We start from the raw sequence: 54,623 nt of genomic DNA on the forward strand, positions 1-54,623 counted from the left end.
CCTGCGGGATCGAGATCGTCAGCCACGTGGTCGAGCTGGCCGCCGCCAAGGCCCCGGCCGGGGTGCTGCCGCTGCCCTCGGACGAGGCGCGGCTGGACGCCGACCCGGTCCGCTGCCTGGACGCCGACGCGTCGAAGGCGATGGTCGCCGAGATCGACCAGGCCCACAAGGACGGCGACACCCTCGGCGGCGTGGTCGAGGTGCTCGCGTACGGCGTGCCGGTGGGTCTGGGCTCGCACGTGCACTGGGACCGCCGGCTGGACGCCCGGCTGGCCGCCGCGCTGATGGGCATCCAGGCGATCAAGGGCGTCGAGGTCGGCGACGGCTTCGAGCTGGCCCGGGTGCCCGGCTCGCAGGCGCACGACGAGATCGTCCCGACCCCCGAGGGCGTCAAGCGCACCTCCGGCCGCTCCGGCGGCACCGAGGGCGGCCTGACCACCGGCGAGGTGCTGCGGGTGCGTGCCGCCATGAAGCCGATCGCCACCGTGCCGCGGGCGCTGCAGACCCTGGACGTGCGCACCGGTGAGCCGGCCAAGGCGCACCACCAGCGCTCGGACGTCTGCGCCGTGCCGGCCGCCGGGATCGTCGCCGAGGCGATGGTCGCGCTGGTGCTGGCCGACGCGGTGAACGAGAAGTTCGGCGGTGACCACGTCTCCGAGACCCGCCGCAACGTGCAGGGCTACCTCGACAACCTGATCATCCGATGACCGTTCCGGTCGTTGTGCTGGTCGGCCCGCCCGGCAGTGGCAAGTCCACCGTCGGGCGGGCCCTGGCCGAGCGTCTGGGCGTCGGCTTCCGGGACACCGACGCCGACATCGAGGCGCTGGCCGGCAAGCCCATCCCGGAGATCTTCGTCGACGAGGGCGAGCCGCACTTCCGCGAGCTGGAGGTCCGGGCCGTGCGCACGGGCGCCACGGAGCACGACGGCGTCCTGGCGCTCGGCGGCGGCGCGGTGATGGCCGAGGCCACCCGCGCCCTGCTGCGCGAGCTGCCGGTCGTCTTCCTGGAGGTCCCGCTGGCGGACGCGGTCAAGCGGGTCGGCCTGGACGCCCCGCGCCCGCTGCTGGCCATCAACCCGCGGGCCCGCTGGCGCGAGCTGATGGAGGCCCGCCGGCCCCTCTACCTGGAGGTGGCCACCGCCGTCGTCGACACCGCCGGCCGCACCCCCGAGCAGGTCGCGGACGCCGTACTGGAAGCACTGGAGCTGAAGACCCCCCATGACTGACCCCATCGTCAGGATTCACGTCGGCGGCAGCGCCGGCCACGACCCGTACGACGTGCTGATCGGGCACCAGCTGCTCGGTGAGCTGTCGGCGCTGATCAGTCCCCCCAGTCTGGGGACGAGAGGGGCCAAGCGGGTCGCGATCATCCACCCCGAGGCGCTGGCCGCCACCGCCGACGCCATCCGCGAGGACCTGCTCGGCGAGGGCTACGAGGCGATCGCGCTCCAGGTGCCCAACGCCGAGGACGCCAAGAGCGCCGAGGTCGCCGCGTACTGCTGGTCGGTGCTCGGGCAGACCGGCTTCACCCGCAGCGACGTCGTCGTCGGCCTCGGTGGCGGCGCCACCACCGACCTGGCGGGCTTCGTCGCCGCCACCTGGCTGCGCGGCGTCCGCTGGATCTCCATGCCCACCACGCTGCTCGGCATGGTCGACGCGGCCGTCGGCGGCAAGACCGGCATCAACATCGCCGAGGGCAAGAACATGGTCGGCGCCTTCCACCCGCCGGTGGGCGTGCTGGCCGACCTCGACACCCTGGCGACCGTGCCCAAGCACGACTACGTCTCCGGCCTCGCCGAGGTCATCAAGTGCGGGTTCATCGCGGACCCGGCCATCCTCGACCTGATCGAGGCCGACCCGGAGGGCGCCAAGACCCCGGACGGCCCGCACACCGTCGAGCTGATCCGCCGCGCCATCCAGGTCAAGGCCGACGTGGTCTCCGGGGACCTCAAGGAGTCCGGCCGGCGCGAGATCCTCAACTACGGCCACACCCTCGGCCACGCCATCGAGCGCAACGAGCGCTACAAGTGGCGGCACGGCGCCGCGATCTCCATCGGCATGGTCTTCGCCGCCGAACTCGGCCGCCTGGCCGGCCGGTTGGACGACGAGACGGCCGACCGGCACCGCACCGTGCTGGCCTCCGTCGGCCTGCCGCTGCGCTACCAGGCGGACGCCTGGCCGAAGCTGCTGGACGCCATGAAGATCGACAAGAAGTCGCGCGGCGACCTGATCCGCTTCATCGTCCTGGACGGCCTCGGCAAGACCTCCGTCCTGGAGGGCCCCGACCCGTCCCTGCTGGTCGCCGCCTACGCGGAGGTCTCGGCGTGACCAGGGTCATGGTGCTCAACGGCCCCAACCTCGGGCGGCTCGGCAGCCGCGAGCCGGACGTCTACGGCGCCACCTCCTACGCCGGGCTGGTCGAGCGCTGCACCGCGCTCGGCAAGGAGTTCGGCTTCGACGTCGAGGTGCACGAGACCAACTCCGAGCAGCAGATGGTGGAGTGGCTGCACGAGGCGGCCGACGGCAAGGTGCCCGTGGTGATCAACCCGGGCGCGTTCACGCACTACTCGTACGCGATGCGGGACGCCGCCTCGCAGCGCACCGCGCCGCTGATCGAGGTGCACATCTCCAACCCGTACGCCCGGGAGGCCTTCCGGCACACCTCGGTGATCGCCGCGGTGGCCTCCGGCACGATCGCGGGATTCGGGCTCGGCTCGTACGAGCTGGCCCTGCGCGCCCTGGCCGAGCAACTCACCACGCGCTGACGCCTGGTCAGCGGCCCGGCGGCGGACTGTGCCCGCCGCCGGGCCGCCGTGTAGTCTCCCCGCTGAGAGGTGTCGGGAGGTGACCGTGACGCAGTACGCCGGGGGTGGGCACGTCCCGCCGCGTCCCGCCGCTCCGCCGGGGCCGCAGCCGTCGGGGGCCGCCGCGCCGCCGCCGGTGCCGCCCGCTCCGGCTCCTGTTCCCGCGCCCGCTCCGGTCGCACCCGCGCCCAGTGCACCGGCCTCCGCCGGGGCCACCGGGCACTTCGTGCTGCCCTCCGGCGCGCCCGTGCAACTCCCCGCCCACCCGCCGCAGCGGCACGCGCCCACCAGCCCGATCGCCGTCCTGCTGATCGGCCCGGCCGGGGCGGGCAAGACCACCGTCGCCCGGTACTGGGCCGAGCGCCGGCCCAGCCCGACCGCGCACATCAGCCTGGACGACGTCCGCGAGTGGGTGCAGTCCGGCTTCGCCAACCCGCAGTCCGGCTGGAACAACGCCTCCGAGGCGCAGTACCGGCTGGCCCGCCGCACCTGCGGCTTCGCCTGCCGCAACTACCTCGCCAACGGCATCTCCTGCATCATCGACGACGCCGTCTTCCCGGACCGCCCGGCCATCGGCCTCGGCGGCTGGAAGCGGCACATCGGTCCCGGCATGATCCCGGTCGTGCTGCTGCCCAGCCTGGACTCCGTGCTGCACCGCAACGCCCGGCGCGGCGGCACCCGGCGGCTCGGCGACGAGGAGGTGGCGCGGATCCACGGCCGGATGGCCGGCTGGTACAACTCCGGGCTGCCGATCATCGACAACTCGTACCTGGACGTGGCCGGCACCGCCGCCGAGCTGGACCGCGTCATCCTGGCCCGGCTGATGGGCATGCCGGTGCGCTGACCCGCGACGATCCGGTGGTGTCGGTGCCGACTGCGATGATGGGCGGGTCCTGATCGAACCACCCCGGGGGAGCTGACGCCCGTGCCGGAAGGCCACATCATCCACCGCCTCGCCGCCGAGAACCGGAAGGCCTTCGGCGGCCGCCCGGTCGAGGTGTCCAGCCCGCAGGGCCGGTTCGCCGACGAGGCCAAGGCCATCGACGGGCAGCTGCTCACCGCGGCCGAAGCCGTCGGCAAGCACCTGTTCCTCGGCTTCGAGGAGGGCGGCTGGGTGCACGTCCACCTCGGCCTCTACGGCGGCTTCGCCTTCGGTACCGGGCCCGCGCCCGAGCCGGTCGGCCTGGTCCGGCTGCGGCTGGCCAACGACGACGGCTACGCCGACCTGCGCGGCCCCAACACCTGCGCGCTGGTCACCGGCGCGGAGAAGGCCGCCGTCGCCGCCCGGCTGGGCCCCGACCCGCTGCGGGCCGACGCCGACCCGCAGGCCGCCTGGCGCCGGATATCGGCCAGCCGGACGACCGTCGCCGCGCTGCTGATGGACCAGAAGGTGCTGGCCGGGGTGGGCAACGTCTACCGGGCCGAGGTGCTGTTCCGCCACGGGATCAACCCGCACCGCGCCGGCCGTGACCTCACCCGGGGCGAGTGGGACGCGATCTGGGCCGACCTGGTCGCCCTGATGCACGAGGGCGTCGGCGCGGGCCGGATCGACACCGTCCGGCCCGAGCACACCCCCGAGGCGATGGGCCGACCGCCGCGCGTCGACGACCACGGCGGCGAGGTGTACGTCTACCGGCGGGCCGCGATGCCCTGTCTGGTCTGCGGCACCGACGTCCGGACGGAACAGCACGCCGCGCGCAACCTCTTCTGGTGCCCCGCCTGCCAGGCGGCCTGACCAGGCCCTGCCCGGCCGGTCAGCCGAAGGCCGCGCCGGGCTCGTGGTGTTCGGCGGCGGCGCACGCGTCGAGGAGGGGGCGCAGGGACTCGTCCACGAGCCGGTAGCGCACGACCCGCCCGTCCTTGTCCCCGGTCACCACGCCCGCGGTGCGGAGCAGCCGCAGGGCCTGGGACACGGCGGGGTCGCGCATGCCGGTGGCCACGGCGAGGTCGGAGACGGCGAGCGGGCCGGCCCGGTGGAGGGCGAGCAGGAGGGCGAGCCGCCCGGGGTCGGCGAGCAGGGAGAACCGCTCGGCCCAGGTGCGGACGTGCGCGGGGTCGCCGATCGCGGCGATGGCCTCGCAGACCCGGTGTCCGTCGATGGTGCGGTGGCCCGCGCGGTCGGCCGGTACGAGATGCATGCGCACATTGTTGCAGCAGGGGGCCTGTGATCCTGGACACCTGCGCAGGTGCGCAGCCTTGCAAGGGTGGGTCCTGGCCCCTACGGTGTTCCCCGCCGTGGTGCTCGGGAAGACCGGTGACGGATCCTCAGGGATCCCAGTCCGGAGCGGCCCTCGCCACTGTGATCGGGCCATCGTGATCGTCGACGATGGAGAGACGTCCGTACCCACGACGCCACTGGGAGCCTCGCGCACCTGGGAAGGCGGGTACGGGACCCCCGTAAGCCAGGAGACCGGCCACGGCATCTCACGAAGTGTTTCCACGAGGTGCTGGAGCGTGACCCGAATGACCCTGCCCGAAACCGCCGCGGCTGCCGAGGCTCCGGCGACACCGTCCGCGCTGCCCACGTTCCGCTGGAAGCGCGAGGACACCGTTCGCACGGCCGGGCTGATGGGGGTGATCCTGGCCATGCACGTGGTGGCCTTCGGGACGCTCGTCTTCCTGGTCGCGCCCCACAACTACGCGGTCGGCACCCAGGTCTTCGGGGTGGGCCTGGGGATCACCGCGTACACCCTCGGCATGCGGCACGCCTTCGACGCCGACCACATCGCGGTGATCGACAACACCACCCGCAAGCTGATGGCGGACGGCAAGCGGCCGGTCTCGGTCGGCTTCTGGTTCGCCCTCGGGCACTCCTCGATGGTGGTGCTGATGGCCGCCCTGGTGGCGGGCGGCGCGCAGCTGGCCAGCACGCTGATGGACGACGACTCGACCACCCACAAGTGGCTCGGGATGGTCGGCACGACGGCCTCCGGCGCGTTCCTCTACCTGATCGGCGCGCTCAACCTGGCCGCGCTGCTCGGCATACTCAAGGTGTTCCGGGCGATGCGGGCCGGGTCGTACGACGAGGCGCAGCTGGAGGAGCACCTCAACTCGCGCGGCTTCATGGCCCGGGTGCTGAACCGGGCGACCCGGTCGATCACCCGGCCCGGGCAGATGTTCCCGGTGGGCATGGTGCTGGGGCTGGGCTTCGACACCGCGACCGAGGTCACCCTGATGGTGATGGCCGGGTCGGGGGCGGCGGCCGGGCTGCCCTGGTACGCGATCGTCTGCCTGCCGCTGCTGTTCGCGGCCGGGATGAGCCTGTTCGACACCCTGGACGGGACGTTCATGAACTTCGCGTACCAGTGGGCCTTCGCCAACCCGGTCCGGAAGGTCTACTACAACCTGACGATCACCGGGCTGTCGATCGCGGTGGCCTTCGTCATCGGCACCATCGAACTGGTCGGCGTGCTGCACGAGAAGCTCGATCTGACCGACCCGGTCACCGGCTGGATCGCGGGCATCTCGCTGGACAACGTCGGCTACGCGATCGCCGGGCTGTTCGTGGTGGTCTGGGCCGCGGCGATCGCCTACTGGAAGCTGGCCCGGGTGGAGAAGCGCTGGGCGGCCGCCGAGTAGCGACGGCTGCGACCGGCGACGGCAGCGGGCGGCGACGGCGCCTCCCCCGGGATCCCGGGGGAGGCGCCGTTCCGTCGCCGCGGGTCGGTGCCGGTCGTCGGGCGGGCGGGGTTCAGCGCTCTTCGCGGAAGTCGACGTGCCGGCGCGCGACCGGGTCGTACTTGCGCAGGACCATCCGGTCCGGGTCGTTGCGGCGGTTCTTGCGGGTCACGTACGTGTAGCCGGTGCCGACGGTGGAGCGGAGCTTGATGACGGGGCGCAGTTCGTTACGGGCCATGGGTGTCCTCCCGGGTTGGCGGGGTGTTCGGGGTCGGGGCGAAACCGTACACCGAAATGGAAGTCATTTTCATCTGGTGTAACGTGAGCTCCGTCCTGCCCATTCCCGGACGCCAGGGAGCACCCATGTCCGCCCACTGCCAACTCACCGGCCGTCGGCCCGGATTCGGCAACGCGATCTCGCACTCGCACCGCCGCACCCGCCGCCGCTTCGACCCCAACATCCAGCACAAGCGCTACTGGCTGCCCGGTGAGGGCCGGTACGTCCGGCTCACCCTCAGCGCCAAGGGCATCCGCACCATCGACACGATCGGCATCGAGGCCGCCGTCGCCCGCATCCGCGCCCGAGGGGGGAAGGCCTGATGGCCAAGCAGAGCAAGATCGCCAAGAACGAGCAGCGCCGTGCCGTCGTGGCCCGGTACGCCGAGCGCCGCGCCGAGCTCAAGCGGATCATCGCCAGTCCCGGCACGGCCCCCGCCGAACGCGCCGCCGCCCAGGCCGAACTCGCCCGCCAGCCCCGCGACGCCAGCGCCACCCGGATCCGCAACCGCGACGCCGTCGACGGCCGCCCCCGCGGCTACCTGCGCGCCTTCGGCCTCTCCCGGGTCAACCTCCGCGTCCACGCCCACGCCGGCCACCTGCCCGGCGTCCGCAAGGCCAGCTGGTGAGCGGCGTGGACGGGATCAAACTGCCCGTGGTGGTCGTGGCCGGACTGCACGCCGACGAACGCCGCGCCGCCGTCCGGGAGTTGGCGGTGGCCGGGGTGGACGCGGTGGTCCTCCACCACGACCTGCGGGAGGCCTCGCAGGGCATCGTCCACCGTGAACTGCGCGACACCGGAGGCGGGTTCGACGCCGCCGACGTCCCGCTGGTGAACGACTGCCCCTGCTGCGCCCTGCGCGAGGACCTGCTGCCGCGACTGCTGCGGATCGCCGACGAGGGCCGGTACGGGCTCGCGATCGTCGAACTGTGGGGCGGCAGCGACCCGCACCCGGCCGTCGAGGTGATCGCCGGGGGAGAGGCGGACGGCCGCCACCTGGAGGACGCCGTCGAACTCGCGGGCGTGGTCACGGCCGTCGACCCGGACCGGCTGGTCGGCGAGCTCTCCGTCTCCGACGACCTGGTGGAGCACGGCGAGCACACCGCCCGCCAGGACCAGCGGACCCGCGCGGAGGCGCTCGCCCACCAGGTCGAGTACGCCACCACCCTCGCCGTCCCGCGCGCGACGGCGCACACGCCCGGGCTCGCGCTGCTCCGCCAGCTCCACCCCACCGCCCGGGTCGTCCGGCTCGGCACCGGCGCGCTCACCCGGGCCGCCCTCGGCGGCTTCGACGTCGCCGCCGCCCGCGACCGGGTCAACCCGGCGATCGCGCTGCTCCCGCAGGAGAGCGACGAGGCCGGCGTCACCACGCTGGTCTGGGAGCGCCGCCGCCCGCTGCACCCCGAGCGGCTGCACCGGGCGCTGGAGCTGCTCGTCCCCGCCGCCCAGCGCAGCCGCGGCCGCTTCTGGCTGGCCAACCGGCCCGACCTGATGCTCGCCTGGGACGCCGCCGGGGCCAATCTCGCCGTCGAGGAGTGCGGGCCCTGGCTCACCTCCCTGCCCGACGCCGCCTGGGAGCTCTACCCGCCCGCCCGCCGGGCCGCCGCCGCCCTCGACTGGCACCCGCTGCACGGCGACCGGGTGCAGCAGCTCAGCTTCACCGCGGAGGGGCTGGACGTCGACGGCGTCACCGGGCTGCTCGACTCCTGTCTGCTCACCGACGCCGAACTCGCCGCCGGCGAACCCGGCTGGAAGGCCCTGCCGGACGCCTTCCGGGACCTGCTCGACCCCGTTCACTGAGGAGCCGTCACTGTGCGTAAGCGACCGAACCCGCCCAAGGCCCGGCCGAACCCGCTGTTCGCGGCCGGCATCGAGTACATCGACTACAAGGACACCGACCTGCTGCGGCGCTTCGTCTCCGACCGCGGCAAGATCCGGAGCCGCCGCGTCACCCGGCTCACCGTCCAGCAGCAGCGCGCCGTGGCCAGGGCCGTCAAGAACGCCCGTGAGACGGCCCTCCTCCCGTACGCCGCCGGCACCACCCGATAGCCACCACACCACCGTCACCACCCGACAAGGAGCCCCCGATGGCCGTCCCCAAGCGCAAGACGTCCCGCAGCAACACCCGGCACCGCCGGGCCCAGTGGAAGGGCAAGGCCCCGAAGCTCGTCCCGATCACCCTCAACGGCCGCGAACTGCTCGTCCCCCAGAACCTGGTCCCCGCCTACCGCCGCGGCCTGATCGACCCGGAAGGGGCGTAGCGACCACGGAGGGGGCGTGCGGGGGCGGGGGCGCGCCCTGTCGGGGGTGCTCGGCGGGCGGATCGGAGTGGGGGTTCGTAGGCTCGACGCATGTCTGATGCGTACGCGGGTCGGCGGGAGCGGGTGAGGGAGCACTGCAGTGCGGCCGGGGCCGATGCGGCGCTGATCACCCGGGCGGCGAACGTGCGGTATCTGACGGGCTGCGCCCCCTGCGGGGCGACGCTGCTGCTGACCCGGGAGCGGGTGCTGCTGGCGGTGCCCGACGATCTGCCGGCGGACGACACCGGGGAGCACCTGATCGCGCCGGACGTCACCCAGGTACCGGTGGCGGCCGCGGCGGACACCGCCCTGGCGGCGACCGCCGCCGCCGCGCGACTGGGCGTGGCGGACCTGGCGGTGGAGGAGCACGACCTGACCGTCAGCCGCCACCGCGCGGTGGCGAGCCTGGCGGAGGGGGCCCGGCTGGCCGACCTGGGGCAGGTGGTCGAGCGGCTGCGGGTGGTCAAGGACGAGCACGAGATCGCCGACCTGCGGATCGCCGCCGAGATCGCCGACCAGGCGCTCGGCGAGCTGCTGGAGTCGATCCTGGTCGGCCGCACCGAACGGCACCTGGCGATGGAGCTGGAACGCCGGATGATCGACCACGGCGCGGACCGGGCGGCCTACCCGGTGTCCGTCGGCACCGGCAGCCACTCCGGCCAGCCCGCCCACCAGCCGACCGACCGCCGCGTGGAGGAGGGCGACTTCCTCACCGTGGTGATGGGCGCCCAGTACCGGGGCTACGGCGTCTCCACCGCCCGGACCTTCGTGATCGGCGCGGCCCCCGCGCCCTGGCAGGTGGAACTGCACCGGCTGGTGTTCCGGGCCCAGCGGGCCGGCCGGGAGGCACTCGGACCGGGCGTGGAGCAGTACGTGCCCGACCGGGCCGCGCGGCAGATCCTGGAGGCGGCCGGCCACACCGAGACCTCCCCGCACCCGGTGGGCCACGGCATCGGGCTGGAGATCCGGGAGGCGCCGCGCCTCGGTCCGTCGGACATGGGTAAACTGGACAGCCGCGTGCCGGTCACCGTCGGCCCAGGGGTCCACCTCCCGGGCAAGGGCGGTGTCCGGATCGAGGACACGCTCGTGGTGCGCCCCCCAGAGGAGGGCGGGCCCGAGTTGCTCACCATCACCACCAAGGAGCTCCTCGCCCTGTGACCGCGGCCGCCCGTCGGCCGTCGGCGGCAGGACGCAAGCCTTGGTTCCTTGACAGCTATATCCAGGAGTAAGTGCGCCCGTGGCTTCCACGAACGATCTCAAGAACGGCATGGTCCTCAAGCTGGAGGGCGGCAAGCTCTGGTCCGTCGTCGAGTTCCAGCACGTCAAGCCCGGCAAGGGCCCGGCCTTCGTGCGCACGAAGCTCAAGGAGGTCCTGACCGGCAAGGTCGTCGACAAGACCTTCAACGCCGGCACCAAGGTCGAGACCGCCAACGTCGACAAGCGCGGCATGCAGTTCTCGTACAAGGACGGCGAGAACTTCGTGTTCATGGACACGGACACCTACGACCAGATCGTGGTCGAGCCGGCCGTCGTCGGCGACGCCTCCAAGTACCTGCTGGAGGGCTTCGAGGCCCTGGTCGCCATGTACGAGGGCGCCCCGCTGTACATCGAGCTCCCGGCCTCCGTCGAGCTGCTGATCTCCCACACCGAGCCGGGCGTCCAGGGCGACCGCTCCACCGGCGGCTCCAAGCCGGCCACGCTGGAGACCGGCGCCGAGATCGCCGTGCCGCTCTTCATCGTCACCGGCGAGAAGATCAAGGTCGACACCCGCGACGGCAGCTACCTCGGCCGGGTGAAGTAAGTCCGTGTCGGCCGCACGTAGCAAGGCCCGTACCCGGGCCTTCCAGATCCTCTTCGAGGCCGACCACCGCGGGGTCGACCCGCAGCGGGTCCTCGCGGACTGGGTGGCTCGCGCCCGCGAGCCGAAGCCCGACGAGGGCACCCCGCAGGTCGGCGAGTACACCATGGAGTTGATCGAGGGGTACGTCCAGCACGCTCGCCGGATCGACGACCTGATCTCGCAGTACGCGGTGGGCTGGACCCTCGACCGGATGCCGATCGTGGACCGCAACGTCCTGCGGCTCGGCGCCTACGAGCTGATCTGGGAGGACGGCGTCCCGGACGCGGTCGTCCTGGACGAGGCCGTGGAGATCGCCAAGGAGTTCTCCACGGACGACTCCCCGGCGTTCGTCAACGGCCTGCTCGCCCGCTTCCTGGAGCTGAAGCCGAGCATCCGCCGGTAGGTCCCGACCACTGGTGGCGGTGAGACCCGCAGTACGGCCGCCGGACCCGGATTCCGGGTCCGGCGGCCGTCGCGCGTTTCACCCGGGCGGCGTAAGGTGGTGCCCTACTCGCCAGTAACTTGGCGTTCGGAAACCCGCAGTGAAGGGCAGGCCACCCCCATGACCACCGCGACCCGCAGCGAGTTCGACCAGGGCATCGCCCTGACCCGGCACCCTGACGAGCCCGGCCGCTACGAGGCCGAACTCGGTGCCGGCTGGCAGATCGGCGGCGGGGTCAACGGCGGGCTGCTGCTCGCCGTCGCCGGACACGCGCTGTCGCTGGAGCACGGCGACCACCCCGACCCGGTGTCGATCAGTGGTTACTACCTGTCCGCCTCCACGCCCGGCCCGGCCACCGTCCGCACCGAGGTGCTGCGCACCGGCCGCGGGCTCTCCACCGGCACCGCCTCGCTCAGCCAGGACGGCGTGGAGCGGCTGCGGGTGGTCGCCAGCCACGGCGACCTCTCCACCGCCGACGGCGAGGTGCGCACCAGCGCCCAGCCGCCGCAGCTGCCGCCGCCGGACCAGTGCATCGGCGTCGAGCACGCGCCCCGGGAGCTGATCGCCCAGGCCGAGCTGCTGGAGCGCTTCGACCTGCGGCTGGACCCGGCCACCATCGGCTGGGCGCTCGGGCAGCCGTCCGGCAACGGGCGGATCCAGGGCTGGTTCCGGCTCGCCGACGGTCGCGATCCCGACCCGCTGCTGCTCCTGCTGGTCGCCGACGCGCTGCCGCCGGTGACCTTCGACCTGGGCATGCCCGGCTGGGCCCCGACCGTCGAACTGACCGTCCACCTGCGGGCCAGGCCGGTCCCGGGCTGGCTGCGGGTCACCCACGCCACGCGCAACGTGGCCGGCGGGTACTTCGAGGAGGACGCCGAGGTCTGGGACTCGTCCGGCCGCCTGGTCGCGCAGTCCCGCCAGCTGGCCCGGGTGCCGCGGACGGCGTGAATCACATCGTCTTACCGTCGGTTACATTCCTGTGACACGCCGTACGTGTGCGGCGCGCGCGGATGGGGAGATAGACGGTCAGCGGCGAGCCGGCCGCTGACCGTCACCCGCCGACGGTACCCGTCGATGCCAGGAGCCATCCCGTGAGCGAGCGCAGCGAGCGAACCACCGAGAGGCGCGCAGGGGCGCATGCCCGTGCCGAGCGCAGCGAGGTGGGCGCATGAGCCGCAACGGCCGTGCCCGCCGCAACTCCGACTGCACCGCCGGCGGCCCGCGACCCACGGTGCGGGCGCCGCACCAGCGGCGGCGGGCCGAGGGGGCCGAGCAGGCGTTCGTCATCGGGATCCTGACCAGCGCGGCCGACTTCGCCCGGGCCCGCGCCTGGGGGCTGTCGAACGCCGCCGACCACGAGCAGTACCTGGCCGAGACCGCCGAGCTGCTGGCCGACGCCCTGGAGCGCTTCGACACCGTGCGGGCCCGGATGTTCCACCCGCAGGACTTCGCGGAGTTCTGCGTGCTGCACGGGCTGGACCCGGCCGAGCCGCTCGCCCGCGACCGCTACCTGGTCAATCCGCCGTTGCAGACCCAGCTGCTGGCCTATCAGGGCGAGGAACTGGCCGGGGACTTCGTGCCGCGCCTGGTCCGGGCCCGGGAGAACGGGCTGACGCTCTGCCACGCCGACCTGCTGCTGGACGGCGGCCTGTCCGGCGCCGCGGGCGAGGTCGACGAGGACCACGCCCGCTGGGTGCGCGCCGCCCGCCAGCGCGGCGCCGAGGTGTTCCGCCGGATGCTGGTCGGCGCGGGCGCCGGGGTGTACGAGCTGCGGCTTCGGGTGGACGCCCCGGGCGGGCGGCTGACCGCGGCGGCCCGGGTGCTGCAGTGGGAGGACGGCGTCGTCCGGATCAACGACGAGGACCTGGAGCTGGTCTGCGCGGTGCTGTGCGCCGGATTGGCGCTGGAGCTGCCGGGGGTGGCGGTGCTGCACGGCTCGCAGGGCTCGGTGGCGGCGGGCGGCGCCCGTGGCGCGGCCGCTGACGAGCACTTCCTGCCGGCCTCCTGGGCCTGGTCGAGCGGCGGGCAGGACTGGGCGCCGGCGGCCGGGCCGGTGCGGCTGGACGGCGTGGCGGCGCAGCCCGGCTACAGCCTGGGGACGGTCTGCTGAGCCGGCCGTGGACGCGCGACGGCGCGGCCCCCGGGATGCGGGGTGCCGCGCCGTGACGTTTCTGCAAGGCCCGGAGCGTGGCCCGGACCGTGGACCGAGCCGACGGGAGCCGGTGCGGCGAGCGTCAGCTCGCCTCCTCCTCGCGCACCGCGCGGCGCGCGTCGGGGTTCAGCACGCCCCAGGAGATCAGCTGCTCGGTGAGGATCGACGGCGACTGGTCGTAGATGACCGCCAGGGTGCGCAGGTCGTCCTGGCGGATCGACAGCACCTTGCCGTTGTAGTCACCGCGCTGGCTCTGGATCGTCGCCGCGTAGCGCTGCAGCGGGCCGGCCTTCTCGGACGGGACCTGGGTCAGTCTCTCCAGGTCGAGCACCAGGCGCGGCGGCGGCTCGGCCGCGCCGCCGGGGGTGCCGCCGGGCAGCAGCTCCTGCACCGGGACGCCGTAGAACTCCGCCAGCTCGGCCAGCCGCTGCACGGTGACCGCACGGTCGCCGCGCTCGTACGAGCCGACGACGACTGCCTTCCAGCGCCCCTGGGACTTCTCCTCGACACCGTGCAGGGAGAGACCCTGCTGAGTGCGGATCGCTCGGAGCTTGCCTCCGAGTTGCTTCGCGTAGTCGCTGGACATTGGTCTCCCCGGACGAGATTGCTTCGCGTTCAGTGGTGGGCCACGGACGATTGCCGACGCCGTTACCGGTGGGTCCGACGTCCGTCTCGTAACTCACTGTGAGGTTACGTAGAGTAAGGTAGCTGCGTCAAGCCGAATGGGGCAGTCGTGCGAATGGCCCGCATCCGCGGCGCGTCCGGGGCGTGAACCCGGCGAAGCGGAATGGTGCGTGTCCGATTGCCCCTCGGCCCGCTGCTAGGATGGCTCGAAGCCCGCGCCCGGTCGGCGGGGGCAGTCCCAGACATCCTTTAAGGCCCGTCCAGTGAGGCGGGGAAGGAGGTCCGCTTCGGCATGACCACACACCAGGATTCGACGCCGCGACCGCCGCACCAGGTGCTGGACGGCACGGACATCGCCCGGGTCGTCACCCGGATAGCGCACGAGATCGTCGAGCGCGCCAAGGGCGCCGAGGACGTCGTGCTGCTCGGCATCCACACCAGGGGCGTCCACCTCGCCCGCCGCCTGCACGGCCGGCTGGCCCAGATCACCGGGCGCGAGATCCCGCTGGGTGCCCTGGACATCACCATGTACCGGGACGACCTGCGGCTCAAGCCCGCCCGCGCCCTGGAGCACACCGAGATCCCGTCCGGCGGCATCGACGGCAAGCTCGTCATCCTCGTCGACGACGTGCTCTTCTCCGGCCGCACCATCCGGGCCGCGCTCGACGCGCTGAACGACATCGGCCGCCCGCGCGCCGTCCAGCTCGCCGTCCTGGTCGACCGCGGCCACCGCGAGCTGCCGATCCGCGCCGACTACGTGGGCAAGAACCTCCCCACCTCGCTGCGCGAGGCCGTGCAGGTGCGCCTGTCCGACAGCGACGGCGTGGACGCCGTGCTGGTCGGCGACCGCGACTACAACGAACGCTCCTCGCAGGCCCTGGCCTCCCAGCCGTCCGAACCGCACCTCCCGGAGTAACCCGCGTGAAGCGCCACCTCGTCTCCGCCGCCGATCTCACCCGCGACGACGCGCTGCTGATCCTGGACACCGCCGAGGAGCTCGCCCAGCTCTCCGGACGGGCCGTCAAGAAGCTGCCCACGCTGCGCGGCCGGACCGTCGTCAACCTCTTCTTCGAGGACTCGACCCGTACCAAGACCTCCTTCGAGGTCGCCGAGAAGCGGCTCTCCGCCGACGTCATCAACTTCTCCGCCAAGGGCTCCTCGGTCTCCAAGGGCGAGAGCCTCAAGGACACCGCGCTCACCCTCCAGGCGATGGGCGCCGACGCGGTCGTCGTCCGGCACCACGCCTCGGGCGCGCCGGCCCGCCTCGCCCAGTCCGACTGGCTGCACGGCAGCGTGATCAACGCCGGTGACGGCACCCACGAGCACCCCACCCAGGCGCTGCTCGACGCCTTCACCATGCGCCGCCACCTCAACGCCGGGCTGGGCAACGACCTCGCCGGGCGCCGGGTGACCATGGTCGGCGACATCCTGCACAGCCGGGTCGCCCGTTCCAACGTGCACCTGCTGACCACCCTCGGTGCCCAGGTCACCTTCGTCGCCCCGCCGACGCTGCTGCCGATCGGCATCGAGAACTGGCCCTGCGAGGTCAGCTACGACCTGGACCGCGTGCTCCCCAAGACGGACGCGGTGATGATGCTGCGGGTGCAGCGCGAGCGGATGAACGCCGCGTTCTTCCCGACCGAGCGCGAGTACAGCCGCCGCTACGGCCTGAACGGCACCCGGATGTCCCAGCTGCCCGAGCACGCCATCGTGATGCACCCCGGCCCGATGGTGCGCGGCATGGAGATCACCGCCGAGGTCGCCGACTCCCCGCGCTGCACCGTGGTCGAGCAGGTCGCCAACGGCGTGTCGGTCCGGATGGCCGTCCTGTACCTGCTGCTCGGGGGAGCCACCCTCAACGACGCCCGCACCGACTCCGTGGAGACCGCTCAGTGACCACCTACCTGATCCGCAACGCCCAGATCCTCGGCGGTGCCCCGCAGGACCTCCACCTCGCCGACGGTGTGATCAAGGCGATCGGCACCGACCTGGCGGTCGAGGCGGACGTCGAGATCGACGCCGGCGGCCTGATCGTGCTGCCCGGTCTCGTCGACCTGCACACCCACCTGCGCGAGCCCGGCCGCGAGGACGCCGAGACCGTGCTCACCGGCACCCGGGCCGCCGCGATGGGCGGCTTCACCGCCGTGCACGCGATGGCCAACACCACCCCGGTGGCCGACACCGCCGGCGTGGTCGAGCAGGTCTGGCGGCTCGGCCAGGAGGCCGGCTACTGCGACGTGCAGCCGGTCGGCGCCGTCACCGTCGGCCTGGAGGGCAACAAGCTCGCCGAACTGGGCGCGATGCACGAGTCCGCCGCGAACGTGCGGGTCTTCTCCGACGACGGCAAGTGCGTGGACGACGCGGTGCTGATGCGCCGCGCCCTGGAGTACGTCAAGGCCTTCGACGGCGTCGTCGCCCAGCACGCCCAGGAGCCGCGGCTCACCGAGGGCGCCCAGATGAACGAGGGCCAGGTCTCCGGCGAGCTCGGGCTCGGCGGCTGGCCGGCCGTCGCCGAGGAGTCGATCATCGCGCGGGACGTGCTGCTCGCCGCGCACGTCGGCTCCCGGCTGCACGTCTGCCACGTCTCCACCGCCGGCTCGGTCGAGATCATCCGCTGGGCCAAGGCCAAGGGCTGGGACGTCACCGCCGAGGTCACCCCGCACCACCTGCTGCTCACCGACGAGCTGGTCCGCTCCTACGACCCGGTCTACAAGGTCAACCCGCCGCTGCGCACCGCCGAGGACGTCCAGGCGCTGCGCAAGGCGCTCGCGGACGGCACCATCGACGCCGTCGCCACCGACCACGCGCCGCACCCGGACGAGGACAAGGACTGCGAGTGGGCCGTCGCCGCGATGGGCATGGTCGGCCTGGAGACCGCGCTGTCGGTCGTGCAGCAGACCATGGTGGACACCGGCCTGCTGAACTGGGAGGGCGTCGCCGACCGCATGTCGCACCGCCCGGCCCGGATCGGCCGTCTCGCCGGACAGGGCCGTCCCGTCTCGGTCGGTGAGCCGGCCAACCTGGTGCTGTTCGATCCCGCGTACCGTGGTGCCGTGAACCCGGACAGCTTCGCCACCCGTAGCCGCAACACCCCCTACAAGGGCCTTGACCTGCCCGGACGGGTGCACGCCACCTTCCTGCGCGGGCGCGCCACCGTGCTGGCCGGCGAGCTGGCCGAGCAGGGCGGGGCGGCGTGACCGGCCCGGCCGCGCTCGCCCAGGAGCAGGCCAAGGTCACCAACTGGCCCGGGTACATCGGCTGGGCCGTCGGCCTGCTGATCGTCATCGGGCTCGTCTACTGGCTGATGCGGCAGGGCTGGAACTGGCGGCGCACCCTCCAGTCCGGCATCCCGCCGCTGCCCGCCGTGCCGGCCGGCGCCGGGCGGACCATCCTGGAGACCAGCGGGCGGTACCACGGCTCCACCACCGCCGGGAACTGGCTCGACCGGGTCGTCGCGCACGGCCTGGGCACCCGCAGCCGCGCCGACCTCACCCTCGGCGAGGACGGCCTGCTGGTGCGGCGCCCCGGTGACGTCGACCTCTGGATCCCGGCCGAGCACCTGACCGGTGCCCGCACGGACTCCGGGATCGCCGGCAAGGTCGTCCCGGCCGGGCTGCTCGTCGTCACCTGGACGCACGAGGGCACCGAGCTGGACTCGGGCTTCCGGGCCGACCACCCGGACGAGCACGCCGCCTGGGTCGAGGCGATCGCCCAACTCGCAACACGTACGAAGACGAAGACGGAAGAGGCCGCTCAATGACCGCACCTGCCCCCACCACGCAGCGCCGACGGCGGGAGCGCACCCCCGCCGTGCTCGTCCTGGAGGACGGCCGGACCTTCCGCGGCGAGGCCTACGGCGCGACCGGCGAGACCTTCGGCGAGGCCGTCTTCAACACCGGTATGTCCGGCTACCAGGAGACCCTCACCGACCCGTCGTACCACCGCCAGGTGGTCGTGATGACCGCCCCGCAGATCGGCAACACCGGCTGGAACGACGAGGACGACGAGTCCGGGCGGATCTGGGTCGCCGGGTACGTCGTGCGCGACCCCGCCCGGGTGGCGTCCAACTGGCGCTCCACCCGCTCGCTGGACGAGGAGCTCGTCCGCCAGGGCGTCGTCGGCATCAGCGGCATCGACACCCGGGCGCTCACCCGCCACCTGCGCGAGCGCGGCGCGATGCGCTGCGGCATCTTCTCCGGCGAGGCGCTGACCGACCAGGCCGAACTGCTCGCCCGGGTGCAGCAGTCGCCCGAGATGAAGGGCGCCGACCTGTGCGCCGAGGTGGCCACCACCGAGGCGTACGTCGTGCCCGCGATCGGTCCCGGCGGCGAAGCCCTGCCCATCGGCACTGCGGAGTTCACCGTCGCCGCGCTGGACCTCGGCATCAAGGGGATGACCCCGCAGCGGATGGCCGAGCGCGGCATCGAGGTGCACGTGCTGCCGGCCGACTCCACCCTGGAGGACCTCTACGCGGTCCAGCCGGACGGCGTGTTCTTCTCCAACGGCCCGGGCGACCCGGCCACCGCCGACCACCAGGTCGCTGTCGCGCAGGGCGTGCTGGAGCGCGGGACCCCGTTCTTCGGGATCTGCTTCGGCAACCAGATCCTCGGCCGCGCACTGGGCTTCGGCACCTACAAGCTCAAGTACGGCCACCGCGGCATCAACCAGCCGGTGCAGGACCGCACCACCGGCAAGGTCGAGGTGACCGCGCACAACCACGGCTTCGCCGTGGACGCACCGCTGGACCGGGTGAGCGACACCCCCTTCGGGCGGGTCGAGGTCTCCCACGTCTGCCTCAACGACGACGTGGTCGAGGGCCTCCAGGCGCTCGACGTCCCCGCCTTCAGCGTGCAGTACCACCCCGAAGCGGCGGCCGGCCCGCACGACGCGGCCTACCTCTTCGACCGGTTCGTCGAGCTCATGCGAGGCGACGACAAGCACAGCGTGAAGCTCATGGAGGGCCAGCGTGCCTAAGCGCACTGACATCAAGTCCGTCCTGGTGATCGGGTCCGGCCCGATCGTGATCGGCCAGGCCGCCGAGTTCGACTACTCGGGCACGCAGGCCTGCCGCGTCCTCAAGGCCGAGGGCCTGCGGGTCGTGCTGGTCAACTCCAACCCGGCCACGATCATGACCGACCCGGAGATCGCCGACGCCACCTACGTCGAGCCGATCACCCCGGAGTTCGTCGAGCGGATCATCGCCAAGGAGCGCCCCGACGCGCTGCTGCCGACCCTCGGCGGGCAGACCGCGCTCAACACCGCGATCTCCCTGCACTCGGCCGGCACGCTGGACAAGTACGGCGTCGAGCTGATCGGCGCCGACGTGGTGGCGATCAACAAGGGCGAGGACCGCCAGCTGTTCAAGGGCGTCGTCGAGGCGGTCAACGCCAAGATCGGCCACGGCGAGTCCGCCCGCTCGGTCATCTGCCACTCGATGGACGACGTGCTGGCCGGCGTCGACACGCTCGGCGGCTACCCGGTCGTCGTGCGCCCCTCCTTCACCATGGGCGGCGCCGGCTCCGGCTTCGCCCACGACGAGGAGGACCTGCGCCGCATCGCCGGCCAGGGCCTGGCCCTCTCGCCGACCACCGAGGTGCTCCTGGAGGAGTCCATCCTCGGCTGGAAGGAGTACGAGCTGGAGCTGATGCGCGACAAGAACGACAACGTCGTGGTCGTCTGCTCCATCGAGAACTTCGACCCGATGGGCGTGCACACCGGTGACTCGATCACCGTCGCCCCGGCGATGACCCTCACCGACCGTGAGTACCAGATCCTGCGCGACATCGGCATCGCCGTGATCCGCGAGGTCGGCGTCGACACCGGCGGCTGCAACATCCAGTTCGCCGTCAACCCCGACAGCGGCCGGGTCATCGTCATCGAGATGAACCCGCGGGTGTCGCGCTCCTCGGCGCTGGCCTCGAAGGCGACCGGCTTCCCGATCGCCAAGATCGCCGCCAAGCTGGCCGTGGGCTACACGCTCGACGAGATCCCCAACGACATCACCGAGCAGACCCCGGCCTCCTTCGAGCCGGCCCTCGACTACGTCGTGGTGAAGGTCCCCCGGTTCGCGTTCGAGAAGTTCCCGAGCGCCGACGCCACGCTGACCACCACCATGAAGTCGGTCGGCGAGGCCATGGCCATGGGCCGCAACTTCCCCGAGGCGCTGCAGAAGGCGCTGCGCTCGCTGGAGAAGAAGGGCTCCCAGTTCTCCTGGACCGGCCCGGTCGGCGACAAGGCCGAGCTGCTGGCCAAGGCGGTCGTGCCGACCGACGGCCGGATCAACACCGTGATGCAGGCCATCCGGGCCGGCGCCACGCCGGAGGAGGTGTTCGAGGCCACCAAGATCGACCCGTGGTTCGTCGACCAGCTCTTCGTGCTCGACGAGATCGCCGCCGAGCTGACCGAGGCCGCGAAGCTCACCCCCGAGCTGCTGCGCCACGCCAAGCGGCACGGCTTCTCCGACCAGCAGATCGGCGAGATCCGCGGCCTGAAGCCGGACGTCGTCCGCGAGGTCCGGCACGCGCTCGGCATCCGCCCGGTGTTCAAGACCGTCGACACCTGCGCCGCCGAGTTCGCCGCCAAGACCCCGTACTTCTACTCGTCCTACGACGAGGAGAACGAGGTCGCCCCGCGCACCAAGCCGGCCGTGATCATCCTCGGCTCCGGCCCGAACCGCATCGGCCAGGGCATCGAGTTCGACTACTCCTGCGTGCACGCCTCCTTCGCGCTGGCCGACGCCGGGTACGAGACCGTGATGGTCAACTGCAACCCGGAGACCGTCTCCACCGACTACGACACCTCCGACCGGCTCTACTTCGAGCCGCTCACCCTGGAGGACGTGCTGGAGATCGTCCACGCCGAGCAGCAGGCCGGCCCGCTGGCCGGCGTGATCGTCCAGCTCGGCGGCCAGACCCCGCTCGGCCTGGCCCAGGCGCTCAAGGACAACGGCGTGCCGATCGTCGGCACCCAGCCCGAGGCGATCGACCTCGCCGAGGAGCGCGGCGCCTTCGGCCGCGTGCTGCGCGACGCCGGCCTGCCCGCCCCCAAGCACGGCACCGCCTTCTCCTTCGCCGAGGCCAAGGCCATCGCCGACGAGATCGGCTACCCGGTGCTCGCCCGCCCGTCGTACGTGCTCGGCGGCCGCGGCATGGAGATCGTCTACGACGAGGCCTCGCTCGCCTCCTACCTGGAGCGCCACGCCGGCCTGATCTCCGAGCACCCGGTGCTCATCGACCGCTTCCTCGACGACGCGGTGGAGATCGACGTCGACGCGCTGTACGACGGCACCGAGCTCTACCTCGGCGGCGTCATGGAGCACATCGAGGAGGCCGGCATCCACTCCGGCGACTCCGCCTGCGCGCTGCCCCCGATCACCCTTGGCGGCTACGACATCAAGCGCCTGCGCACCTCCACCGAGGCCATCGCGCGCGGCGTCGGCGTCCGCGGCCTGATCAACATCCAGTTCGCGCTGGCCGGGGACATCCTGTACGTGCTGGAGGCCAACCCGCGCGCCTCCCGCACCGTGCCGTTCACCTCCAAGGCGACCGCCGTGCCGCTGGCCAAGGCCGCCGCCCGGATCTCGCTCGGCGCCACCATCGCCGAGCTGCGCGCCGAGGGCCTGCTCCCGGCCGAGGGCGACGGCGGCACGCTGCCGGCCGACGCGCCGATCGCGGTCAAGGAGGCCGTGATGCCGTGGAGCCGCTTCCGTGACATCCACGGCCGCGGCGTGGACACCGTGCTCGGCCCGGAGATGCGCTCGACCGGCGAGGTCATGGGCATCGACAAGGTCTTCGGCACGGCCTACGCCAAGGCCCAGGCCGGCGCCTACGGCGCGCTGCCGACCAAGGGCAAGGTCTTCGTCTCGGTCGCCAACCGGGACAAGCGCAACCTGGTCTTCCCGGCCCGCGCGCTGGTCGGCCTCGGCTTCGAGGTGCTCGCCACCGCCGGCACCGCCGAGGTGCTGCACCGCGGCGGCATCCCGTCCACGCTGGTGCGCAAGCACAGCGAGGGCGAGGGCCCGGGCGGCGAGCGGACCATCGTCCAGCTGATCCACGACGGTGAGGTCGACCTCATCATCAACACGCCGTACGGCACCGGCGGGCGCCTCGACGGCTACGAGATCCGCACCGCCGCCGTGTCCCGCGGCGTGCCCTGCCTGACCACGGTCCAGGCGATGGGCGCGGCCGTCCAGGGCATGGACGCGCTGCTGCGCGACGAGGTCGGGGTGATGTCGCTCCAGGAGCACGCCGCGCTGATCAACGCCGGCCGCAAGTAGCACCACCGCAGTGGGGGGCACCGAGGCTGGTCGGGTGCCCCCCACTTCCATGCCCTGATCCGGGTGCTCACGCTCAGATCCGGGCCCTGATCCGGGAGTTGGGTTTTTGTACAAGCTGCTGTTCGACCTCGTCTTCAAGAAGATGGACCCCGAGAAGGCGCACCACCTCGCCTTCTTCTGGATCCGGCTCGTCTCCTCGGTGCCCGGCCTGCGCACGCTGGCGCGGCTGGTGCTCGCGCCGCGTGACCGGGCGCTGCACACCACCGCCCTCGGCCTCGACCTGCCGGGCCCGTTCGGCCTGGCGGCCGGCTTCGACAAGAACGGCGTCGGCATCGACGGCCTGGCGATGCTCGGCTTCGACTACGTCGAGATCGGCACCATCACCGGCGAGCCCCAGCCGGGCAACCCGACGCCCCGGCTGTTCCGCCTGGTCGAGGACCGCGCGCTGATCAACCGGATGGGCTTCAACAACCAGGGCTCGGCCCGGGTCGCCGCGCGCCTCGCCGCCCGCCCGCACACCAGCTCCACCCCGGTGATCGGCGTCAACATCGGCAAGACCAAGGTGGTCGAGGAGGCCGACGCCGTCGCCGACTACGTCAAGTCCACCGAGCGGCTGGCCAAGTACGCCGACTACCTGGTCGTCAACGTCAGTTCGCCGAACACCCCCGGGCTGCGCAACCTCCAGGCCGTGGACCACCTGCGCCCGCTGCTCGCCGCCGTCCGCGAGGCCGCCGACCGCACCACCGCGCACCACGTCCCGCTGCTGGTCAAGATCGCCCCCGACCTGGCCGACGAGGACGTCGACGCGGTCGCCGACCTCGCCCTGGAACTGGGCCTGGACGGCATCATCGCCACCAACACCACGATCGGCCGCGAAGGCCTGCGCGCCGACGCCGCCCGGGTCGAGGAGATCGGCATGGGCGGCCTGTCCGGCGCCCCGCTCAAGGCCCGCGCCCTGGAGGTGCTCCAGCGCCTGCGCGCCCGGACCGGGGGCCGGCTGACGCTGGTCTCGGTCGGCGGCGTCGAGACCGCCGAGGACGTCTGGCAGCGGATCGTCCACGGCGCGGACCTCGTCCAGGGCTACAGCGCCTTCATCTACGAGGGCCCGTTCTGGTGCCGCCGGATCCACCGGGGCCTCTCCGCCCGGATCAGGGCCGCGGGCTTCCGCGACCTGGCCGCCGCCGTCGGCAGTGCCGTCGACGGCACCAGGGCCGCCTCCTGAACCCTCCGTGCGGCCCCGGCCCGTACGACGCCCCGTACGAGCCGCGCACGACCTCCGTACGGCCTCCGTGCGGCCTCCCCACGACCTTCCGGAAGGACGACATGACCCTCGCCCCGTTCGGCGCCCGGCTGCGCCAGGCCCTCGACACCCGCGGCCAGCTCTGCGTCGGCATCGACCCGCACGCCTCCCTGCTCGCCGCCTGGGGGCTCGGCGACGACCTCGCCGGCCTGGAGACCTTCAGCCGCACCGTCGTCGAGGCGCTGGCCGACCGGGTGGCCGTGCTCAAGCCGCAGGCCGCCTTCTTCGAGCGCTTCGGCAGCAAGGGCGTCGCGGTGCTGGAGAAGTCCGTCGAGGAGGCCAGGGCGGCCGGCGCGCTGGTCCTGATGGACGCCAAGCGCGGCGACATCGGCTCCACCATGGCCGCCTACGCGGAGGCCTTCCTGTCGCCCGGCAGCCCGCTGTTCTCGGACGCCGTCACGGTCAGCCCGTACCTGGGCTTCGGCTCGCTGCGCCCGGCCCTCGACCTGGCCCGCGCGCAGGGCTGCGGCGTGTTCGCGCTGGCGCTCACCTCCAACCCGGAGGGCCACGAGGTCCAGCGGGCGGTGGGCGCGGACGGCGAGTCGGTCGCGGCCTCGGTGCTGCGGCAGCTGGCGGCGGAGAACGGCGACGCCGCCCCGCTGGGCTCCTTCGGCGCGGTCGTCGGTGCGACGCTCGCCGACGCGGGCGTGGAACTGGCCATCAACGGCCCGCTGCTGGCCCCCGGGATCGGCGCCCAGGGCGCGACGATGGCCGACCTGCCGCGGGTGTTCGGCGCCGCGGTGATCAACGTGGTGCCGAGCGTCAGCCGGGACGTGCTCAAGCACGGTCCGTCGGTGGCGGCCCTGCGCTCGGCGGCCGAGCGGTTCGTCGGGGAGTACGCGGACGCGGTGAAGTAGCGGCGATCGCGGGCGCGAGCACGTAGCGGGGCGATGACCCTGTGCAGTGTGCGCAGCCCGGCGAGGGTCCCCGGACCCCACCGGAGTTGACGTGAGCGCCGTCACATTGACGGTGTCAAAGTTTCGCAATCGCGGTCATTTTGCCCTGGAAAGTCCTGGTCGGCCTTGGCTGACCAGGACTTTTCGTGTTCTTTTCCTGACGTGGCGCCGCAATCCGGGTAGTGTCCGGCGATAGGTCATCGGCGAGCCGCGAAACCCGTAGCTCCCGCAGGTCAAGGGCCCTCTGGTTCCCCTTGCGGACGGTGTCCTGGGATCCAAACCAGTCATAGCTCAATCCCTTCCTTCCACACCCTGAGGTGAACGGCGTGGCTCTTCCGCCCCTTACCCCTGAACAGCGCACCGCCGCGCTCGCCAAGGCCGCCGAGGCTCGCCGGGAGCGCGCCGAGGTCAAGAACCGGCTCAAGCACTCCGGCGCCTCCCTGCACGAGGTGATCAAGGCCGGAAAGGCCGAGAACGACGTCATCGGCAAGATGAAGGTCTCCGCACTGCTGGAGTCCCTTCCCGGCGTCGGCAAGGTCCGTGCCAAGCAGATCATGGAACGCCTCGGCATCAGCGAGAGCCGGCGCGTCCGCGGCCTCGGTACGAACCAGATCGCCTCCCTGGAGCGGGAGTTCGGCGGCGGTGCCGCCTGACCGTGCCCCGTGGTCCCGGGACCGTCCGCGATCCGGGATAATCGGTGCATGAGTGAGCGTCCGCGGCTGACCGTGCTCTCCGGCCCTTCGGGGGTCGGCAAGAGCACGGTCGTCGCTCATATGAGGAAGCAGCACCCCGAGGTCTGGCTCTCGGTGTCGGCGACGACCCGGCACCCGAGGCCGGGCGAGCAGAACGGGGTCCAGTACCACTTCGTCGACAACGACGAGTTCGACAAGCTGATCGCCAACGGCGAGCTGCTGGAGTGGGCCGTCTTCGCCGGCAACCGCTACGGCACCCCGCGCTCGGCGGTGCTGGAGAAGCTGGAGCGCGGCGAGCCCGTCCTGCTGGAGATCGACCTCCAGGGCGCCCGCCAGGTGCGCGAGTCGATGCCCGAGGCGCAGCTGGTCTTCCTGGCCCCGCCGAGCTGGGACGAGCTGGTCCGTCGGCTGACCGGTCGGGGCACGGAGTCGCAGGACGTGATCGCGAAGCGGCTGGAGGCGGCCAAGGTCGAGCTCGCGGCCGAGCCCGAGTTCGACACGACCCTTGTCAACACCTCCGTCGAGCAGGTAGCGGCCGAACTGCTAGCCTTGCTCGGTGTAGCCTGACCTGTCTGTCTTTTCCACCCTTTCGGAAGGTTTTCGCGTGTCCTCTTCCATGACCGCGCCCGAGGGCATCATCAACCCGCCGATCGACGAGCTGCTTGAGGCCACCGACTCCAAGTACAGCCTCGTGATCTACGCCGCCAAGCGCGCGCGCCAGATCAACGCGTACTACTCCCAGCTCGGTGAGGGCCTGCTCGAGTACGTCGGCCCGCTGGTCGACACCCACGTGCACGAGAAGCCGCTGTCGATCGCGCTGCGCGAGATCAACGCGGGCATGCTGACCGCCGAGGCGATCGAAGCCGCCTGAGACGGTGCTCCGAAAGCTTGTGGAAGGGCCCGGCGGAATCGTTTCCGCCGGGCCCTTCGGCGTTCCCTGGGGCTGTGGGGCCGACCACGGTGCGCGCGGCGGCTGAGGGGCCGTAGGGTGTGCACGTCCCAGGAGTGGAGGAGAGCGGGAGTATGAGCGCGACTTCGGACCGGAGCGGGTCGGCGGACGCGCCGCGCGTCGCCCTCGGCGTCAGCGGCGGCATCGCCGCCTACAAGGCGTGCGAGCTGCTCCGCCGGTTCACCGAGTCCGGCCACCAGGTCACCGTGGTGCCCACCGAGGCCGCGCTGCACTTCGTCGGCGAGGCCACCTGGGCCGCGCTCTCCGGCCGCCCGGCCGCCACCGAGACCTGGGAGCGCGTGCACGAGGTGCCGCACGTGCGGATCGGTCAGCAGGCCGACCTGGTCGTGGTCGCCCCCGCCACCGCCGACCTGATCGCCAAGGCCGCCCACGGCCTCGCCGACGACCTGCTCACCAACACCCTGCTCACCGCCCGCTGTCCGGTCGTCCTGGCGCCCGCCATGCACACCGAGATGTGGGAGCACCCCGCCACCCGGGACAACGTGGCCACGCTGCGCCGCCGGGGCGTGATCGTGCTGGAGCCGGCCGTCGGGCGGCTCACCGGCAAGGACACCGGCAAGGGGCGGCTGCCCGAGCCGTCCGCGATCTTCGACGCCTGCCGGGCCGTGCTGCGCCGGGGCGGGGCCGCCCCGACCGACCTGGCGGGCCGGCACGTGGTGGTCTCGGCCGGCGGCACCCGCGAGCCGCTGGACCCGGTGCGCTTCCTGGGCAACCGCTCCTCCGGCAAGCAGGGCTACGCGCTCGCCGTGACGGCCGCGGCCCGTGGGGCGCGCGTGACGTTGGTCTCGGCCAACGCGGAGCTCGCCGACCCGGCCGGGGTCGACGTGGTGCACGTCTCGACCGCGCTGGAGCTGCGCGAGGCGGCCCTGAAGGCGGCCGCGTCGGCCGACGCCGTGGTCATGGCCGCGGCCGTGGCGGACTTCCGGCCCGCCGAGTACGCCAGCGGCAAGATCAAGAAGGTCGAGGGGGTCGAGCCGGCGCCGGTCGCCCTCGTCCGCAACCCCGACGTCCTGGCCGAGCTGGCGGCGCACCGCGCCCGTTCGGGCCAACTCGTGGTGGGTTTCGCGGCGGAGACCGACGACGTGCTCGCCAACGGCCGCGCCAAGCTCGCCCGCAAGGGCTGCGACCTGTTGGTCGTCAACGAGGTGGGCAACGGCAAGGCTTTCGGGACGGACGTCAACGAGGCCGTGGTACTGGGCTCGGACGGCAGTGAGACGGCCGTTCCGGTGGGTCCGAAGGAGGCGTTGGCGGACGTGGTCTGGGACCTGGTCGTGAAGCGGCTGGAAACGGTCGGCGACTGATCAAGCCCCGCTGGAGATCGGTCGCGATTTCCGGAAGCGGGTGACGTTCGGCGGAGGCATCCCGTTAGACTCCAGGAATCAAGTCTTTCCGGATGTCCCCGGTTCGCCGGGGGCCTTCAGTCAGCAGCCGCTGCAACCCCAGGGAGCGCTGTGTCTCGCCGCCTGTTCACCTCGGAGTCCGTCACCGAGGGACACCCCGACAAGATCGCTGACCAGATCAGCGACACGATCCTTGACGCTCTCCTCCGGGAGGACCCGACCTCCCGGGTCGCCGTGGAGACGCTCATCACCACCGGCCAGGTGCACGTGGCCGGCGAGGTGACCACCAAGGCGTACGCGCCGATCGCCCAGCTCGTCCGGGACAAGATCCTGGAGATCGGCTACGACAGCTCCAAGAAGGGCTTCGACGGCGCCTCCTGCGGCGTGTCGGTGTCCATCGGCGCGCAGTCGCCCGACATCGCCCAGGGCGTCGACACCGCGTACGAGGCTCGGGTCGAAGGCGACGAGGACGACCTGGACAAGCAGGGCGCCGGCGACCAGGGCCTGATGTTCGGCTACGCGTCCGACGAGACGCCCGAGCTGATGCCGCTGCCGATCACCCTCGCGCACCGCCTCTCGCGCCGCCTGACCGAGGTCCGCAAGAACGGGACCATCCCGTACCTGCGCCCCGACGGCAAGACCCAGGTCACCATCGAGTACGACGGCGACAAGGCCGTCCGCCTCGACACCGTGGTGGTCTCCACCCAGCACGCCAGTGACATCGACCTGGAGTCGCTGCTCACCCCGGACATCCGCGAGTTCGTGGTCGAGCCCGAGCTGAAGGCGCTCGCCGAGCAGGGCATCAAGCTGGTCACCGAGGGCTACCGCCTGCTGGTGAACCCGACCGGCCGCTTCGAGATCGGCGGCCCGATGGGCGACGCCGGCCTCACCGGCCGCAAGATCATCATCGACACCTACGGCGGCATGGCCCGCCACGGTGGCGGCGCCTTCTCCGGCAAGGACCCGTCCAAGGTCGACCGCTCGGCCGCGTACGCGATGCGCTGGGTGGCGAAGAACATCGTCGCCGCCGGCCTCGCCCGCCGCGCCGAGGTGCAGGTCGCGTACGCGATCGGCAAGGCCGAGCCCGTGGGCCTGTTCGTCGAGACCTTCGGCACCGAGACCGTGCCGGTGCTGACCATCCAGAAGGCCGTCACCGACGTCTTCGACCTGCGCCCGGCCGCGATCATCCGCGACCTGGACCTGCTGCGCCCGATCTACTCCCAGACCGCGGCGTACGGCCACTTCGGCCGTGAGCTGCCCGAGTTCACCTGGGAGCGCACCGACCGGGTGGAGCAGCTGAAGGCGGCCGTGAAGGACTGAACGGCCTGATCGTCCGGAAGCGGCGCCTACCCCCGGGCGGGGTGGGCGCCGCTTCTGTGCGTTCTGTCGGTGTGACCTGGTAGTACTGGGAGCGATGAGCAGCACAGGGGAGACGGAGAACACGGAGAACGGGGCCGAGCCGGAGCAGCTGGCGTTCATCCGGGAGACGGTCAAGCGGGCCAAGCCCCGGACGTGGCGCGGCGCCAAGCGGGCCGAGCACCTGCCGGTGGCCCGGGTCGTGGTGGACAAGGGCGTGCTCACCATCGACAAGTTCTTCGACTACGAGGTGCCGGCCGCGATGGCCGAGGAGGCCCGCCCGGGCGCCCGGGTGCGGGTGCGCTTCGGCGCGCGCGTGGTGAAGGGCCAGCGCGAGGGCGGGGAGCTGCACGACGGGTTCATCGTCGCCCGGCTGGAGAAGAGCGACTTCCCCGGCCCGCTCGCCCCGCTCGCCCAGGTGCTCTCGCCCGAGCCCGTGCTCACCCCCCAGCTGCTCCGGCTCTGCCGGACCGTCGCCGACCGCTACGCGGGCACCCTCGCCGACGTCCTCCAGCTGGCCGTCCCGCCCCGGCACGCCAAGGCCGAGGCCGAGCCCTCGCCGCCGGCGCTCCCGCGCCCCCCGGCCCCCGCCCCCGGGGGCTGGCAGCGCTACCCGGCCGGGCCCGACTTCCTCGCCGCGCTGGCCGACGGCGGCTCGCCGCGCGCCGTCTGGGCGGCGCTGCCCGGCCCCGGCTGGCCGTACGAGATCGCGCGCGCCGTCGCCGCCACGCTGGCGGGCGGGCGCGGCGCGCTCGTCGTGCTGCCCGAGGGGCGGTCGGTGGCCCGGGTCGACCAGGCGCTCACCGAACTGCTCGGCGCGGGCCGGCACGTGGCCCTGGAGGCCGACCTCGGCCCGCGCGAGCGCTACCGGCGCTGGCTGGCGGTGAGCCGCGGCTCGGTGCACGCCGTGATCGGCACCCGCGCCACCATGTTCGCGCCGGTGCGCGACCTCGGGCTGGTCGTCGTCTGGTCCGACGGCGACAACAGCCACAGCGACCCGCGCGCCCCGCACCCGCACGTGCGCGAGGTCGCGCTGCTGCGCGCCGCCGACGAGGGCGCGGCCGTGCTGCTCGGCGGCCACGCCGTCACGGTGGAGGGCGCGCAGCTGGTCAGCACCGGGTGGGCCCGCCCGCTGACCGCCGACCGGGAGACCGTGCGCCGGATCGCGCCGCGGGTCCGGACCGTCACCGACCAGGACCAGCACCGCGACGGCGCCGCCCAAGCCGCCCGGCTGCCCTCGGTGGCCTGGGAGGCCGCCCGGGAGTCGCTGGCCGCCGGGCACCCGGTGCTCATCCAGGTGCCCCGGCGCGGCTACGTGCCCCGGCTGTCCTGCGGGCGCTGCCGCACCCCCGCCCGGTGCCGGCGGTGCGAGGGCCCGCTGGAGGCGCCCGCGGCCGACGCCGCGCTGAACTGCGGCTGGTGCGGGGAGGCGGAGACAAACTGGCACTGCCCCGAGTGCGGCTCGTTCCGGCTGCGCGCCCAGGTGGTCGGCGCCCGGCGCACGGCGGAGGAGCTGGGCAAGGCGTTCCCGCGCATCCCGGTGCGCACCTCCGGGCGGGACGCGGTGCTGGCCACCGTCCCGGACGAGCCGTCGCTGGTGATCTCCACGCCCGGTGCGGAGCCGGTGGTGGACGGCGGCTCCGGGTACGGGGCGGCGCTGCTGCTGGACGGCTGGGCGCTGCTCGGCCGGCCCGACCTGCGGGCCGGGGAGGAGACGCTGCGGCTCTGGCTGACGGCCGCCGCGCTGGTCCGGTCCGCCGAGGAGGGCGGCTCGGTGGTCGTGGTCGCCGAGCCGTCGGCGCGGCCGGTGCAGGCCCTGGTCCGCTGGGACCCGCTGGGCCACGCCGGGCTGGAACGCGACGAGCGGGCGCAGCTGCACTTCCCGCCGGTGTCGCGGATGGCGTCGGTCAGCGGCAGCCCGGCGGCCGTGGCCGACCTGCTGGGGCTGATCCGGCTGCCCTCGGAGGCGGACGTGCTCGGGCCGGTACCGGCCCCGGCCCTGCGCGGGGAGGACCAGGAGCGCGCGCTGCTGAGGGTGCCGCCCGGGCAGGGGGCGGCGCTGGCGGCGGCCCTGAAGGCGGCGCAGATCGCGCGGATCGCGCTGCGGACGCCGGAGGCCGTACGGGTGCGGGTGGATCCGACCGACATCGGGTGAGGCCGGCGGGGGCGGGGTGAGTGGCCACCCCGCCCCGGATGGCGCTGGTCGGACGGCGGCGTCAGCCGCGCAGCGGGATGCCGGTGCGGTCGACCGGGGTGCGCTCGGGGGTGGTGCGGTCGACCGGGGGGCGGTCGAGGGGGCCGCGCTCCGGGGCGGTGCGGTCGAGCGCGGTGCGCTCCAGGGTGCCGCGCTCCAGAGCGTTGCGGTCGTGGTTGCCGCGCTCCAGGGCGTTGCGGTCGAGGCTGCTGCGGTCCAGGCCGCCCTGGCGGGCCGCCGGGACGGTCGCCGCCAGGCCGCCGGACGGCGCGGCGGGCAGCTCCTCCGAGCGGTCCGGGCGGCTCTGGCCCGGGACGGCGCCGCTGGCGGCGAGGAGTTCGCTGGTCGGGCGGCGCATCCCGTACCGGCGGTGCACGGCCTGCTTGGTGACCCCGAGGGCCGAGCCCACCGAGTCCCAGGAGAAGCCCAGCGCCCGGTCGAACTCGACCGCCGCCGCGACCAGGGTCTCCACGCTCTCCCGCAGCTCCTGCGCCAGGCGCACGGTCGGCGCGGGCGCCCGCCCGTACACGACGAAGCCGGCCGACGTACTGGGCCGGCGCGGACGGTAGACGTTGCCCAACTGGGCGGTGAGCGTCCGCAGCGCGTCGACCTGCCGCCTCACCCGCTCGATGTCCCGCACCAGCAGGTGCAGGCTCGCCCGCGCCCGGGCGTCGTGGTTGATCTGCTCGGCCATGGCCTACGTGCCACCTTCCGTACGGTTCGGCTCGGCCGGGGCGCGGTGTCCCGTGCGCCCGGCCCCGGTCAATCTCACTTGACCAACGCCGAAGCGGGGGCCGGGGTAACGCCGCCGGGCACACTCGGGATATGCCAGAAGCCGGTGCCGGGGTGGGGGAGGGGCGTTCGGGGCGGGGTGAAGGGCGGTGCGAGGAGCGGTGTGAGGGCATGGGCGGCGGTCCCGGTGCGTTGCATAGACTTGCCGGGAACCCGCAGTTGCCCGCAGCCCCGCACCCTCGACGGACAGGAGCCCGTACCCGTGGCGATCCAGCCGATCCGGCTCTTCGGAGACCCCGTCCTGCGGGCCACCGCCCAGCCGGTGACCACGTTCGACAAGGAACTGCGCACCCTGGTCGGCGACCTGACCGAAACCATGCTCAACGCGCCCGGCGCAGGCCTCGCCGCGCCCCAACTCGGCGTCTCCCTGCGGGTGTTCACCTACCACGTGGACGGCGTCACCGGGCACCTGATCAACCCGGACCTGTCGCTGACCGAGGAGGAGCAGGACGGCCCCGAGGGCTGCCTCTCGCTGCCCGGCCTGCGCTACGACACCAAGCGCGCCTACGGCGTGGTCGCCAAGGGCTTCACCATGTACGGCGATCCGGTCACCCTGGAGGGCACCCAGCTGCTCGCCCGCTGCATCCAGCACGAGACCGACCACCTCGACGGCATCATCTTCATCGACCGGCTCGACCGCGAGCAGCGCAAGGCCGCGCTGAAGGCGATCCGCGACACCGACTGGGGCGGCGCGCCCGCGCCGGTCGTCAAGGTCTCCCCGCACAGCACGTTCGGCGCCGCGCGCTGACCCCTCTGGCGCTGACCCTCCTGATCTCCAACGTTCTCTTGCAGAAAGGCACTTGATGCGTCTCGTCTTCGCCGGCACCCCCGAGGTCGCCGTTCCCGCCCTGGACGCCCTGCTCGCCTCCGACCGGCACGAGGTCGTCGCGGTGGTCACCCGCCCCGACGCCCCCGCCGGGCGCGGGCGCAAGCTGGTCGCCAGCCCCGTCGCCCAGCGCGCCGAGGACGCCGGGATCGAGGTCCTCAAGCCGGCGAAGCCCAGCGACCCGGAGTTCGTCGCCCGGCTCACCGAACTCGCCCCCGACTGCTGCCCGGTGGTCGCCTACGGCGCGCTGCTGCGCCCCGGCACCCTGGAGATCCCCAAGCACGGCTGGGTCAACCTGCACTTCTCGCTGCTGCCCGCCTGGCGCGGCGCGGCCCCCGTCCAGCACGCGGTGCTGGCCGGCGACGAGGTCACCGGCGCGGCCACCTTCCTGATCGAACAGGGCCTGGACTCCGGCCCGGTCTACGGCGTGATCACCGAGGAGATCCGCCCGACCGACACCAGCGGCGAACTGCTCACCCGCCTCTCGGTGTCCGGCGCGCGCCTGCTCACCGCCACCATGGACGGCATCGAGGACGGCTCCCTGCACGCCCTCCCGCAGCCGGCCGAGGGCGTCACGCTCGCCCCGAAGATCACCGTCGAGGACGCCCGCATCGAGTGGAGCCACCCCGCCCTGCGGATCGACCGCGTGGTGCGCGGCTGCGCCCCGGCGCCCGGCGCCTGGACGGAGTTCCGCGGCGAGCGACTGAAGATCACCGGGCCGGTGAAGCTGCTGACCGACTCGTCCGCCCTGGCGCCCGGGGAGCTGGCCGTGGTCGGCAAGAACAGCGTGCGGGTCGGGACGGGCAGCCACGAGGTCGAACTCGGGGAGGTCCGCCCGCAGGGGAAGAAGGAGATGCGGGCGGCGGACTGGGCGCGCGGGGCGCGGCTGGAGTCCGGGGAGCGCTTCGGCTCCGAGGGCTGAGGCTCAGGTTTAGCGTTACTGTTCGTCTGATAACCACCGATAACCACCGCAGCACCTTGAGGCACCCTGTGACCACCCCCAGCGCCCAGCGCGCCCCCCGCCCGCACCGCCGCCCGAAGAAGGACCCGGCCCGGATCGTCGCGTTCCGCGCGCTGCGCGCCGTCGACGAGCGCGACGCGTACGCCAACCTGATCCTGCCGTCGCTGCTCCGCGAAGCCGAGCAGAAGGGCATGGACCGGCGCGACGCCGCCCTCGCCACCGAGCTCGTCTACGGCACCCTGCGCCTTCAGGGCACCTACGACGCGATCATCGCCGCCTGCATCGACCGGCCGCTCAGCAAGGTCGACCCGCCGGTCCTGGACGTGCTCTCGCTCGGCGCCCACCAGCTGCTCACCACCCGCATCCCCAGCCACGCGGCGGTCTCGGCCACCGTCGAGCTGGCCCGGGTGGTGCTCGGCGACGGCAAGGCCAAGTTCGTCAACGCCGTCCTGCGCCGGATCAGCGCCCACGACCTGGACGCCTGGATCGAGAAGGTCGCCCCGCCGTACGAGAAGGACGCCGAGGACCACCTCGCCGTCGTCCACTCGCACCCGCGCTGGGTCGTCTCCGCGCTCTGGGACTCGCTCGGCCGCTGGCAGCCCGACGCCTCCGGGCGCAGCGCCCTGGAGGACCTGCTGCGCGCCGACAACGAGCGGCCCGAGGTGACCCTCGTCGCCCGACCCGGCCGGATCGACGTCGGCGAACTCGCCGACGCGCTGCCCGAGGCCGAGCCCGGCCGCTGGTCCCCGTTCGCGCTGCGGCTCGCCGAAGGCGGCGACCCGGGCTCGCTGGAGGCCGTCCGGGACAACCGGGCGGGCGTTCAGGACGAAGGCAGCCAGCTGGTCGCCCTCGCCCTGGCCAACGCCCCGCTGGCCGGCCCGGACCGGCTCTGGCTGGACGGCTGCGCCGGCCCCGGCGGCAAGGCCGCGCTGCTCGCGGCGCTGGCCGCCGAACGCGGCGCCGGGCTGGTCGCGAGCGAGAAGCAGCCGCACCGCGCGCGGCTGGTCGCCCGGGCGCTGGAGGGCAACCCCGGCCCGTACACGGTGATCACCGCGGACGGCACCCGCCCGGCCTGGCGCTCCGGCGGCTTCGACCGGGTACTGGTCGACGTGCCGTGCTCCGGCCTGGGCGCCCTGCGCCGCCGCCCGGAGGCGCGCTGGCGCCGCCGCCCCGCCGATGTCGCGGCCTTCGGCCCGCTCCAGCGGGACCTGCTGCGCTCGGCGATCGACGCCACCCGGGTCGGCGGGGTGGTCGGGTACGCGACCTGCTCGCCGCACCTCGCGGAGACCCGGGCCGTCGTGGACGACGTGCTGCGGGCCGAGGGCGGCCGGGTCGAGTGGATCGACGCGCGCCCGCTGCTGCCGGGCGTCCCCGCGCTCGGGGACGGGCCGGACGTGCAGCTCTGGCCGCACCTGCACGGGACGGACGCGATGTACCTGGCGCTGCTGCGGCGGACGGCGTGATCCGGTGATCCCGTGATCCCGTGATCCCGGGGGGCTGGGGAGGGCGGTGCGCTCAGCCGGGTGAGGGGGGCTGCGGCCGGGCGGGCGTGGGCCCGGGGAGGTCGGTGAGGAGGGCGTGGGCCTGGGCGCGGAGGCGGTCGACCGGGGGGTCCTCGCAGATCACCTCCAGGCCGAGCCCGCTCGCCTGCCCGAAGTGGTAGTACGACTGGTAGGCGAGGTAGGGGCGGTGGCCGTCGGTGGGGTCCAGCCCGACGGCGAGCGTCGCGAAGTGGGTGCGCTCGTTCTCGGTGCGCTCGAACTCCGTCCGGGAGAGCCGCCATTCGAACTCGTACGGCTCCGGATCGGAGGGCAGGTCCAGCAGCGCCTGGGCGAGCCGGCGGACGTCCTCCGGCCCGGCGAACGGGAGTGACTCGGACCAGCGGGGCGCGGCGGCGAGCAGCTCCCAGCCGTCGCCGTTGCGGCTGACGGACAGTGCCCACTCGCCGTCCTGGTCGTGCCAGTGGCAGCTGAGGATCGGATCCATGGTGGTCAACCTCCCTGTGAGGCTTGGCCGTTCGGCTCTCCCCATCGTGGCACACCGGACCGCCGAAGGGAGCCGGGCGGCCAGCGGCCAGCGGCCGGCGGGGGCGCGTGGGGCTTTCGGGCCGAGGGTGGGGACCGGGGTGGTCAGTCGGTGGCCGGGGTCGGCGCGGGGTGCCAGGGGCGGTCGGCGCGGGTCGGGCGGGCCGCGGCGGTGAGGCGCAGGGCGTAGACCTCGCGGTCGGTGGCCGGGTGCGGGACGGGGCCGAGGTAGTCGTGGCCGGTCAGGTGGCACCAGGCGGGCAGGTCGAGGGGGGCGGCGGGGTCGGTGGTGTGGATGTGCACCACCGCGCCGGCCGGCAGGTCGGCGATCCGGGCGCGCAGGCGCAGCAGCAGTTGGACGCAGAGCAGGCCGGTGCCGTCGACGGTCAGGTCGGGGGCGGGTTCCTGATCGGGCTGCTGTCCGGGGGTGTGGGTCATGGGGTTGCTGCCCTTCGCGGTGGTGCGGCGGTGCCGGGGTGCAGGGGTGCAGAGGTGCCGGGTTCAGCCTAGGAGGTGGGCCCGGGCGGGGCGCTGGGAGGGTTCGGAAATCCGGGTGACGGCCGTGATGGGGCGGTGTTACGGTGGGGGAGTTCATGTTCGATCAGGATCACAGGATCACAGTTCAAGGGAAACGAGGAGGTGGGGTTGATGACCGCGCCCAAGGCCGTCGCCGTGCGCAGCGCCCGGACCACCCTCACGTCCCGGGCGTCGGCCTGACCTTCCCCCCCCATCCCCTGTCCCCGCTGGGAGCGTGAGCTCGCGGGGCCGAGGACGCGTTGACGTCCTCGGACGAACACACCACTGTGGAACGGATCCTCGTTCATCATGACCACGTTCAACGTGACCTCGCACACCCGCTCGCACTCCCCGTGGACCACCCGCGCCGAGACCGCCGCGGACGCCGCAGCCGTCCGGGAGATCGTGCTGGCCGCCTTCGACGCCCCGGGGGAGGCCGACCTCGTCGACGCCCTGCGCGCGGACGAGGCCTGGATCGACGGACTGTCGCAGCTCGCCCTCGCGGAGGACGGCCGTCCGGTCGGCCACGCCCTGCTGACGCGCTGCCACATCGGCGACACCCCGGCGCTCTGCCTGGCACCCGTCGCCGTCCTGCCCGAGTACCAGCGGACCGGTGCCGGCTCCGCCGCCACCCGCGCCGCCCTGGACGCGGCGCGGCGCAGGGGCGAGCGCTTCGTCGTCGTCCTCGGACACCCGGACTACTACCCGCGGTTCGGCTTCGGCCGGGCCTCCCGGTACGGGATCGGGCTGACCATCGAGGTGCCGGACGAGGCGCTGATGGCCCTCGCCCTGGACCCGGAGCGGCACCCGTTGCCGTCCGGGACGGTGCGGTACGCGGCTCCGTTCGGGATCTAGCAGTCTCGTAGGCCGACAGGCCGATGGTTCAACAGCCCGTCAGTCGCGGGCTGTGGCCGCCCCCGGCCGCTGGTCGGGGGCGGTGCCGCCGAGGCGGGTGAGCAGGACGGCGAGGCGGTCGAGGTCGTCGGGGCTCCACTGGTCGGCCGCGAAGAGGTCCGCGGCGACCTTCCGGGCCGTGTACAGCATCTCGGCGAGCCGTTCGCGGCCGGTCGGCGTCAGGGCCGCGTAGGCGACCCGGGCGTCGCGGGCCGCCGCCTCCCGGCTCACCAGACCGATCCGTTCCAGCGGTGCCAGGCCGCGGGTGACGCCCGAGGCGGTGAGGCCGAGGGCCTCGGCGAGGTCGACCCGGCGCATCCGGCCGCCGGGGGCGTGGCCGAGGTGGAGCAGCAGGGTGAAGTCGGACAGGCTCACGCCGTGCAGGCCGCCGAGGCTCGCGTCGAAGCGCTTGGCCACGGCCGCCTGGGCGCGGACCAGTCGCAGCGCGGTGTCCAGCGGGTCGGGCCGGGTGTCCGGGTGTGGGTCGGCCGGGGGGTCGGCCTTCGGGTCGGTGTGCGGATCTGTCATTGCTACCTCCTTGACTGCTCAAGTATACCGGTGCGGTGAGCCGTCAAGGAGGTAGCGGAGGGGGGAGGGGGCTAGCCGGCGTTGGCGGCGCGGCGCTGCCGCTTGCCGAGCGGTGCCTGCGAGAGGTCCTCGGCCTGGGACCGCAGGTTCTTGTGGCCGTAGCCGCGCTCGGCCAGCCAGGCCCGTGCCGCCTGCTCGGCCCGCTCGGCGGCCGCCAGGATGTCCTCCTCCGCCTCGCCCGAGTCGAGGAAGCGGAAGGTGAAGGCGGCCCGCGCGCCGAGGTCGTAGCTGAGGTGTCCCTCGCGGGTGAAGGCCGCGCGCAGCACGTCGTGTTCGGGTGCGCGGGCGAGGAGTTCGGCGTGCTGCTCGGCGCTGAGGCCGTCGAAGACACCGCGCACCATGATGCGGAAGGTTCGAGTGGTCATCCCCCGACCATAGGCAGGACGGACGCTCGACCGCCAACCCGATTTCGACGCGAATGGTCAGGCAGGACCTAGGCGCGCCTGCTGGGCAGGCGGGTGCAGACGGTGCCGGTGGCGAGCGGGGCCGGTTCGGCCTTGAGGGTGTCGAGGGTGAAGTCCGTGGTGAGGGCGCTGATGTCGGCGGTCTGCCGGATGAGGTAGTGGTTGGCGCCGGGGGCTTCGTAGCGGGCGAGGTCGGGGACGGCCGGGCGGGCCCGCAGGGCGTATTCGAGGGACTGGTTGGCGTTGGCGGCGCTGTGGTCGCCGGTGCCGTGGACGATCAGGACGCGCCGGCCGGCGAGGTGGTCGACGGGGTCGCCGCTGGGCAGCCAGGGCGCGATGCCGGCGACGCCGACGACGTTCGGGTGCCCGGCGCACCAGAAGGCGGCGCGCCCGCCGAGGGAGTTGCCGATGAGGACGACGGGTACGTCGCCGTAGCGGCGGGCGAGTTCGTCGAGGGCCCAGCGGGTGTCGACGGCGGTGTCGGCGTCGGCGCCGTTCCAGCCGCTGTAGCGGTAACGCAGCAGGTGGACGGCGAGGCCGTGCGGGCGGCCGCGGTCGGCGAGCTCGGCGGTGAGGTGGCGCAGGCCCAGTTCGGCGACCTTCAGCGGTCCGCGCCGGCTGCGCAGGAACCCGCCGGGCAGCAGCAGGGCGACGCCGTCGACCCGCCCCGTCCCGTCGTCGCCGAGCCGTGGGGTCAGTTGTGCGGTGCGCGGCCGCTGCGCCTGGAACACGCGAAATCCCTCCGTGGTGTCTACCTGCGGATTCTACGGTTCCGCGGGCGGGTCGCGGTGCGCGTGCGGGGGCTGCGGAGGCCGGCCGGTGGCGCGGGTGCGGGGCCCCGTGGACTCGGCCTGGCGGGCGGGGGGAAGGCGTTGGGTGGGCGGGCCGACTCGCCTTCGGGCGCGAGGCGTTGGGGTGAGGTCAGGAGGGACGGCCCGGCTGGTCGCCGCCGCCGGTGGAGCGGCTCCGGCCGGTGAGCAGTTCCTGCATGCTCGGGAGCTTCCGGCGCTGCGAGCCGGTCTGCGAGCCGCTCTGGGAGCCGGACTGCGTGCCGGCGGGCGGGGCGATCGAGCGGCGGGGTTCGGGGGCCGGGCCGAGGCCGGCCTTGGCGGCCGCGTCGGCGAGGAAGTCGGAGGCCTGGCGGCGGGCGTTGTCGACCGTGCGGCGCAGGCTCTCGGCGTCGTTGCGCAGCTTGTCGGTCTGTCGGCGCAGCAGGTCGGTGCGCTGTTCGGCCTCGGTGAGCTGCTTGAGGCTGGCGGCCGCCCGGGCGGCGGCCTCCCGTTCGATCTCTTCGCCGCGCTGCTGGGCCTCGGTGACGATCTGCTGCGCCCGGGCCTCGGCGCGGGCCCGCTGGTCGGCGAGGTCCTGGTCGAGCTGGCGGCGTCGCTGGGCGATGCCGGTCTCGAACTGCAGCGCGACCTGGGCGGCCTGGTCGCGGGTGCGCTGGAACAGCGCGTCCGCCTCCCGCCGGCGGGCGAGGACGTACGGGTCCTTCTCGGCGGCGGGGACGTCCCGGACGGTGGCGTGGTAGCCGGCCGGGGGCCGCTCGGCCTGCTCGGCGAGGTGGAGCAGGCGTTCGGCGACCTGGTCGGCGTGCGGCGGCCTCCGGTCGGGGTCCTTGGCGAGCAGTTCGAGGACGAGGGTGTCGACGTCGGCGGGCAGGCCGGGCCGCAGGGTGCCGGGGGCGGCCGGGTGGATCTCGCCGTGCTGGCGGATGAGTTCGTAGAGGGTGCCGCGGAACGGCGTGCGGCCGGTGAGGAGTTCGTACAGCAGGCAGCCGAAGGCGTAGAGGTCGGAGCGGGCGTCGAGGCCGCCGCTGTCGAAGCGTTCGGGGGCCATGTAGGCGGGGGTCCCGACGATGACGTTGGTGCTGGTGATGCCGTCGTCGGCGGTGTCGACCCGGGCGATGCCGAAGTCGACGACCTTGACCTCCCCGGAGGACTGGATCATCACGTTGGCGGGTTTGACGTCCCGGTGGACGACGCCGGCCCGGTGGGCGGTGGCGAGGGCCTGGGAGATCTGGACGGCCCAGGTGAGGGCCTGGCGCAGGGGCAGCGGCCCGTCGCCGAGGTGGCGGCTGAGCGGGGCGCCGTCGAGCAGTTCCATGACCAGGAAGTAGAGCGGCCGGCCGGCTTCGTCGTGCCGGCCGAAGTCGTGCACGGTGACGATGGACGGGTGGTTGAGCGCGCCGGCGGTGGCCACCTCGCGGACGAACCGGGCTGCGTCCTTGGGGGTGTTGTTGCTGCCCGGGAGCATCACCTTGACGGCGACGAGCCGTTGGATCCGCGCGTCGCGGGCCTTCCAGACCGCGCCGAAGGCGCCCTCGCCGATCTGCTCGACCAGCTCGTACCGCCCGTCGAGTACGTCGCCCGGCTGCATCCCCGCCCCTTTCGCGCCCCGGTGCCGCGCCCCGGCCCCCGGGTCAACCTACCGCCCCCCGCCGGGAACCCGTCGGGGTGGCAGCGTTTCCGGGAAAGGCTGGTAACACTGTTTCCGGTCGGTTACGTTGTTACCCATGAGCACGCCCTACCAGGAGGCGCAGCGGGCCGGCCAGGACGCCGTGCGCGCCGTGATCCTCGACAGCGCCATCACCCTGCTGGTCTCCGAAGGCCCCGCCGCGCTGACCGTGCGCCGGATCGCCACCGAGATCGGCTCCTCGACCAAGGTCCTCTACACCATGTTCGGCGGGAAGGAGGGTCTGGTCGACGCGCTGTACCGGGAGGGCTTCGCCCGGCTGCGCCGAGCGCAGGAGCAAGTCCCTTGCGGGGACGACCCGTTGGCCTACCTGACCGGACTCGGGCTGGTCTACCGCGAGCGCGCCCTCGCCGAACCGGCGTACTACCGGGTGATGTTCGAGCAGCCCGTGCTCGAATTCCGGCCCAGCGCCGAGGCGTTGGCCGTGGCCGAGACCGCGTTCGGTGCCTCGGTCGCCGCCGTCGAGGCGTGCATGGCGGCCGGGATCCTGCGGCCCGGCGACGCCTACGAGCTCTCCAAGCTCTTCTGGGCGGCCTCGCACGGCGCGGTCAGCCTGGAACTCGCCGGGCACTTCCCCGCCGCCGACGCCGGACGGCGCTACGACGCGCTGATGGCCGCGGTGGCACGGGCGTTCAGCACCCGGCCGTCGCCCGTCGACCGGGAACCGCGTGAGAAGAGGAGGATCGCGTGACCACCACCCGCAACCGCTACCTGTCGGGGAGCTTCGCCCCGGTGACGGAGGAGGTCACCGCGTACGACCTGCCCGTCACCGGGCGGATCCCCGCGCACCTCGACGGCCGCTACCTGCGCAACGGCCCCAACCCGCTCGGCATCGAGGACCCGGCCGCGCACCTCTGGACGCTCGGCGCGGGCATGGTGCACGGCGTCCGGATCCGGGACGGGCGCGCCGAGTGGTACCGCAACCGCTGGGTGCGCTCCGGCGCCGTCGCCGACCGGCTCGGTGAGGCGCGCCGGGGCACCCCCGTCGACGAGCGCCTCGACATCTCCCCGAACGTGCAGGTCGCCGGGTTCGCGGGCCGCACGTTCGCGCTCATCGAGGGCGGCATCCGGCCGTACGAACTCGGCTACGAGCTGGACACGGTGGGGCCGTGCGAGCTGGGCGCGACCCCCGAGGGGTACAGCGCCAACGCGCACTCGCTGTTCGACCCGCGCTCCCGGGAGCTGCACTCGCTGGCGTTCCGCTACGGGTCGGAGTACGTGCAGCACATCGTGATGGACGCCACCGGGACCGTCCGGCGGACCACCACCGTCCCGGTGCCCGGCAACCCGTACATGCACGACTTCGCGCTGACCGAGCGGTTCGTGCTGCTCTACGACTCGCCGGTGGTGTTCAGCGCCGCGCACCTGCCCACCGGGGTGCCGTTCACCTGGGACGCGCGGCGCGGCGCCCGGGTGGGCGTGCTGCCGCGCGAGGGCGGCGAGGTGCGGTGGTTCGACCTCGCCCCGCACCTGGTGGGGCACACGCTCAACGCCTACGAGCGGACGGACACGCAGATCGTCGTCGACGTCGTGCGGCACCCGCCGGGCATCGACCTCCGGGACATCGGCACCAGCCGGCCGACCCTGGACCGCTGGACCGTCGACCTGGCGGCCGGGGTGGCCACGGAGGAGCGCCTCGACGACCGGATCCAGGAGTTCCCGCGCCTCAACCCCGCGTTCTCCGGCCGCCCCCATCGCTACGGCTACGCGGCGGCGGTCGAGCTCTACGCCCCGCCCGCCGGCCCCGACGACGACCGCCCCGACGAGGGCTTCAGCAACGCGCTGCTCAAGCACGACGTGGTCCGGGGGACCACCGAGGCCCACGAGTTCGGGCGTGACGGTGCGGTGGGCGAGGGCGTGTTCGTTCCTGCGGAGTCGTCCGCGGCGGAGGACGACGGCTACGTGATGGCGTACGTGTTCGACCCGGCGCGGGCCGCCACCGACCTGGTGGTGCTCGCCGCCCAGGACTTCACCGGCGAGCCCGTCGCCCGGATCCACCTGCCGGTGCGGGTCCCGCTGGGGTTGCACGGCAACTGGGTGCCGGGCGGGGAGCGATCGCAGGGCGGGGAGTAGCACCGGGGAAGGCCCGTCGGCGGGGTCGGTTCGTCGGCGGGGTCGGTTCGTCAGCAGGGTCGGTTCGTCGGCGGGGTCGGTTCGTCGGTGCGGCCGGGAGTTTTCCGTTGTCTTTGTTCAGGATCCAGCCAGGCTCTGCGATCATCCGATGATCGTCGCTCATGCGGTGGGCGGCGCTTGACGGGGGAGTGACCGACATGGCCGAGGGGCCCGTGGACAGCGCCGCCGGGGCCGGGTGGGGCCGCAGGTCCGTCCGCCTCGCCAGGGGCGGGTTCGCCATGGACAGGGCGGCCTGGATGGTGGTCTCCGGCGGGGTGCTGGGGGCCATGTTCGCGAGCATGGGCCTGGCCGTGCTGATCGGGCCGTCCCAGGGGTACGGCGGCGAGAGCCTCGACTTCATGGGCATCGTCAGCATCCTCGGCCTGATGCCCTGCGGGGCCGGCCTGCTGTGGGCGCTGCTCCACCCCCGGCGCGGCTTCCCCGCGGTCGCCGTCGGGATCCTGTTCGGGCTCGCCGTGTTCGTCTCCTTCGCCGGGACCGGCCTCAACGACGCCTGGGAGGCGCCGCTGGACCGGCCGTCGTCGGTCCGTGCCGTCGGCAGCTGGACCAGCGGGGACGTGGTGGTGCGGGTCCGGCCCGACCAGGTGGTGGCCTACCGCGGCGCCACCGGACAGGTCGCGTGGCGGTGGACGCCGCCGGGGGAGGACTCCGTCTGCGCCATGAGCCGCGGGACGGGCCACGGCCTCGGACTGCTCGGCCACTCCCCGCACGACCGGCCGTGCGCGGCGGTGACGGCGCTCGACCTCGCCAACGGCACGGCCGCCTGGACCGCCGCGGCGGACGCGCCCGGCCGCGTCGGGGACACGGCGGCGCCCGATCTGCTCGCCGTCGCCGGGGACGAGGCCGTCCTCCAGGAGCGGACCGGTTGGCGAGCGGTGTACCTGGCCGACGGGCGTGCCGCCTGGCGCGGCGACGCGGACGCCGGCTGCTCGCCGTTGCAGGTGGCGGGCGGGCCGGCGGAGGTGGTGACGGTCGCGCAGTGCGGGGACGCCGCGCCGGTGCTGCGGTCGCTGGCCCCGGCGGACGGGCGGGAGCGGTCCCGGGTCGCCCTGCCGGTCACGGGCGGGCTGAAGGACGTCGCGGTGGTCTCCACCGAGCCCCTCGCGGTCTGGGTCGACGCGCAGGGCGAGCGCGGGACGCACGCCGTCCTCAGCTTCGACGGGGCGGGGCGGCAGCGGGCGTCGATCCCGGTCGCGGGGGACGAGTACGACCTCGACGTCATGCTGGGCGGAGCCCACGCCTACGACGCGTTCGCCGCCCGCCCGCTGTTCGGCGGGGTGGTCGTCGGCGACCAGCTGATCGTCCCCGGCGAGAAGCCGGACGACGTCCGGATCAGCGGGGGGAAGAACCCCAGCCGCATCGCCACCGGGCGCCTGGTCTCCTACTCGCTCGCCGACGGCGGGAAGCGCTGGACGTCCGGGCTGGACGATCAGGTGACGGGGTTGCTGGTGGACGGCGCGTCGGTGTGGGCGCTGACCCGGGACAAGCTGACCCGGGTCGACGCCGCGACCGGGCGCAAGAGCAGTGAACTGGACGTCAACGACTCGAAGTCCGTCCACCCGGTGGACCTGTCGGTCTCCGGGCCAGGCCGGTTCACGGTGGTGGCGGAGGACGGCACGCGGGACGAGCCGCCGGCGCGCGGCATGGGCTGAGCCCGCAGGGCCCTTGACCGCCCGTTGTTCGTCACACTCGGTCACGCTCACGGCCCGGGGGTGCCGCCCCGAGCGGCTGTGTCAGGCTGGTGGGGGAGCACCGCCGAGATCGGGAGGCTCGTGATGGCCGAGATCAGGGTGAACGGGGTGTCGCTGCACTACGAGGCCCGTGGCGAGGGGCCCGGCGTCGTCCTGGTGCACGGCTCGTGGAGCGACGCCGACAGCTGGGCGCGCGTGATGCCGGGCCTGGCCGAGTCGACCACCGTCGTCGCCTACGACCGGCGTGGCCACAGCCGCAGTGAGGACCCGCTCACCCAGGGTTCGGTCTACGAGGACGCGGCCGACCTGGCCGGACTGATCGACGGGCTCGGACTCGCGCCGGCGTTCGTCTGCGGGAACTCGTACGGTTCGCTGATCACGCTGCGGCTCGCCGCCGCCCGGCCCGACCTGCTGCGGGGGATCGCCGTGCACGAGCCGCCCGCCGCCGGCATCCTGCTCGCCGACCCCGAGCTGAGGCCGGTCGCCACCGCGCTCGCCGACCGGATCACCGCCGTCCGGGAGCTGCTGGAGCAGGCCGAGTCGGCCGCGGCGGCGGAGCTGTTCGTGGAGACGGTCACCTTCGGGCCGGGGGCCTGGGCGCAGCTGCCCGCGCCGGTGCGGCACACGTACGTGCGCAACGCGCCGACCTACCTGGACGAGCTGCGGGACCCGGACGCCCTGGACCTCGACCTGAACGCGCTGGCCCGCTTCACGGAACCGGCTCTACTCACGCAGAGTGACAACAGTCCGCCGATGTACGGCGAGGTGCTGGACATCATCGACCTCACCCTGTCGAAGGTGGAACGGCACCTGTACCAGGGCGCCGGCCACACGCCGCACCTGTCCCAACCGGAGGAGTGGGTGCGGGTGGTGCTGCCGCGCGCCCTGGCGTGAGCCGCCACGCCGGGAGCGCACCCGGCCCGTTGCGCGCGGGGGCGGAACGGGCCGAGCGGAACGGGCCGAGCGCAACGGGCCGAGCGCAACGGGTCGACCGTGCGCGTCAGTTGGGTGAGGCGCCCCAGCCGTCGTCCGGGAGGGTGCGGTCCGGCTCGGGGCAGTCGGTGTGGTCGTAGCCCCACAGCAGGGCCTTGTTCAGCAGCCAGTCCTCGGGCGGCGGCGCGTCACGGCCCTCGCGGTCCGCGTGGTCCGCGTGGCCGTCGCGGGCCTGGTGACCGTCGCGGTCGGTGAGGACGAACGCCACCCGGACCTCCTCGGCCACCGCCACCTCCAGGGTGCGCTGGCCGGGGACGTTCTCGTACGTCACGGTCTCCCAGCGGCAGCCGGCGGAGGTCAGCGCGGCGATCAGCGCCGACTCGGTGACGTGCGTGTCGAGCGTCAGCAACCCGCCGCCGGCCAGCGGGAGTTCGAGTTCGCCGTGCCACACGGGCAGGGACAGCGACTGGAGCCGGCGGCAGTGGCAGAACACCGTCTGCACGTCGCCCCAGCTGAAGCCGTGCGGCCAGCGGGACTCGCGGTGGATCCGCCCGCCGTCCCAGGGATCGCCGTAGTGGGCGGCGAGTTCGGGCAGCGAGGCGTTGTAGCGCAGGCCGTCCGTACCGTCCAGGCCGCCGGTGGCCGCCAGCGCGGTGAGCCGCGCGAGGAAGTCCGTCACCCCAGGCACCCGCGCACCGCCTCGATCAGCCGGTTGGCGCGGGCGTCGCCGTGGCCGATCATCCGGTTGGCGACGTAGCCGAAGCCGACGCCGAACTCGTCGTCCCCGAAGGCGAACTGACCGCCGGCGCCGTCGTTGCCGAAGCTGCGCGCGCCCAGCAGCGGGCGGAAGGCGGGGGAGTCGAGCAGCAGGCCGGAACCCCAGCGGGCGCCCAGGTCGAAGCCCAGGAAACCGGCGCCGGAGGAGACTTCGCGCACCGCGTCGGTGACGGTCCCGTGCGAGAGCAGGCGCGGGCCGCCGTCCAGGCCGGTGGCGGCCGCCGCGTACAGCCCCGCCAGCCCGGTGGCGGAGGCGACCGCGCCCGCGCCGGGCAGCTCGATGGCGTGCAGGGCCGGGTCGTTCCAGCCGTGCGGCACGTCCAGGCCGGGGAAGACCAGGGCGCCGTTCATCGTCACGATCCGGGTCAGCAGGTGCTCCGGGCCGGGCATCGGGCGGCGGCCCTCAGCCTCCACCAGCCGGGCGAGGCGCGGGAGTTCGCTCTCCGGCAGGCCGATCCAGAGCGGCAGGCCGAGCGGCTCGGCGATCTCCTTGCGGAGGAATGCGCCCGGCGTCAGCCCGGTGATCCGGCGGATCACCTCGCCGACCGCGAAGCCCAGGACGTGGCCGTGGTACTCGTAGGCCGTGCCGGGCTCCCAGAGCGGTTCCTGCGCCTCGATCGCGCGGACGACGGGAGCCCAGGCGGCGATCTCCTCGAAGGAGAGCACCGCGTCCAGGGCCGGGATGCCCGCGCGGTGACCGAGGATCATGCGGGTGGTGATGTCCTGCTTGCCGTGGCGGGCGAACTCGGGCCAGTAGCGGGCGATCGGCGCGTCGAGGTCGAGGCGGCCCTGCTGGGCGAGCAGGTGGGTGCTGATGCTCACCGCGCCCTTGGCGCAGGAGAAGACCGGGACGACGGTGTCCCGCGTCCAGGCCCGGCCGGTGCGCTCGTCGGCCGTCCCGCCCCACAGCTCGACCACCTTGCGGCCGCCGGAGAACACCGTGACGGCGGCGCCGAGTTCGGGGAACTCGTCGAAGTTGCGGGCGAAGACGTCCGCCACGGCGCCGAACCGTTCGTCGGCCCAGCCCTGGTACTGCTGCATGGTGTTCCGCCCCGTCCTCTGGTCCTCGTGGGGTCGCTGCCCCAAGATCGTCGACCGGACCACGGTACGGTGTCGGGCCGCTCGACACGACCGGTTTCCCACCCGGGCGGCGGTGGGGAGCCGGCGCCCGGGCGGTGGTCCGTCGCCCGCCGTCAGCCGCGGCCGGTGACGTAGAGGGGCTTCATGTCGACGGCCGTCGCGGTGACGGTGTGCCCCAGGCCCTCGCGGGCGGCGTTGGTGAGCACGCCGGGGTCGGCCTCGGCGTGCTCGGCGAACAGGCCGCCGAGGCCCCGGGCGCGGGCGTACTCGGCCTTGGCGCGGACGGAGCGCGGGGTGTCGAGGGAGAGGAAGACGCCGGTGCTCGGGTTGTGGAGGTAGTCGGCGTCGGCGGAGATGTCCGTGTACAGCTCGAAGCCGTTGCGGCCCTTGCCCTGCTCCAGGTCGAGGTAGTTGCGCAGCACGTCGGCGTAGGTGCTCGTGCCGGGTGCGAAGGAGCCGACCGTCTGGCCCGACGCGGTGTCGTACGTGCCGCGTAGGGGCGAGCTGCGGGTGAGCCGGGCCTGCCTGGCGTTGCGGGTGGTGGTGGCGTAGCCGAGGTGGATGCGGTGAGGCGCCACGCCGGCGCGCTCGATCAGGTGGGCGACGGCGTTGTCGATGCAGTCCGTCTGGCTGCTGTCCGCGTCGCGGCGCAGCGAGGTGTGGTGCCCGAGACCGGCGGACCAGGGGCTGCCGAAGAAGTCGAAGGACATCAGGTCCAGCCGTTCGACGCCGGCCTCGACCAGGAGCGGGACGTTCATCGCGTCCAGTTGGGCGGCGGAGGCCGGCACCGCGACGGCGATCGTCGCGTTCCGGTCGGCGGCGGACAGCGCGGCCCTGGTCTCGCGGATGAGCTCGGCGAAGTTCCCGGCGTCCTCCGGACCGTACCCGGCCTCCGGGGCGCCGGCCGAGCCGGGCCAGCGCCAGTCCAGGTGGAGGGTGGAGAACATCGGGAAGGCGCGGAAGATCCGTGCCACGGACTGGGCGAACCGCCGCCGGGAGGCGGGCTCCTGCGCGATGGCGTGGAAGGCCTCGCTCAGGTCCCAGCCGCCGACGTGCAGGCCGACCGAGAGGTCCGGGTTGCGCTCCTTGAGGCGGCGGGCGGCGCCCAGCAGGCCCTGGGCCTGCTGCTGGGTGAACAGGTCCTGGTAGTCGTTGGAGACCCAGCCGTCGAACCCGTAGCCGAGGTAGGCGGCCGCCGCACTCCAGGCGTCGATGAAGGTCACGGCGCCGCGCTCGGAGGAGGCGATGCCGAAGTCCTGGGCGGCCTGGGCGGTGGCGGCCCCCAGGCTGCCCTGGCCGCCGACGAGGCCGACCAGGCCGAGGACGATCTCGTCGAAGGCGCCGTTCGCGGCCGCCAGCCGGGTGACGTCCGCGCCCGGCCCGCCGGTCGGGCCGCCGCTGTCGTCCGTCAGGCGGCCGTCGTAGGCCCAGGTGGTGTCCAGGAAGCCGGACACGGTCTGCTCGCCGCTGCGCCGGTAGGTGTTGAAGACGGGCTTGGCGACCCGGCAGGGGGTGAAGGAGAGCTTCGAGTCCTCCCGCGCCGGGTCGAAGCCGTTCATCTCGTACGTGCGCTCGGCCGCGTCCACGGCACGGCCGTCGAGGCCGGGGTCGGACGGGTACACCAGCTCGCTCATGACAGTTCTCCCTGCATCGCGTCAGCGGAAAGTGCCCGGTGTGGTGCCGGGCGTGACCGTGCTTGAGCAGGGTAGTGAGCGAACCGGGCGACGCGGGCGGGTTCGGGTGAACTAGTTGACGATGCGTCAGATATGCGATAGTCGATTCTGTGCTCGCATGGCTACGGCCCCGTCGCCGCTGTTCCGGCCGCACGTGAACCCGTACGGCCGCCACTCCTTCCAGCTGCCGGACCTGCCCGGCCGGATGCGCCCCCTGCGCAGCGCCGGGTCCATCAGTGTGCCGATCACTCGGCGGGGTGGCGTCGGTGGTCACGCCAGGCGATGGCTGAAGTGGCCATCTGCCGCCTCCACGCGGAGGGCGAGCTCGGTCAGCGCGTCGACGACCAAGGTCAGGTCGGGACTGCCGGGTGAGAAGTCGGCGATGGGGCCCTCGATCACCTCGAAGGCGAGCAGGCCCCAACCTCCGGCCTGCACGTGCCACAGCAGCTGCGGGCAGGACTTGGGCAGGTAGGGGTTGACGGCGGCTTCGCGTAGCTGCGTCTTCACCTGGCGGTGGTCAACGGGGATGCCCTTGATGAACACCTCGCCCGAGGCGGTCAGGGCTTTGACCACGACGCCCGAGTTCGCCCCGGTGGACACGTCGGCAGCTGTCAGGAACGGTCCGGTGCGTTCCTCGATGGCGGCGCGGGCGTCCGGCGGCAGGTGGTGCCAGGCAAGGCGGGTCATCGACACAGCGGGACTCCAGGGAGGCGGTGCGGTGGTGCCCCGGCCTGGGCCGGGGCACCACCACGCGTGCTGGTACGGCTGGGAATCACTCGACGAGCAAGAGCACATGACGACCTCCAGGACGTCGTCCGGGAAAAGAACCTGTACGGCAGGTTCGAGCTCGACACGAACCCCCCGCTCCCTGGAATGCCTCAGCAGGATGGCGGTCGATCAGAGAGACCCTGTCTCAAGCGTCCTAGCCGGGAGATTGAACTGAATGGCAGGATTGGGCTCGGTCTACGACGCCTACCCGCGCCCCTCGAAAGGCAGTTGACGGTGATGAAGTCGCGGCATGCCCAGACCTGAGCCAATGCCATCGCAGGCGGACTGTGCTGGCAGCTATCGTCTTGAGGGATTCTCCCCGGGCAGAGCCAGGATCAGCACGTCATGTAGTGCGGCACCTGCCCAGGGGCGGTTCTCGCCGACCTTCTCGTAGCCCCAGGACCGGTACATCCGGCCAGCCGCTTCGGCTTCGGGTCGGGTGTTGAGCAGGACGCGCTCCTGAGTGAGGCCGTCCACGAGGGCATGGTGCACTGCGGTGGCGACATGCTGCCCACGCCAGGGTGGCTGGACTGCGAGCTCGAATAGGCCGAAGGTGCGGTGGCCGTCTTCGCGGCTGACCTCAGCAAGGACGGGCTCGACCAGGGTCTCCCACCAGCCGGTGGAGGCGGGCAGCGGGTAGCCGTAGGCCATGCCGACGGGCTCACCGGCGTCGGCGCGGGCCAGGACGGCACGAAAGCCGTCCTTTTTCACCTGAGTCCGGAAGCGCCGGAAATTCGCCTCGACGTCGCTGTCGGTCTTGTCGTACGGAGGTTCGGTGAACGCTCCCCGGTAGACAGTCCGCAGCTCGTCCTCGACCCAGGCGGCTTCCTGGCCGTCGTAGCGTTCGATTCTCATCTCGCCTCCGCAGCCGATTCCAGCAAGGCGACCGTATCGCGGGCGGTCGCGGTGTCGACCCCTGCGGCGGCCTGGCGGAAATTGGCCAGGCGGGAGGTGAGACGGGCGGACGTGAGGGCGTGGGCCTGGGCAACGACCATGGTCATCTGCGCGCATGCCTCCTCGATCTCCCCGGCCTGCAGCATCACGGTGGCCAGCCTGGCCTGGTACAGGGCGGTGTTGCGGGCGTAGCCGGCGGCCAGGCCGTTCACGGCGGCGCGCAGGAACGGGATCGCCGCCTGCGGCTGCCCGGCCTGCAGATAGTGGGTGCCGGTGGCGTAGTCGATCTCTACGGGCCCGGCGAATCGGACCCAGCGCGGCGCGTCCGATTCCTCGGCGGCCCTGTCGTGCAGTGCGACCGCCGTGCTCAGCGCGCGCCGGGAGGCGGCGAGGTCGGCTCCGGCCAGTGCGGCGCGGGCCTCGCGGAGCGCGAGCACCAGCTTCACCCCGTCCCCAGCGTGGCGGGCGGTCAACGACTGGGCGGCGGAGACGGCGGAGGCGGCCTCCCAGGGTCGGTGCTGGTCGACGGCCAGCAGCGACATCGTCGACAGCGCCCGCATTTCCAACTGCGCGTCGCCGGTCATCCGGGCCGCAGCCATCGCTTCCAGCACCGAGGACCTGGCTTCGGCGTCCTGGCCGGCGTCGTGCGCGATCCATCCCAGGTGGCAGTGGATCTCGCCAAGCATCGCATGCAGCTGCACTGTGACGCGCTCCAGATGGACACCGCCGCTCAGTTGAAAGCCGATCCGCTCCAACAGCGCGTGGGCCTGCTGATGGGCCGCCCGCCCGCCGTTGCCGTGGTCCAGCCGGTACAGGCCGTCGATCTTCCCCCGCAGCTCGCGCACGTCGGCCATACCGACTCGCGATCCAGGGACTGGCAGAGCCACGGCGACGCCAACGCCGCCGAGGTCCGCGATGAATTGCCGCCTGTGCACGGAACCATGATCCCGCGCCGGAGCCGGGGTGCTGGTTCGGTACTCAGGGACGGTGAAGCCCATCTCCGTCAGAGGGATCCCGAACATGGCCTCCAGGACGGCCTGCTGGCCCGGGTGAGGCAGTGGCGGTGGGTCCTCGCTCTCCCAGCGCCGCAGCTGGCGCACCCCGACCGCCGCGTCGGCCCTGATCCTGCTGGCCCAGTCGGCGAAGGCGGCCAGGAACGTCTCCTGGGTGTACCCGGCCCGCCTGCGCAACCGCGCCAGGACGCTCCTCGCCATGTCATGCCCCCGATAGGTGACGTGCGGTCAGTTCACCATGCCACTGTCCATCCGATCGGGCACCGGAAACGTCCGGTGAAACGTCCGGTCGAGTGAACCCCGCGCAGGGGCCGTCGGGGGTGGACTGGACGCAGGCCGCCTGGAGCGAGGGCTCCCCCGCTCCAGGCGGCCATCCAGCCGCGAGGCACCCCACGATCCAGGAGGTATGCGTCATGAAGTCCACGCCCACCACGAAGGCACCGGCCGTGCTCGACCCCCAGAAGATCTCCGCGCTCCAGGCGAAGATCAGCCGTCTGGTCAGCTCCGGCGCGCTGACCGCCGCCCCGCACACCTACCACCACTGACATACCCCGAGGGTTCCGGGAGGGCGGGGCGGCTGGGGCCGCCCCGCCCTCCCGGGCCAGGTCAATGCCCTGAAAAGACGATGAAGAAGAGAGGTACGGCATGGACAGCGGAACCCGCTTGGAGCTCACGTTCCTGGGCCATCAGACCTGGCTGGTCGAAGGCGGCGACCACAGCGTCCTGATCGATCCGGTCCTACTGCCCGCGTTCGGCCTGCCGGGGGCGGAGTGCCGGGTCTGGCCGCCGCGCGATGTCGACACCACCGCGATGCCCCGGCCCGACGCCGTGGTCCTGTCCCACGAACACCTGGACCACTTCCACCTCCCCTCCCTCGCCCTGCTGGACCGGTCAGTGCCGATCTACACCGGCCCGCTGCTGCCGGCCCCGGTGGAGCAGGCGATCGCCGAGCTGGGCTTCACCGTGCACCGGATCGACCACACCACCCCGGTTCAGCTCGGCGACCTGACCCTGACCCTGTTTCCAGCCGGAGCCAGAACCCTGTTCTGGGAGGACCGCGTCGTGCAGCCGTGCGTCCGCGTCGGCCAGGGCCCCGCCGTGTTCATCGCGGTCGACGCCGACATCTCCGACGTCTACGTGCAGCAGGTCGCAGAGGGCACCCAGCCGGTGCCGCACATGGCAGTGGTCTCCAACAACTCCCAGATCGTGCCCCCGGGGATGCCTGCCTCCTCGGTCAACCTGCTCCCCGGGTTGAACGGAACCCGCTACAAGACCGGCCTGTCGGTGCTGCACCAGCTGCTGCTAGAAGTCCTCGCCCCGCTCGACGGCATCCGCGACGTGGCCTTGTGCGGCAACGGCTTCCTGCCCCCGGCCTCACCGCACGGCCCGTTCCTGTACTCCGACCACCCGGCGATGGCGACCGCCGCGAACAGCCTGCAGGGCCTGTTTCAGGTCCACGGACCGCGCCCCGGCGACCGCCTGACCGTGGCCGCGGGCGAGAAGGTTACCCAAGCACGGGTCGACTGGGTGCACACCGACGAGGATTTCGAGTACCACTCCCTGATCGACCACGCCGCTTTCCTCGCCGACCCCGGACACCGCGAACTCACCGCGCTCACCGCCGCACCCGCCGACTGGGACCAGGCCCTGGCCGACGTGCTGGCCGAGCTCCCGCGCCTGGGCCGCGAGCTCCTGGCCACCAGCACCGGCATCCTGGCGTGCAGCATCCACGAGTACCTGTCCGGGCCCCTCGGCGCCCACCGCGCGGTGCTGCGACTCAAGGACGGGCCCGGCGGGGAACTGCTGCAGTTCGCCTGGGACGTCACCGCCGCAGGCTTCGTCCAGGTCCAGGTGACCGAACGTGAGGAGGCGATGGCTGCCTACCCGTTCGGTGCGGAGGTCTTCTTCCAGGACTTCGCGGCACTGCTGCGCGGGCGGTTGCAGGTCTGGGACGTGGCCGGCGGCGCAATGGAATGCTGGCACATCGGGTCGCCGCTGGACAGCTTGGTCTACGCGTTCTTCGCGATCTACGGCGAACACCAGCGCCCTGACCTGGCCGCCCTGTCCTACGCGCACGCCGCCTCGGCGATCCCCGCAGCCGGAGCGGTCCGGTGACCGCACCCGCGGCGACGGCCGCCGAGGCGCTGAGTGGCCTGGCCCGGATCCGCCCGGCCGGCTGGCTGGGCACCGCGCTGCCCCAGGACCCCGAGGGGCTACTGGCTCTCGCCCGCCGTGCGCTCGAAACGGACCATCCCGGGGTGACCGGGGAGCTCACCATGCTCGCCGCCCGGTACACCGCCGCAGTGTTCACCGTGGGCGGCACCCAGGAGCCGCTGGTCCTCAAGCTGCACGCCGACCCGGCCGCCTTCGCGGGCGAGTCCCTGGCCTACGCGCTGCTGGGCAGCACCGCGCCCGTTCCCATGCTGCACGGCGAGGGCGAGGCGTCGCTGTCGCTGCTGCTGGAATACCTGCCCGAGCCGGCCGACTGGACCGCCCGATCGACTCCGGCCGCGCTGGTCGAGTGCGTCGCCGCCGTCCACACCGCCACCACCCGGCTGTCCTCCCCGGAAGCCGCGGCGCTGGGCGGCTTCACCCTCGCCGCGACGAAGGACACCGCTCCGACCTGGATCTCCGACACCGGGGCCTGGGCCGAAGTGACGGCCGCTCACCTCGACGCCTACGGGGCCGACGTGGTGCCGCTGGGACACCTGGACCTCAAGCCGCAGCACCTGCGCAGGCGTGCGAACAGGACCCTGGCGCTGCTCGACACCGAGACAGTGCGACCCGACGTCACGGGCCTGATCGACCTGGTGACGCTGCCCGCGGTGATGCGCCAAGCCGGGCGGGAACTGCCCGCAGCCCACGTCCTTGACCTTTACCTCGAAGCCGTCTGGGGTTACGGCGCCCGGTGGAGCGCTCAATCCCTGCGCGCGGCGCTGCGGGCCTTCGCCACCGCGACTGGCCTGCACGATCTGCACGGACTGGCCTGAGCGCCGCACGGCTCAGCGGCCGTCATCAACACCCAGTACAACTCCAAAGGGGTCAATGACCTGCGCGATCTGGCGCTGGGGGGAAACTCGCAGCGGGCCGCGGTGGTGCGTG

58 protein-coding genes, 1 pseudogene and 1 riboswitch (2 of these 60 cut by a window edge) are annotated in these 54,623 nt (G+C 73.1%); of the genes and pseudogenes, 42 read left to right on the forward strand and 17 right to left on the reverse strand.

Features of this window, described 5'->3' with window-relative positions; translation table 11 throughout:
* The 6 genes from aroC to ACIQVZ_RS09035 form a co-directional block, all read left to right on the forward strand.
* Positions 1-707 carry the 3' portion of a chorismate synthase gene (gene aroC / locus ACIQVZ_RS09010; RefSeq protein ID WP_350877858.1) on the forward strand. 478 nt of this gene lie to the left of the window's left edge, so 707 of the gene's 1,185 nt are visible here — the last part of the coding sequence; the start codon falls outside the window, past its left edge; its stop codon occupies positions 705-707.
* Positions 704-1,225 carry a shikimate kinase gene (locus tag ACIQVZ_RS09015; protein WP_350877857.1) on the forward strand — a complete coding sequence of 174 codons (522 nt, stop codon included), beginning with the start codon at positions 704-706 and terminating at the stop codon, positions 1,223-1,225. The genes aroC and ACIQVZ_RS09015 overlap by 4 nt, the downstream gene beginning before the upstream one ends.
* Positions 1,218-2,327, forward strand: coding sequence for a 3-dehydroquinate synthase (gene aroB / locus ACIQVZ_RS09020; RefSeq protein ID WP_350877856.1), 1,110 nt, complete (start codon positions 1,218-1,220; stop codon positions 2,325-2,327). The genes ACIQVZ_RS09015 and aroB overlap by 8 nt, the downstream gene beginning before the upstream one ends.
* Positions 2,328-2,335: 8 nt before the next feature.
* Positions 2,336-2,764, forward strand: a complete 429-nt coding sequence (gene aroQ, locus ACIQVZ_RS09025; protein ID WP_402448420.1) for a type II 3-dehydroquinate dehydratase — start codon at positions 2,336-2,338, stop codon at positions 2,762-2,764.
* Positions 2,765-2,843: 79 nt separating this feature from the next.
* The gene (locus tag ACIQVZ_RS09030) at positions 2,844-3,647 is read left to right on the forward strand and encodes an AAA family ATPase (RefSeq protein ID WP_402448298.1); all 804 of its coding nucleotides are present in this window, start codon (positions 2,844-2,846) and stop codon (positions 3,645-3,647) included.
* 81 nt (positions 3,648-3,728) lie between these two features.
* Complete coding sequence (locus tag ACIQVZ_RS09035; protein ID WP_350877854.1) at positions 3,729-4,538, forward strand: DNA-formamidopyrimidine glycosylase family protein; 810 nt, start codon at positions 3,729-3,731, stop codon at positions 4,536-4,538.
* 19 nt (positions 4,539-4,557) lie between these two features.
* On the opposite strand, the gene ACIQVZ_RS09040 is transcribed toward ACIQVZ_RS09035, so the two are convergent.
* Positions 4,558-4,941, reverse strand: coding sequence for an ArsR/SmtB family transcription factor (locus ACIQVZ_RS09040; protein ID WP_402448301.1), 384 nt, complete (start codon positions 4,939-4,941; stop codon positions 4,558-4,560).
* 81 nt (positions 4,942-5,022) lie between these two features.
* A riboswitch (cobalamin riboswitch) is annotated at positions 5,023-5,237 on the forward strand.
* A 29-nt stretch (positions 5,238-5,266) separates the two neighbouring features.
* Between ACIQVZ_RS09040 and ACIQVZ_RS09045 the strand changes: the two genes are divergently transcribed.
* The gene (locus ACIQVZ_RS09045; protein ID WP_402448303.1) at positions 5,267-6,382 is read left to right on the forward strand and encodes a HoxN/HupN/NixA family nickel/cobalt transporter; all 1,116 of its coding nucleotides are present in this window, start codon (positions 5,267-5,269) and stop codon (positions 6,380-6,382) included.
* Between the two features lie 112 nt (positions 6,383-6,494).
* Here ACIQVZ_RS09045 and rpmG read toward each other — a convergent pair whose 3' ends face one another.
* Positions 6,495-6,659 (reverse strand): 50S ribosomal protein L33, encoded by a 165-nt coding sequence (rpmG, locus tag ACIQVZ_RS09050; RefSeq protein WP_402448305.1) that lies wholly within the window; start codon positions 6,657-6,659, stop codon positions 6,495-6,497.
* 125 nt (positions 6,660-6,784) lie between these two features.
* Between rpmG and rpmB the strand changes: the two genes are divergently transcribed.
* From rpmB to ACIQVZ_RS09100, 10 genes are all read left to right on the forward strand, one after another.
* A complete protein-coding gene (gene rpmB, locus ACIQVZ_RS09055; RefSeq protein WP_402448308.1) occupies positions 6,785-7,021 on the forward strand; it encodes a 50S ribosomal protein L28 in 237 nt (78 codons plus the stop codon).
* Positions 7,021-7,326, forward strand: coding sequence for a 30S ribosomal protein S14 (gene rpsN, locus ACIQVZ_RS09060; protein WP_350877849.1), 306 nt, complete (start codon positions 7,021-7,023; stop codon positions 7,324-7,326). Before rpmB ends, rpsN begins: the two co-directional genes overlap by 1 nt.
* Positions 7,327-7,331: 5 nt before the next feature.
* Complete coding sequence (locus ACIQVZ_RS09065; RefSeq protein ID WP_402448310.1) at positions 7,332-8,498, forward strand: CobW family GTP-binding protein; 1,167 nt, start codon at positions 7,332-7,334, stop codon at positions 8,496-8,498.
* Between the two features lie 12 nt (positions 8,499-8,510).
* Positions 8,511-8,747 carry a 30S ribosomal protein S18 gene (gene rpsR / locus ACIQVZ_RS09070; protein WP_350877847.1) on the forward strand — a complete coding sequence of 79 codons (237 nt, stop codon included), beginning with the start codon at positions 8,511-8,513 and terminating at the stop codon, positions 8,745-8,747.
* A gap of 38 nt (positions 8,748-8,785) precedes the next feature.
* Positions 8,786-8,959 (forward strand): 50S ribosomal protein L32, encoded by a 174-nt coding sequence (rpmF, locus tag ACIQVZ_RS09075; protein ID WP_063346769.1) that lies wholly within the window; start codon positions 8,786-8,788, stop codon positions 8,957-8,959.
* A 90-nt stretch (positions 8,960-9,049) separates the two neighbouring features.
* Positions 9,050-10,156: an aminopeptidase P family protein gene (locus tag ACIQVZ_RS09080; protein ID WP_350877846.1), complete on the forward strand. Its 1,107-nt coding sequence runs from the start codon at positions 9,050-9,052 to the stop codon at positions 10,154-10,156.
* Between the two features lie 79 nt (positions 10,157-10,235).
* Positions 10,236-10,799: an elongation factor P gene (efp, locus tag ACIQVZ_RS09085; RefSeq protein ID WP_402448314.1), complete on the forward strand. Its 564-nt coding sequence runs from the start codon at positions 10,236-10,238 to the stop codon at positions 10,797-10,799.
* Between the two features lie 4 nt (positions 10,800-10,803).
* Positions 10,804-11,241 carry a transcription antitermination factor NusB gene (nusB, locus tag ACIQVZ_RS09090; protein WP_063346766.1) on the forward strand — a complete coding sequence of 146 codons (438 nt, stop codon included), beginning with the start codon at positions 10,804-10,806 and terminating at the stop codon, positions 11,239-11,241.
* Between the two features lie 159 nt (positions 11,242-11,400).
* Positions 11,401-12,228, forward strand: a complete 828-nt coding sequence (locus ACIQVZ_RS09095) for a thioesterase family protein (RefSeq protein WP_402448317.1) — start codon at positions 11,401-11,403, stop codon at positions 12,226-12,228.
* 220 nt (positions 12,229-12,448) lie between these two features.
* The gene (locus tag ACIQVZ_RS09100; RefSeq protein WP_402448319.1) at positions 12,449-13,390 is read left to right on the forward strand and encodes a hypothetical protein; all 942 of its coding nucleotides are present in this window, start codon (positions 12,449-12,451) and stop codon (positions 13,388-13,390) included.
* Between the two features lie 124 nt (positions 13,391-13,514).
* On the opposite strand, the gene ACIQVZ_RS09105 is transcribed toward ACIQVZ_RS09100, so the two are convergent.
* A complete protein-coding gene (locus tag ACIQVZ_RS09105; protein WP_031072501.1) occupies positions 13,515-14,018 on the reverse strand; it encodes a transcriptional regulator in 504 nt (167 codons plus the stop codon).
* Between the two features lie 330 nt (positions 14,019-14,348).
* Between ACIQVZ_RS09105 and pyrR the strand changes: the two genes are divergently transcribed.
* The 14 genes from pyrR to ACIQVZ_RS09175 all read left to right on the forward strand — a co-directional run bounded on the left by pyrR (position 14,349) and on the right by ACIQVZ_RS09175 (position 31,040).
* On the forward strand, positions 14,349-14,972 hold the full coding sequence (pyrR, locus tag ACIQVZ_RS09110) for a bifunctional pyr operon transcriptional regulator/uracil phosphoribosyltransferase PyrR (protein WP_350877842.1): 624 nt from the start codon (positions 14,349-14,351) through the stop codon (positions 14,970-14,972).
* A 5-nt stretch (positions 14,973-14,977) separates the two neighbouring features.
* A complete protein-coding gene (locus ACIQVZ_RS09115) occupies positions 14,978-15,952 on the forward strand; it encodes an aspartate carbamoyltransferase catalytic subunit (RefSeq protein WP_350877841.1) in 975 nt (324 codons plus the stop codon).
* Positions 15,949-17,253: a dihydroorotase gene (locus ACIQVZ_RS09120; protein WP_402448322.1), complete on the forward strand. Its 1,305-nt coding sequence runs from the start codon at positions 15,949-15,951 to the stop codon at positions 17,251-17,253. Before ACIQVZ_RS09115 ends, ACIQVZ_RS09120 begins: the two co-directional genes overlap by 4 nt.
* Positions 17,250-17,816, forward strand: a complete 567-nt coding sequence (locus ACIQVZ_RS09125) for a hypothetical protein (RefSeq protein WP_363618295.1) — start codon at positions 17,250-17,252, stop codon at positions 17,814-17,816. The genes ACIQVZ_RS09120 and ACIQVZ_RS09125 overlap by 4 nt, the downstream gene beginning before the upstream one ends.
* Positions 17,813-19,030, forward strand: a complete 1,218-nt coding sequence (gene carA / locus ACIQVZ_RS09130) for a glutamine-hydrolyzing carbamoyl-phosphate synthase small subunit (RefSeq protein WP_402448325.1) — start codon at positions 17,813-17,815, stop codon at positions 19,028-19,030. Before ACIQVZ_RS09125 ends, carA begins: the two co-directional genes overlap by 4 nt.
* Entirely contained in the window at positions 19,023-22,331 is a 3,309-nt protein-coding gene (carB, locus tag ACIQVZ_RS09135) for a carbamoyl-phosphate synthase large subunit (RefSeq protein ID WP_350877837.1), read from the forward strand. Before carA ends, carB begins: the two co-directional genes overlap by 8 nt.
* Positions 22,332-22,437: 106 nt before the next feature.
* Complete coding sequence (locus ACIQVZ_RS09140; RefSeq protein ID WP_402448328.1) at positions 22,438-23,553, forward strand: quinone-dependent dihydroorotate dehydrogenase; 1,116 nt, start codon at positions 22,438-22,440, stop codon at positions 23,551-23,553.
* Positions 23,554-23,654: 101 nt separating this feature from the next.
* The gene (gene pyrF, locus ACIQVZ_RS09145) at positions 23,655-24,488 is read left to right on the forward strand and encodes an orotidine-5'-phosphate decarboxylase (protein ID WP_350877835.1); all 834 of its coding nucleotides are present in this window, start codon (positions 23,655-23,657) and stop codon (positions 24,486-24,488) included.
* A gap of 365 nt (positions 24,489-24,853) precedes the next feature.
* Positions 24,854-25,180 (forward strand): integration host factor, actinobacterial type, encoded by a 327-nt coding sequence (gene mihF, locus ACIQVZ_RS09150; RefSeq protein WP_063346755.1) that lies wholly within the window; start codon positions 24,854-24,856, stop codon positions 25,178-25,180.
* Positions 25,181-25,228: 48 nt separating this feature from the next.
* Complete coding sequence (gmk, locus tag ACIQVZ_RS09155; RefSeq protein WP_350877834.1) at positions 25,229-25,786, forward strand: guanylate kinase; 558 nt, start codon at positions 25,229-25,231, stop codon at positions 25,784-25,786.
* 37 nt (positions 25,787-25,823) lie between these two features.
* The gene (gene rpoZ, locus ACIQVZ_RS09160; protein ID WP_030240625.1) at positions 25,824-26,090 is read left to right on the forward strand and encodes a DNA-directed RNA polymerase subunit omega; all 267 of its coding nucleotides are present in this window, start codon (positions 25,824-25,826) and stop codon (positions 26,088-26,090) included.
* 152 nt (positions 26,091-26,242) lie between these two features.
* Entirely contained in the window at positions 26,243-27,490 is a 1,248-nt protein-coding gene (gene coaBC / locus ACIQVZ_RS09165; RefSeq protein ID WP_063346753.1) for a bifunctional phosphopantothenoylcysteine decarboxylase/phosphopantothenate--cysteine ligase CoaBC, read from the forward strand.
* A gap of 150 nt (positions 27,491-27,640) precedes the next feature.
* Positions 27,641-28,849 carry a methionine adenosyltransferase gene (metK, locus tag ACIQVZ_RS09170; protein ID WP_350877833.1) on the forward strand — a complete coding sequence of 403 codons (1,209 nt, stop codon included), beginning with the start codon at positions 27,641-27,643 and terminating at the stop codon, positions 28,847-28,849.
* Positions 28,850-28,943: 94 nt separating this feature from the next.
* Positions 28,944-31,040: a primosomal protein N' gene (locus ACIQVZ_RS09175; RefSeq protein ID WP_350877832.1), complete on the forward strand. Its 2,097-nt coding sequence runs from the start codon at positions 28,944-28,946 to the stop codon at positions 31,038-31,040.
* Between the two features lie 268 nt (positions 31,041-31,308).
* Here ACIQVZ_RS09175 and ACIQVZ_RS09180 read toward each other — a convergent pair.
* Positions 31,309-31,773, reverse strand: a pseudogene (locus ACIQVZ_RS09180) (hypothetical protein); the annotation flags it as partial.
* A gap of 300 nt (positions 31,774-32,073) precedes the next feature.
* Here ACIQVZ_RS09180 and def point away from each other — a divergent pair.
* The 3 genes from def to ACIQVZ_RS09195 all read left to right on the forward strand — a co-directional run bounded on the left by def (position 32,074) and on the right by ACIQVZ_RS09195 (position 35,121).
* Positions 32,074-32,619 carry a peptide deformylase gene (gene def, locus ACIQVZ_RS09185; RefSeq protein ID WP_063346750.1) on the forward strand — a complete coding sequence of 182 codons (546 nt, stop codon included), beginning with the start codon at positions 32,074-32,076 and terminating at the stop codon, positions 32,617-32,619.
* Positions 32,620-32,674: 55 nt separating this feature from the next.
* Positions 32,675-33,619, forward strand: a complete 945-nt coding sequence (gene fmt / locus ACIQVZ_RS09190; RefSeq protein WP_402448333.1) for a methionyl-tRNA formyltransferase — start codon at positions 32,675-32,677, stop codon at positions 33,617-33,619.
* Between the two features lie 68 nt (positions 33,620-33,687).
* Complete coding sequence (locus tag ACIQVZ_RS09195; protein ID WP_402448335.1) at positions 33,688-35,121, forward strand: RsmB/NOP family class I SAM-dependent RNA methyltransferase; 1,434 nt, start codon at positions 33,688-33,690, stop codon at positions 35,119-35,121.
* 52 nt (positions 35,122-35,173) lie between these two features.
* Here the strand turns inward: ACIQVZ_RS09195 and ACIQVZ_RS09200 are convergent, their stop codons facing one another.
* The gene (locus ACIQVZ_RS09200; RefSeq protein WP_350877829.1) at positions 35,174-35,644 is read right to left on the reverse strand and encodes a hypothetical protein; all 471 of its coding nucleotides are present in this window, start codon (positions 35,642-35,644) and stop codon (positions 35,174-35,176) included.
* Positions 35,645-35,787: 143 nt separating this feature from the next.
* On the reverse strand, positions 35,788-36,120 hold the full coding sequence (locus tag ACIQVZ_RS09205) for a sulfurtransferase TusA family protein (RefSeq protein ID WP_350877827.1): 333 nt from the start codon (positions 36,118-36,120) through the stop codon (positions 35,788-35,790).
* Between the two features lie 387 nt (positions 36,121-36,507).
* Here ACIQVZ_RS09205 and ACIQVZ_RS09210 point away from each other — a divergent pair, with 387 nt between their 5' ends.
* Positions 36,508-37,053, forward strand: coding sequence for a GNAT family N-acetyltransferase (locus ACIQVZ_RS09210; RefSeq protein WP_402448336.1), 546 nt, complete (start codon positions 36,508-36,510; stop codon positions 37,051-37,053).
* Between the two features lie 39 nt (positions 37,054-37,092).
* Here ACIQVZ_RS09210 and ACIQVZ_RS09215 read toward each other — a convergent pair whose 3' ends face one another.
* The 4 genes from ACIQVZ_RS09215 to ACIQVZ_RS09230 all read right to left on the reverse strand — a co-directional run bounded on the left by ACIQVZ_RS09215 (position 37,093) and on the right by ACIQVZ_RS09230 (position 40,463).
* Positions 37,093-37,620 carry a MarR family winged helix-turn-helix transcriptional regulator gene (locus ACIQVZ_RS09215; protein WP_350877823.1) on the reverse strand — a complete coding sequence of 176 codons (528 nt, stop codon included), beginning with the start codon at positions 37,618-37,620 and terminating at the stop codon, positions 37,093-37,095.
* 71 nt (positions 37,621-37,691) lie between these two features.
* Entirely contained in the window at positions 37,692-38,045 is a 354-nt protein-coding gene (locus ACIQVZ_RS09220; protein WP_402448338.1) for a DUF6204 family protein, read from the reverse strand.
* Between the two features lie 68 nt (positions 38,046-38,113).
* Positions 38,114-38,815, reverse strand: coding sequence for an alpha/beta hydrolase (locus tag ACIQVZ_RS09225; RefSeq protein WP_402448340.1), 702 nt, complete (start codon positions 38,813-38,815; stop codon positions 38,114-38,116).
* A 190-nt stretch (positions 38,816-39,005) separates the two neighbouring features.
* Positions 39,006-40,463, reverse strand: a complete 1,458-nt coding sequence (locus ACIQVZ_RS09230) for a serine/threonine-protein kinase (protein ID WP_402448342.1) — start codon at positions 40,461-40,463, stop codon at positions 39,006-39,008.
* Positions 40,464-40,599: 136 nt separating this feature from the next.
* Between ACIQVZ_RS09230 and ACIQVZ_RS09235 the strand changes: the two genes are divergently transcribed.
* The 4 genes from ACIQVZ_RS09235 (at position 40,600) to ACIQVZ_RS09250 (ending at position 45,277) form a co-directional block, all read left to right on the forward strand.
* The gene (locus tag ACIQVZ_RS09235) at positions 40,600-41,250 is read left to right on the forward strand and encodes a WHG domain-containing protein (protein ID WP_402448344.1); all 651 of its coding nucleotides are present in this window, start codon (positions 40,600-40,602) and stop codon (positions 41,248-41,250) included.
* Positions 41,247-42,632, forward strand: a complete 1,386-nt coding sequence (locus ACIQVZ_RS09240) for a carotenoid oxygenase family protein (protein ID WP_402448345.1) — start codon at positions 41,247-41,249, stop codon at positions 42,630-42,632. Before ACIQVZ_RS09235 ends, ACIQVZ_RS09240 begins: the two co-directional genes overlap by 4 nt.
* A 197-nt stretch (positions 42,633-42,829) precedes the next feature.
* The gene (locus ACIQVZ_RS09245) at positions 42,830-44,344 is read left to right on the forward strand and encodes a PQQ-binding-like beta-propeller repeat protein (RefSeq protein WP_350877810.1); all 1,515 of its coding nucleotides are present in this window, start codon (positions 42,830-42,832) and stop codon (positions 44,342-44,344) included.
* 123 nt (positions 44,345-44,467) lie between these two features.
* The gene (locus ACIQVZ_RS09250) at positions 44,468-45,277 is read left to right on the forward strand and encodes an alpha/beta hydrolase (protein ID WP_350877808.1); all 810 of its coding nucleotides are present in this window, start codon (positions 44,468-44,470) and stop codon (positions 45,275-45,277) included.
* Between the two features lie 106 nt (positions 45,278-45,383).
* Here ACIQVZ_RS09250 and ACIQVZ_RS09255 read toward each other — a convergent pair whose 3' ends face one another.
* The 6 genes from ACIQVZ_RS09255 to ACIQVZ_RS09280 form a co-directional block, all read right to left on the reverse strand.
* On the reverse strand, positions 45,384-45,995 hold the full coding sequence (locus ACIQVZ_RS09255; RefSeq protein WP_402448348.1) for a hypothetical protein: 612 nt from the start codon (positions 45,993-45,995) through the stop codon (positions 45,384-45,386).
* Entirely contained in the window at positions 45,992-47,134 is a 1,143-nt protein-coding gene (locus ACIQVZ_RS09260) for a serine hydrolase domain-containing protein (RefSeq protein ID WP_402448350.1), read from the reverse strand. The genes ACIQVZ_RS09255 and ACIQVZ_RS09260 overlap by 4 nt, the downstream gene beginning before the upstream one ends.
* A gap of 152 nt (positions 47,135-47,286) precedes the next feature.
* The gene (locus ACIQVZ_RS09265; protein WP_402448353.1) at positions 47,287-48,807 is read right to left on the reverse strand and encodes a glycosyl hydrolase family 18 protein; all 1,521 of its coding nucleotides are present in this window, start codon (positions 48,805-48,807) and stop codon (positions 47,287-47,289) included.
* A gap of 309 nt (positions 48,808-49,116) precedes the next feature.
* Complete coding sequence (locus tag ACIQVZ_RS09270) at positions 49,117-49,533, reverse strand: hypothetical protein (protein ID WP_402448423.1); 417 nt, start codon at positions 49,531-49,533, stop codon at positions 49,117-49,119.
* A 378-nt stretch (positions 49,534-49,911) separates the two neighbouring features.
* Positions 49,912-50,469 carry a GNAT family N-acetyltransferase gene (locus ACIQVZ_RS09275; RefSeq protein ID WP_350887205.1) on the reverse strand — a complete coding sequence of 186 codons (558 nt, stop codon included), beginning with the start codon at positions 50,467-50,469 and terminating at the stop codon, positions 49,912-49,914.
* A complete protein-coding gene (locus ACIQVZ_RS09280) occupies positions 50,466-51,698 on the reverse strand; it encodes a hypothetical protein (protein WP_402448356.1) in 1,233 nt (410 codons plus the stop codon). The genes ACIQVZ_RS09275 and ACIQVZ_RS09280 overlap by 4 nt, the downstream gene beginning before the upstream one ends.
* Before the next feature lie 236 nt (positions 51,699-51,934).
* Between ACIQVZ_RS09280 and ACIQVZ_RS09285 the strand changes: the two genes are divergently transcribed.
* The 3 genes from ACIQVZ_RS09285 (at position 51,935) to ACIQVZ_RS09295 (ending at position 54,511) form a co-directional block, all read left to right on the forward strand.
* Positions 51,935-52,066 (forward strand): hypothetical protein, encoded by a 132-nt coding sequence (locus tag ACIQVZ_RS09285; protein WP_350887211.1) that lies wholly within the window; start codon positions 51,935-51,937, stop codon positions 52,064-52,066.
* Positions 52,067-52,166: 100 nt separating this feature from the next.
* Positions 52,167-53,636, forward strand: a complete 1,470-nt coding sequence (locus ACIQVZ_RS09290; protein WP_402448358.1) for an MBL fold metallo-hydrolase — start codon at positions 52,167-52,169, stop codon at positions 53,634-53,636.
* Positions 53,633-54,511: a hypothetical protein gene (locus ACIQVZ_RS09295; RefSeq protein WP_402448360.1), complete on the forward strand. Its 879-nt coding sequence runs from the start codon at positions 53,633-53,635 to the stop codon at positions 54,509-54,511. Before ACIQVZ_RS09290 ends, ACIQVZ_RS09295 begins: the two co-directional genes overlap by 4 nt.
* Positions 54,512-54,523: 12 nt before the next feature.
* On the opposite strand, the gene ACIQVZ_RS09300 is transcribed toward ACIQVZ_RS09295, so the two are convergent.
* Positions 54,524-54,623 carry the 3' portion of a VOC family protein gene (locus ACIQVZ_RS09300; protein ID WP_350887219.1) on the reverse strand. The gene runs 263 nt beyond the window's last position, so only the last 100 of its 363 coding nucleotides appear in the window; its start codon lies beyond the right edge, outside the window — the gene reads right to left on this strand; the stop codon is at positions 54,524-54,526.

The sequence above is a fragment of the Kitasatospora sp. NPDC098663 genome (genome assembly GCF_044760075.1).
Classification (GTDB): Bacteria; Actinomycetota; Actinomycetes; order Streptomycetales; family Streptomycetaceae; genus Kitasatospora.

Excerpts from the sequence above, each read along its gene's own strand:
- ACIQVZ_RS09015 (WP_350877857.1), top strand. The coding sequence starts at position 704 with ATGACCGTTCCGGTCGTTGTGCTGGTCGGCCCGCCCGGCAGTGGCAAG.
- aroB (WP_350877856.1), top strand. The coding sequence starts at position 1,218 with ATGACTGACCCCATCGTCAGGATTCACGTCGGCGGCAGCGCCGGCCAC.
- aroQ (WP_402448420.1), top strand. The coding sequence starts at position 2,336 with ATGGTGCTCAACGGCCCCAACCTCGGGCGGCTCGGCAGCCGCGAGCCG.
- ACIQVZ_RS09040 (WP_402448301.1), bottom strand. The coding sequence starts at position 4,941 with ATGCATCTCGTACCGGCCGACCGCGCGGGCCACCGCACCATCGACGGA.
- ACIQVZ_RS09045 (WP_402448303.1), top strand. The coding sequence starts at position 5,267 with ATGACCCTGCCCGAAACCGCCGCGGCTGCCGAGGCTCCGGCGACACCG.
- rpmG (WP_402448305.1), bottom strand. The coding sequence starts at position 6,659 with ATGGCCCGTAACGAACTGCGCCCCGTCATCAAGCTCCGCTCCACCGTC.
- rpmB (WP_402448308.1), top strand. The coding sequence starts at position 6,785 with ATGTCCGCCCACTGCCAACTCACCGGCCGTCGGCCCGGATTCGGCAAC.
- rpsN (WP_350877849.1), top strand. The coding sequence starts at position 7,021 with ATGGCCAAGCAGAGCAAGATCGCCAAGAACGAGCAGCGCCGTGCCGTC.
- rpmF (WP_063346769.1), top strand. The coding sequence starts at position 8,786 with ATGGCCGTCCCCAAGCGCAAGACGTCCCGCAGCAACACCCGGCACCGC.
- ACIQVZ_RS09080 (WP_350877846.1), top strand. The coding sequence starts at position 9,050 with ATGTCTGATGCGTACGCGGGTCGGCGGGAGCGGGTGAGGGAGCACTGC.
- ACIQVZ_RS09095 (WP_402448317.1), top strand. The coding sequence starts at position 11,401 with ATGACCACCGCGACCCGCAGCGAGTTCGACCAGGGCATCGCCCTGACC.
- ACIQVZ_RS09100 (WP_402448319.1), top strand. The coding sequence starts at position 12,449 with ATGAGCCGCAACGGCCGTGCCCGCCGCAACTCCGACTGCACCGCCGGC.
- ACIQVZ_RS09105 (WP_031072501.1), bottom strand. The coding sequence starts at position 14,018 with ATGTCCAGCGACTACGCGAAGCAACTCGGAGGCAAGCTCCGAGCGATC.
- pyrR (WP_350877842.1), top strand. The coding sequence starts at position 14,349 with ATGACCACACACCAGGATTCGACGCCGCGACCGCCGCACCAGGTGCTG.
- carA (WP_402448325.1), top strand. The coding sequence starts at position 17,813 with ATGACCGCACCTGCCCCCACCACGCAGCGCCGACGGCGGGAGCGCACC.
- pyrF (WP_350877835.1), top strand. The coding sequence starts at position 23,655 with ATGACCCTCGCCCCGTTCGGCGCCCGGCTGCGCCAGGCCCTCGACACC.
- gmk (WP_350877834.1), top strand. The coding sequence starts at position 25,229 with ATGAGTGAGCGTCCGCGGCTGACCGTGCTCTCCGGCCCTTCGGGGGTC.
- coaBC (WP_063346753.1), top strand. The coding sequence starts at position 26,243 with ATGAGCGCGACTTCGGACCGGAGCGGGTCGGCGGACGCGCCGCGCGTC.
- ACIQVZ_RS09175 (WP_350877832.1), top strand. The coding sequence starts at position 28,944 with ATGAGCAGCACAGGGGAGACGGAGAACACGGAGAACGGGGCCGAGCCG.
- fmt (WP_402448333.1), top strand. The coding sequence starts at position 32,675 with ATGCGTCTCGTCTTCGCCGGCACCCCCGAGGTCGCCGTTCCCGCCCTG.
- ACIQVZ_RS09200 (WP_350877829.1), bottom strand. The coding sequence starts at position 35,644 with ATGGATCCGATCCTCAGCTGCCACTGGCACGACCAGGACGGCGAGTGG.
- ACIQVZ_RS09205 (WP_350877827.1), bottom strand. The coding sequence starts at position 36,120 with ATGACCCACACCCCCGGACAGCAGCCCGATCAGGAACCCGCCCCCGAC.
- ACIQVZ_RS09210 (WP_402448336.1), top strand. The coding sequence starts at position 36,508 with ATGACCACGTTCAACGTGACCTCGCACACCCGCTCGCACTCCCCGTGG.
- ACIQVZ_RS09215 (WP_350877823.1), bottom strand. The coding sequence starts at position 37,620 with ATGACAGATCCGCACACCGACCCGAAGGCCGACCCCCCGGCCGACCCA.
- ACIQVZ_RS09220 (WP_402448338.1), bottom strand. The coding sequence starts at position 38,045 with ATGACCACTCGAACCTTCCGCATCATGGTGCGCGGTGTCTTCGACGGC.
- ACIQVZ_RS09230 (WP_402448342.1), bottom strand. The coding sequence starts at position 40,463 with ATGCAGCCGGGCGACGTACTCGACGGGCGGTACGAGCTGGTCGAGCAG.
- ACIQVZ_RS09235 (WP_402448344.1), top strand. The coding sequence starts at position 40,600 with ATGAGCACGCCCTACCAGGAGGCGCAGCGGGCCGGCCAGGACGCCGTG.
- ACIQVZ_RS09245 (WP_350877810.1), top strand. The coding sequence starts at position 42,830 with ATGGCCGAGGGGCCCGTGGACAGCGCCGCCGGGGCCGGGTGGGGCCGC.
- ACIQVZ_RS09250 (WP_350877808.1), top strand. The coding sequence starts at position 44,468 with ATGGCCGAGATCAGGGTGAACGGGGTGTCGCTGCACTACGAGGCCCGT.
- ACIQVZ_RS09260 (WP_402448350.1), bottom strand. The coding sequence starts at position 47,134 with ATGCAGCAGTACCAGGGCTGGGCCGACGAACGGTTCGGCGCCGTGGCG.
- ACIQVZ_RS09265 (WP_402448353.1), bottom strand. The coding sequence starts at position 48,807 with ATGAGCGAGCTGGTGTACCCGTCCGACCCCGGCCTCGACGGCCGTGCC.
- ACIQVZ_RS09270 (WP_402448423.1), bottom strand. The coding sequence starts at position 49,533 with ATGACCCGCCTTGCCTGGCACCACCTGCCGCCGGACGCCCGCGCCGCC.
- ACIQVZ_RS09275 (WP_350887205.1), bottom strand. The coding sequence starts at position 50,469 with ATGAGAATCGAACGCTACGACGGCCAGGAAGCCGCCTGGGTCGAGGAC.
- ACIQVZ_RS09285 (WP_350887211.1), top strand. The coding sequence starts at position 51,935 with ATGAAGTCCACGCCCACCACGAAGGCACCGGCCGTGCTCGACCCCCAG.
- ACIQVZ_RS09290 (WP_402448358.1), top strand. The coding sequence starts at position 52,167 with ATGGACAGCGGAACCCGCTTGGAGCTCACGTTCCTGGGCCATCAGACC.